The sequence below is a fragment of the Mesorhizobium sp. M0058 genome (assembly GCF_040323095.1).
Classification (GTDB): domain Bacteria; phylum Pseudomonadota; class Alphaproteobacteria; order Rhizobiales; family Rhizobiaceae; genus Mesorhizobium.
The window spans coordinates 1-56704 of sequence record NZ_JAMYUQ010000005.1 but is presented as its reverse complement, the minus strand read 5'-3'; the positions used below and the strand labels follow the sequence as shown (position 1 = coordinate 56704).

Below are 56704 nucleotides of genomic sequence, written 5' to 3'. Positions count from 1 at the left end.
CAAGGTAGCGTCCGACAGCGCCATCATTGTGCTGATCGCCACCGAGATTCCGTTCCATGTCTTCAAGACCGACAATTTCATCCCCACCGACGAGAAGCTGGTGGTGACGGCATCCGATCCGGACCACCGCACCGTGCGCGAATTCAACGCCACCAATGCGGCTGAGGAGTATGCAGCCTCCGTCGGCATCGTTGCGCAGAACCTGACGCCGATGAGCTTCGCTTCGCACCCGGTGGTGGTGAAAGTGGGTGGCGAATTTTACTGCCGCTCGATCCAGAAGATGCATCCCGACGGCTCGCTGTCATTCTTCTGCGCCATAGACGACGGCGTCGTGCTGTCCATCGCCCAGCCCAAGGACATGGTGGAATCCACGCGCGCCGCACTGCGCGACGTCGAGCAACGGCTCGGCGGCATCGACATGATCCTCGGCTTCGATTGCGTGCTGCGCCGGCTCGATGCGCGCAACCGCCAGGTGTTCCGCGACATTTCGGAGCTCTACCGGGTCAACAATGTCATCGGCTTCGGCACCTATGGCGAACAGTACCGCTCGATGCATCTGAACCAAACCTTCACCGGCATCGCCTTCGGCGAACGCCAGGCGGCGGAATAGCCCATGCCGCTCAGGGACATCGACGACGTCGACAGGCTGAAGAAGATCAACGCCGCTCTGGTCAGCCGCGTCGAGCGCTCGATGGACCAGCAAGGCAATGCCTTCTCGCTGTTCCAGACCGCGATTTCACTTGAAAACCGCGTGCGTATGCGCACCGAGGAACTGCACTCGACCTTGCGCCGGCTGGAACAGTCGAACATCGACCTCAGCGCCGCCAAGGAAAACGCCGAGCTGGCAAACCTGTCCAAGACCAGGTTCCTGGCCGCCGCCAGCCATGACGTGCTGCAGCCGCTGAACGCCGCCCACCTCTCCGTCTCGGCGCTGGCCGAAGTGCAGACCAGCGACGAGGGCAAGAAGCTGGTCCGCCAGGTCGAGCGCTCGCTGGAGACCATGGAAGACCTGTTGCGCACGCTGCTCGACATTTCCAAGCTCGATGCCGGCGTGGTCCAGCCCGACATCGGCGATGTCAATCTGGAGACGCTGTTTTCCTCGCTGCGGTCGGATTTCCTGCCCGTGGCCGAGATGAAGGGGCTGGCGCTGAAGTTCCGCCCGGTCAGCGCCGTGGTGCGTTCGGACCGCACGCTCTTGCGCCGCATCCTGCAGAATATCCTGTCCAACGCTCTGCGCTACACCCGCTTCGGCGGCGTGCTGGTCGGCACCAGGCATCGCGGCGACACCATCCGCATCGATGTCGCCGACACCGGCTGCGGCATTCCCGAGGATCAGCGCGAGGCGGTTTTCGAGGAGTTCCATCGCGGCTCCGCCATTCCAGCCGATACCGGGATCTCCGGCGGCGGGCTGGGCCTGGGCCTTGCCATCGTGCGGCGCATGGCCGCCGCGCTCGGTCATCCCGTGACGTTCTCCTCGAGGGTTGGGCGCGGCACCATCTTCCACATCGACGTGCCGGTCGGCATCGGCGCCAGCGCCGACGCCATCGCCAGCCTTGCCGAGATGGAGCGGCCGCGCGGCTACGGCCTGTTCGGCACCAAGGTCCTGCTGGTCGAAAATGACGCCGACGTGTTGCAGGCGATGACCTTCCTGCTCGAGCGCTGGCAGTGCCTGGTGCGCGCCGCGACTTCGACCGAGGCTGCGATCAGCCTGCTTGGCGACACCGACTGGGTGCCCGACATCGTCATTGCCGACCAGCATCTCGACGACGGCGACCTCGGCACCGCCACCATCGCCGAAGTCCGCGATTATCTCGGCCGCGCCGTGCCGGCGCTGATCGTCACCGCCGACGGATCGGGGGCCGTCGCCAAGGCAGCCCGCGCCGCAGGCATAGAGCTGATGCGGAAGCCGCTAAAGCCGGCGCAGCTAAGGGCGCTGCTGGCGCATCTGCTGGCTTGAGCCCCATACCCTCCCCTCGATGGGGAGGGTCGGCGCGCAGCGCCGGGGCGGGGTGCAGCGCCAAGCTCCCCCACCCCGCTCCGCTTCGCGGATCGACCCTCCCCACAAGGGGGAGGGTAAAGATCAAAACCCGGCCTGATCGCGAAACAGCTCCGCATTGTCCAGCTTCGACACCTCAATCACCGCTTGCGTGCGGCTGTAGACGTTGAGCTTGCGCAGGATCTCCGAGACATGCGCCTTGACCGTGGTCTCGCCGACCTGCAGCTCGTAGGCGATCTGCTTGTTCAGCAGGCCCTGGCGCAGCATCTGCAGCACGCGCAGCTGCTGCGGCGTCAGTTTGGCCAGCCGCTGCACCATATCGGCGCGGTCGGCGCTGTCGGCGTCGGGCGGCTGTCCCTCATATGTCTCCGGCACATAGATCGCGCCCTCCATCACCGAGCGGATTGCGGCCGCAAGATCGCTCTTGCGCGCCGATTTCGGGATGAAGCCGGCAGCGCCATAGGACAACGCCTCGGAGATGATCTTCGGCTCCTCATAGCCCGAGACGACGACCACCGGCAGCCGCGGATGGCGGGTCCTGAGTTGCAGCAGTCCATCGAAGCCATGGACATCAGGCATGTTGAGATCGAGCAGCGCCAGATCGAACGGTTTTATCCCACCCAGGAGATCGAGCGCCTCGGCGATCGAGCGCGCCTCCACGGTGTCGACTTCCGGATAGGCCATCTGCACGGCGCTGTGCAGCGCCTCGCGAAACAGCGGATGGTCGTCGATGATCAGAAACCGGGCGCGATCGTTGATTGCGGTCATGGTGTTCGTTTCAGTTCTCCGTGGGCACGATACTCCCGCTGGTATGGCCAGCTTATTGGCAAATAGTCTATCGCCATCTTGGTCCACGGAGCGCAGCCGACGCTTTTGCCAGCGCTGATGCCTTGCCCGGCGGTCCAAATCGGTCAAATGTGCCCTCAGTTGAAGCAGAGACCCGCGCATGACAGACTTCGTCCTTCCCCTGCCCGCAACCCCGTCGGTGGCTGTCGCCGGCTCTGCCGAGCGTTTTCCGGTGCGCCGCATCTTCTGCGTCGGCCGCAACTACGCCGCGCATGCCCGCGAACTCGGCAATGACGAGCGCGACCCGCCCTTCTTCTTCACCAAGCCGGCCGATGCGGTGGTCGATTCCGGCACCACGGTCCCCTACCCGCCTTTGACCAAAAACCTGCACCATGAGATCGAGCTGGTCGCTGCGATCGGCAAGGCCGGCTTCCGCATTCCTCGCGCGCAGGCGCTCGACCATGTCTGGGGCTACGGCGTCGGTATCGACCTCACCCGCCGCGACCTGCAGGACGAGGCCAAGAAAGCAGCCCGGCCGTGGGACTGGTCGAAGGCCTTCGACCGCTCGGCGCCCTGCGGCCCGTTGGTATCAGCCGCCAAATCCGGCCACCTGCAAAAGGGCCGCATCTGGCTCGCCGTCGACGGCGCGGTGAAGCAGGATGGGGACCTCGCCGAACTGATCTGGCCGATTGCCGATATCGTTTCGATCTGCAGCAGTGCGGTTGCACTACAACCGGGCGACCTGATCTTCACCGGCACGCCGGCCGGCGTCGGCGCGGTAGCGCCGGGTCAGACGATGACCGGCGGTGTCGACGGCATCGGCACCATCGAGATCACCATCGGCCAAGATTCGATGGGCAAGCCGTGACCCGATGAGCGACCTCGTCCTCCACAACTACTACCGCTCCTCCACCTCCTACCGCGTGCGCATCGCGCTCGAGATGAAGGGGCTAAGCTACGATTACGTGCCGCATCATCTGCGTCATGGCGACCATCTGGAGCCGGCTTACCGCGCGGTCAATCCGCAAGCGCTGGTACCGGCGCTGATCCTGGGCGACGGCACGCTGTTGACGCAGTCGCTGGCGATCATCGAATATCTCGACGAGACCCATCCCGAACCGCCGCTGTTGCCGAAGGACGCGCTCGGCCGGGCGCGTGTGCGAATGCTGGCGCAGATGATCGCCTGCGACATCCACCCGGTGAACAATCTGCGGGTGCTGACCTCGCTGCGCACTTTGTTCGGCGCCGGCGACCAGGATGTCATCCACTGGTTTCGCCACTGGGTGAACGAAGGGTTCCAGCCGCTTGAAAAGATTCTGGCTTCATCGGATGAGACCGGCACATTTTGCCATGGCGACGCACCGGGTCTCGCCGACATCTGCCTGGTCGCCCAGATCGCCAGCAACGCCCGCTTCGGCGTCGACCTGACACCCTACCCCGAGATCTCGCGCATCCACGCCGCCTGCATGGCGCTGCCGGCCTTTCAGAAGGCAGCACCGGAGAATCAGATAGATGCGGAATAGAAGCGCACTGGCGCAGAGCATGAGGACCACCCGATGAAAGCCATCGTCTTCGAGAAATTCGGCCAAGCGCCGACGATCCAGACCGTGCCGGATCCGAAGCCGGCCGCCGATGGCGTCGTCATCAAGGTCGAGGCGACGGGGCTGTGCCGCAGCGACTGGCATGGCTGGATGGGCCATGATGACGGCATCACCCTGCCGCATGTTCCCGGTCACGAACTGGCCGGCATTGTCGTAGCCGTCGGCAAGCGGGTAACCCGCTGGAAGGCCGGCGAACGCGTCACCGTGCCGTTCTGCGTCGGCTGCGGCCGCTGTTTCGAATGCACCTCCGGCAACCACCAGGTCTGCGAGCATCAAACGCAGCCAGGCTTCACCGCCTGGGGCTCGTTTGCCGAATATGTCGCCATCGAACATGCCGACACCAACCTCGTGCGGCTGCCCGAGGAGATGGAATTCGCCACCGCCGCCAGCCTCGGCTGCCGCTTCGTCACCTCGTTTCGCGCCATTGTCGACCAGGGCCGGGTGACGCCGGGCGAATGGGTGGCGGTGCATGGCTGCGGCGGCGTCGGCCTGTCGGCGATCATGATCGCCAGTTCCATGGGCGCCAATGTCATTGCCATCGACCTTACCGACGAGAAGCTGGAGTTCGCCAAAAAGATCGGCGCCGTGGCGACCATCAATGCCTCGAACACGCCGAATGTCGTCAAGGCGGTCAAGCAGATCACCAATGGCGGCGCACACATGTCGATGGACGCGCTCGGCCACCCCACGACGTCGTTCAACTCGATTTCCAATCTGCGCCGGCGTGGCCGCCATGTGCAGGTTGGCCTGATGCTGGGCGAGCATGCCCGGCCACAGGTGCCGATGGACAAGGTGATTGCCTTCGAGCTCGAAATCCTCGGCAGCCACGGCATGCAGGCCCATCGCTACCCCGCAATGATGGAAATGATCCGCACCGGCAAGCTGAAGCCCGATCTGCTGGTCGGCAGAAAGATCAGCCTCGACGAGGCGCCAGCCGCCCTGATGGCGATGGGCGGGTTCGAGGGGATTGGCATCGGGGTTGTGACGAAATTCTGACAGCGATTCGATAGAAATTGCAGAACAGTCCATGCAACCAAGACGCCAGTAGAATCGCTCGACAAGGTTGCGCTAGTCCGTCAGAATCGACCCCAAGCGATCATCGGATTGAACCTGGCTGGACCAGCCACACACAGGACTATACTGTCGCTATGGCCTATTGGGTAAAGCGTATTGCACTAAAGGATGGCGAAGTAGTCACGGAACGTGAGCTTCGCGCAGACGAAAACCGATTTGCTGGAACGGCTCCGGTGGTTGGTGACTTGATTGAGGTCGAATGTCGCGGCCGCAGGTTTATGGCTGAGGTGGTATGGGGAAATTGGCCCGGCCGCGTTCATCCACACGATACAGCTGTACCGCTTCGGGTTTTCGAGGTTGGCCTTGATCCGGCAACCCCGCTCCGCTTTCCGACTCGTGGCCCAACCTGATCGCGGAGTGACTGCTTCCACCAAGTTCTGTCATTTCACATTAATGAGACCGCGGCCGAATCAGCCAATCCTACCGCGCAAACCTCTTTGCCCCGACCACGCAGGCGACCACACCCAGCGTGACAACCACCATCAGCGGGCTGACCTGCTCGTGCAGAAGCGTCGCTGCCAGCGCCAGGCCGAAAAAGGGCTGCAGTAGCTGCAACTGCCCGACGGCAGCGATGCCGCCTTGGGCGAGGCCGCGGTACCAGAACACGAAGCCGATCAGCATGCTGAACAGCGAGACATAGGCGAGACCCGCCCAGGCGCCGGAGCCGACGCCGGCGAAGGACGACGGCAGCGTCGCAAAGGTCAGCACCAGCATGATCGGCAGCGAGATCGCCAGCGCCCAGCAGATCACCTGCCAGCCGCCCAGCCTGCGCGACAATGCCGCCCCCTCGGCATAGCCCAGCCCGCAGACGATGATGGCAGCCAGCATCAAGCCGTCGCCGATCGGTGATGCTGTTACGCCTTGGGAGAAGGCAAAACCGCCGACAAGCGCGCTGCCGATGCAGGAGAACAGCCAGAAGGCCGGGCGCGGACGCTCGCCACCGCGCAGCACGCCGAAGATCGCGGTGGCCAGCGGCAGCAGGCCGACGAAGATGATGGAGTGGGCGGAGGTGACGTGCTTAAGCGCCAGCGCTGTCAGCAAGGGAAAGCCGACAACCACGCCAAGCGCCACGATGACCAGCGACAGAAAATCGCTGCGCTCCGGGCGCTTCTGCCGAAAAAGCATCAGCATGGCGAGACCGAGCAGTCCGGCAATCGCGGCGCGGGCCGAGGTCAGGAATATCGGATCGAAATCGGCCACGGCCACCCGCGTTGCCGGCAGCGAGCCTGAGAAGATCAGCACGCCGACGAATCCGTTCAGCCAGCCGCTCGCGGTCTTGTCCATTCCAGGCTCCATTGCTTTCGCCCTCTATCGGGCAAGTGCCTATGGTGCAGCCAGAGACAATGCAGTACAATTCCGCAAAACTGTAATGGCTGATTGAGCAATACAGATGACTGGTCTCGTTTTGGAAGTCGACACCGCACGCACTGTTGCCCCGACCACTCTGGTCGAAACTGTCATGGCGACCATCCGCCAGCGGATTGCCGCGCGCAGCCTGACGCCGGGCGCGCGGCTGCCTTCGATCCGCGCCTTCGCCAAAGCCATGCAGGTGTCCAAGTCGACCGTGGTCGAAGCCTATGAGCGGCTCGCTGCCGAAGGCGCGATACGCTCACGGCCGGGCTCGGGTTTCTATGCCGCCGGATCGCTGGCGCCACTGTCGCTGGCCGAGATCGGCCCGCGGCTCGACCGCGCTGTCGATCCGCTTTGGGTTTCGCGCCAGTCGCTGGAAGCCGGCGACGACATGCTGAAACCCGGCTGCGGCTGGATGCCGGCCTCATGGATGCCGCAGGCGGCCTTGCGCCGGGCGCTGCGCACCGTGGCGCGCGCAGACGATGTCGACCTAGCCGATTACGGCACGCCGCTCGGCCTGCCGCCGCTCAGGCAATTGCTCGCGCGGCGCATGGCCGGCCACGGCATCGAGGTCTCGCCCGAACAGATCATGCTGACCGAATCGGGCACGCAGGCCATCGATCTTCTGTGCCGCTTCCTGATCGAACCCGGCGATACCGTGCTGGTCGACGACCCCTGCTATTTCAATTTCCACGCGCTGCTGCGCGCCCACCGCGCCAAGGTCGTCAGCGTGCCCTACACGCCATCCGGGCCTGATATCGAGCTGTTCGCCCAGGCACTGGCCGAGCACAAGCCGCGCCTCTACATCACCAATTCCGCCATCCACAACCCGACCGGCGCGATCCTGTCGCCGGTCACCGCGCACCGGCTGCTGAAGCTCGCCGACCAGTCGGACCTGACCATCGTCGAGGACGACATCTTCGCCGATTTCGAGCACAGTCCCGCGCCCCGGCTGGCGGCGTTCGACGGCCTCAACCGCGTCGTCCATATCGGCAGCTTCTCCAAGACGCTATCGGCATCGGTTCGCTGCGGCTTCATCGCGGCACCGCGCGACTGGATCGAGCAACTCACCGACCTCAAGATTGCCACCACCTTCGGCGGCGGCCGGCTGGCGGCCGAACTGGTGCTGACGCTGCTTAGGGACGGCAGCTACCGCAAGCACATGGAATTGCTGCGCGCGCGGCTTTCCCGCGCCATGGGCGAGACGGGCGTGCGCCTGAAGGCGATCGGCATCACGCCCTGGATCGACCAACCGGCCGGCTTGTTCCTGTGGTGCAGCCTGCCCGATGGCGTGGATGCGGCCGAAATCGCCCGCCGCGCGCTGGCCGACAACATCGTGCTGGCGCCCGGCAACGCATTCAGTCTGTCGGGAACCGCCAGCCGCTTCCTGCGCTTCAACGTTGCCCAGTGCCAGGACGAGCGGATTTTCAGGGTGCTCAAGGCGGCAATGGCGCGCTGAGCGCTCAGCGGGAGGCCGCGCAGACCTCCCGAACGCAATCTCGCAGCCAGCGTTGCGCCGGATCGGCATCGAGCCGTGGATGCCAGAGCATCGAGATGGTGACCTCCACAGTGGCGACCGGCAGCGGAAAGCTGACCATGCCGGCGCGTGCGCCTTGCGTGTGCCGTTCGGGCACGCTGGCAATAAGGTCCGAAGCGCGCGCCATGGCGAGTGCAGCCGAAAAGCCGGAGACCATGCACGCCACGGTTCGCTGCAGGCCGAGCTGCGCCAAAGTCTGATCGATCGGCCCTCTTTCCCGACCCCGCCGTGAAACGCTGATGTGGCGGCCGGCCGCGTAGCGTTCAGGCGTTACCGCGCCTTCACTCAAAGGGTGGCCGGCTCGCACAGCACCGACGAAGCGGTCGCGAAACAGCGCCTGTATCAGCACTTCAGGTCCGGCCTCGCCGGCAACGCCGATTTCGAGGTCAATGTCGGCGTCGCGCAATGAGGCGACGTCCTTGTCGGCTTTCGGCGCAAAGCGCAGCCGCACGCCCGGCGCCTCGGCCTGTATGCGGGCGACAAGACCCGGCCCGAACTCCTCGACGAACCCCTCATTGCTGCGCAGCGTGAAGATCTGGCCCAGCTTTGCGAGATCGAGCAGCCTGGCGGGACGCAATAGCGTTTCCGCATCGTGGACGACACGGCCGGCCTGCTGCCGCAATGCCTCCGCGCGCGGCGTCGGGACCAAGCCGCGGCCGGCGCGAACCAGCAGCGGATCACCGGTCGCTTCCCGCAGCCGCGCCAGCGTGCGGCTCATCGCCGACGGGCTGAGCCGTAGCCGGCTGGCGGCGCGCGCCACGCTGCCTTCGGCGAGCAAAACGTCGAGCGCGAACAGCAGATTGAGATCGGGCGATGCCATCGGCGGATTGTAGCACATGCCATGGCGTTTGGCGCACGAATAAGATGCAAATGCTGCGCCTTCCGCCATTCCGCCCCGACGACTAGATCTCGGTTGCGGGACTGACAAGGAGGAAATCGCCATGGCAACTGCCGAGCAGAACGAGTGCGCATCGGCGCCGCAGAAAACCCGGTCCGCAGGCCTGGCATCGGCCAGCCTGTCGCTCGCCACGCTGCTGTCGTCGCTTGGAACCAGCATTGCCAGCGTCGGCCTGCCGTCGCTGATGCAGGCCTTCGGCGCGTCGTTCCAGTCGGTGCAATGGGTGGTTCTCGCCTATCTGCTGGCCATTACCGCCCTGATCGTCAGCGCTGGCCGACTGGCCGATATGGTCGGCCGCCGGCCGTTGCTGCTCGGCGGCATCGCGCTGTTCACACTGGCCTCGGTGCTCTGCGGCCTGGCACCGACGCTCTGGCTGCTGATCGCGGCGCGCGCCGTGCAAGGGCTGGGTGCCGCGCTGATGATGGCGCTGGCGCTGGCCTTTGTCGCGGAGACTGTAGCCAAGGAACGGACCGGCAGCGCCATGGGGCTGCTCGGCGCCATGTCGGCAATCGGCACCACGCTCGGCCCCTCGCTCGGCGGCTTTCTGATTGCCGGCTTTGGCTGGCGGGCGATCTTCCTCGTCAATGTCCCGCTCGGCCTCCTGACCTTTGCCCTCGCCTGGCTGGCCCTGCCCGCCCGTGGCAAGGCTGCACAAGGCGTTCAAGGCGGGTTCGACGCGATCGGAACGGTCTTGCTGGCCCTGACGCTCGCCGCCTATGCATTGGCCATGACGCTCGACCGCGGCCATTTCGGCGCCCTCAACATCGGCCTCCTGGTGGCCGCCGGCATCGGCGTCGTTCTGTTCGGCGTTGCGCAGACGAAGGCGAAAAGTCCCTTGATCCGGCTTGCCCGGTTGTACGACATCCGGCTCAGCGCCAGCCTCGCCACGAACCTCGTTGTCGCCACCGTGATCATGGCGACCCTGGTGGTCGCTCCGTTCTATTTGTCGCGAGGGCTGGGGCTCAATGCTGCGATGGTCGGCGTGGTCCTGTCGACAGGTCCGCTGGTCTCCGCGCTCTCGGCGCTCGTCGCCGGCCGCCTCACCGATCGCTTCGGCGCGCACAGAATGATGGTCGTCGGACTGTTCAGTCTTGCCGTCGGAACCTCATTGTTGTCGCTCGCCGCAACAAAACTCGGCATTGCCAGCTATATCGTGCCGATCGCCGTCACCTGCTTCGGGTACGCCCTGTTCCAGACATCCAACAATGCCGCCGTCATGAGCGGTGTCGCTGCCGGCGAGCGCGGCGTGGTGTCCGGCCTGCTCAATCTGTCGCGCAATCTCGGCCTGATCACCGGCGCATCGCTTATGGGCGCCATTTTTGCGGCTGCCTCGACGGGAGAACGGCAAAGCCAGGACATGCTGACCTCAGCGGCAGCCGCGCACGGCATGCAGGTTACCTTTCAGACGGCAACGGTCCTGGCGGTGGCTGCGCTGTTGCTGGCACTGCTCTCGACCCGCGCCGGCGGCAGGCTGTCGGTGCGGCAACAGCCATCATGACCGAAGATAGGGAGCTTACGCTCCCGCCCGCTTGCGCCGCTCATAAAGCATGACCAGCGTTTCGGCGGTCAGCGCCGGCCTCTGTTCGCCCTCGATCTCGACCGTATTGGCGGCCTTCATCAGATACTGGCCCGGCCCCTTGTCCTCCACCGACAACAGCGTCGTGCGCAGCCGGATGCGTGCGCCGACCCTGACGGGCGCCAGGAACCGCACCTTGTCGAAGCCGTAATTGAAGGCGGCTTGCGTGTTTTCGGGTACGATGCCCATGCCCAGCGCCAGCGCGCCGATGATCGACAGCGTCAGATAGCCATGCGCGATCGTGGTGCGAAATGGGCTCTGCCGCTTCGCCCGCTCCGGATCGACGTGGATCCACTGATGGTCGCCTGTGCATTCGGCAAACTGGTTGATGCGGTTCTGGTCGACGGTCGTCCATTCCGACACGCCGAGCTCCTGCCCGGCCATCGCCCTTAACTGCTCGAAGGTCGGCGGCGTTTTCGGCCGTAGTTCCGTCATTCCTGCTTTCCCGGTGGCTCCCAGTGCCTCGGACCACGAACGGACGGCTCCTGTCAATTCGCCCGTTGCGATTCCGTTCCGCCATTTTCCGCCAAACAGCGTCCCTCGTCCATGCTCATGCGCCGCAACCGGCCCACTCCTCTCATGGTTGCGTTGAGAGTCACTTCTTGTCATAGCCCGAGCGGATTTCCTCCATCGCTTCCTTGATGCGGCTGCGCAGGATTTCGATCGATTCGGTGCCGGATTTCTTGACCAGCTCGGCCACTTCGCCGGCATTTTTCAGGGCGGCTTCGAAGGATTTCCTGGCGAACTCCGCCTGTTTTGTCATCAGTTCCTGGGGATTGCCCGGCGCCTTGTAGCTCTGCGCCATGTCGCTGACTTCACGCAGCGTGTCCTGCAGCATCTCGCGCTGTCTGGACAACAATGAGGTCGCGCCGGCAGCTCCCGCCCGCGCCGATCTTTCCAGGGCCTCGAGGTTCTTGCGATGATGCGCGAGGATCGCCTCGACATTCGGCACCTTCAGGTCACGGCCGAACCGGCTGAACATGTCAAGGAACGAATCGGAGTCGGGTTGTTTGGCCATTGCTCGTGCTCCCCAGTTGTCGCAAATGCTGAACCTCGAGCAATTCCAGGAAAAGTGTGAAACGGTTTTCCGTCAGGAATTGCGTCAAAACAAAGAGTTAGAGCAGGTCGCCGTTTCCTTGAAACGGTGAACTGTTCTGTTCTGGACAATAGCACTCGCGCGCCGTGTGTCCATTCGGACGCCCAAGCAATTCAGCGGCAAATGCAGCATCAGCCAGCGAGAAACAGCCTCTCCGCCGTGTAGAGCACGAGACCGGCCAGGCCGCCAATAATCATGCCATTGAAGCGGATATATTGCAGGTCCCTGCCGATGTTCATCTCGATCAGCCTCGTCAGCTGGGCAAGGTCCCAGCGCTTGACCTGATCGGCGATGAACGTCGACACACCGCTCTTCTGGCTCTCCACGAACGACGACAGCGCCACGACAAAGCCCTGGTTCATGTCGGCCCTGATCTGCGGATCGCCTGAGAGATGGCGGCCGACCTCGACGAACATGTTGGCGAGATGCGCGCGAACAATCGAATTCTCCGCCTTGGCGTCCTGTTCGATGAACACGCTGAGGCTCTGCCACATGTCGCCGGCGAGCGACTTCACTTCCGGCCGCGCCAGGAAATCGCGCTTCAGCTTCTCGGCCCGTTTGGCGTATTGCTTCGAGGTTCTGAGCCGCTCGATGAAGCTGTGCGCGAAACGGTCGAATTCGGCGCGCATCGGATGGTCGGGATCGGCCCGCACCTCGTCAAGCAGCGAACCGGCGGAAGCGACGATCTTTTTCAGCAGATAGGCGTCGGCTCTGAACAGGTTGAACAGCGACGGCAATTCCTCGCGGATTTTCTCGCGCATGGTCGCCAGCGCCTCTTCATCGTTCAGGAACCGGCCGATCACCCTGGTGAATTCGTCGAAGAGTTTCTGGTGGCGGCGGTCGTCGGTCAGTGCCGACAGCAATTCGGCCGCGAGCGGCGCCAGCGGCACCTTGTCGATCTGCTCCAGCATGCGGCTGGTGACGAAGCTCCGCAGGCCGGATTGCTCGATCGCCGCAAGCGTCTGCGGGACCAGCCGTACGACGAAGCGCGACAGGCCGGCAGAGCGTTCGGCGTCAGTCAGCCAGTCGGCGACGAGTGCTGCAAAATCGACCTCGGCCAGCTTTTCCCGCACCGGCCCGGGCGCCAGAAAATTGACCTCGATGAAGCGGCCCAGATTATCGGCGATGCGGTTCTGGTTCGCTGGGATGATGGCGGTGTGCGGGATCGGCAGGCCCAGCGGCCGCTTGAACAGCGCCACCACCGCGTACCAGTCGGCCAGGCCGCCAATGGTCGCCGCCTCGGCGAAGGCCGCCACGAAGCCCAGCCACGGATACTTGGCCTCGAACGATTTGGCCACGGCAAAAACCACGACGCAAAGCACCAGCGCAGCCGTGGCGAGGAACTTTGTCCGCCGCAACGCGAAAAGCTTGGCGCCCGCCTCGGCATCAAAACCGCCAGGCGCCAGGGACGAAGCCGATTGGGACATGATACGCCGCTCCTCATCGATCTCTTGGCTATCTGGCATGGGCTATTTAGGGGGTGTTTGGGCCCGTAGCATGATCGGATGGGCCGATTTCGTCCGGGAATTGCCGGTTTCGCACGCAAAGTTGACAAGAATGTTCATCTATCATGCAATCCCAGTCTGGAATTGTTCCAAGGTATAGGCCATATTCCGATCAGGCCAGTGTGGGCGAATCCGAAACTCCGGGTGAGAAAGCTGCACCAGCACAATCTAAAATCTGGTGCAGTTCCAGCGCGCCAGCACTCGGTGAGGAATGAAATGCGGCTGACGCGCCAGACCAACTACGCCATGCGCATCCTGATGTATTGCGCCGCCAACAACGATCGCCTGAGCCGCATCCCCGAGATTGCGGCCGCCTATTCGGTGTCGGAGCTTTTCCTGTTCAAGATCCTGCAGCCGCTGGTCGAGCATGGCCTGGTCGAGACAGTGCGCGGCAGGAATGGCGGCGTGAGGATCGGCCGCCCCGCCGAGCAGATCAGCCTGTTCGACGTCGTACGGGTGACAGAAGAGAGCTTTGCCATGGCCGAGTGCTTCGAAAACGACGCCGCCGAATGCCCGCTGGTCGACAGCTGCCAGCTGAATTCGGCGCTGCGCGAGGCGCTCAACGCCTTCTTTGCCGTGCTTTCCCGCTACACGATCGCCGATATGGTGGCGGCGCGCCCGAATGTGCGTCATTTACTCGGCATCGACATGCTGGTCCAGCGAGCACCGGCCGCCTGAGTTTTCTAGTGCATGTCGCTCAAAAGTGGCCCCGGTTTTGAGACAATGACATGCATAAAAACAAAGACCTAAAGCGCGTCGCCTGAGTCCGTTCAAACGCGACGCGCTTTAGGCGGCTGACTGCGGCAAGACGAACGGCATGTTCGCCGCCGGCAACACACCGACCCTTAGCCGACAATCGAACACCTTTTCGATCAGATCGTCGCTCAGCACCTCCTGCGGTGAACCGTCGGCGGCGAGCCGGCCGCGATGCATCACGAAAATCCGGTCGGCATACATGGCCGTCAGATTGAGGTCGTGCAGGATGGCGATCACACCGCCGCCGCGCCGGGCGAAATCGCGGGCGATGTTCATGATGATCAGCTGGTGCTTGATATCGAGGCTGGAGACCGGCTCGTCGAGATAGAGATAGCGCGGCTTGCCGTCGAGCACCGGCGCCCAGACCTGGCACAGCACGCGCGCCAGCTGCACACGCTGTTGTTCGCCGCCCGAAAGCTCCTGATAGAAGCGGCCGGCAAAGCCGTCGAGGTCGACCCGCGCCAGCGCCCGCTCGGGCAGACGATCATCTTCGCCCGGCAGAACGCCGGAACGGCCGCCGATAAGGCCGAGCCTGACCACTTCGTGCACGGTGAAGGGAAAGGACAGCGTCGCGGTCTGCGGCAGCACGGCACGCACGGTCGCGGCCTCCACCGGCTTCATCTCGGAGAGGTCGCGCCCGTTGACGGCCACTGTCCCCGTAAACGCCAGATCGCCCGACAACGCCTTCAAAAACGTCGTCTTGCCCGAGCCGTTGGGTCCGACGATTGCCGCAATTTCGCCCGGCCGCGCGACGAAATCGACATTGGCAACAATGCGCTTGCCGCCGATCGCCACCGAGACATCGCGTGCTTCGATCATGCCGCCTCACAAGTCGATTACGCCGCGCTTGCGCAGCAGGATCCAGAGGAAGAACGGCGCGCCGGCGATCGCCGTGACGATGCCGATTGGCAATTCGGCCGGCGCCACGATGACGCGGGCAACTGCGTCGGCAAGAAGCAGCATCGAGGCGCCGAGCAGCGCCGATGCGAGCAAAAGATAGCGATTGTCCGGACCGATCAGCAGCCGCAGCAGATGCGGCACGACGATGCCGACAAAACCGATGCCTCCGCTGACTGCGACAGAGGCGCCGACCGCTGCCGAGACGCCGACGATCGCGGTGTATTTCAGCCGCTGTACCGGGATGCCGAGATGTCCGGCCGTCGCCTCGCCGAGCGCCAGGGCGTTGAGGCCTTTGGCCAGGAACGGCATTGCCGCAAGCGCCAGGATGATGATCGGACCGACGGAAGCGATCTTCGGCCAGGTCGCGCCGCCCAGCGAGCCCAGTTGCCAGAAGGTCAGATCGCGCAACTGCCGGTCGTCGGCCATGAAAATCAGGATACCGGTCAGCGCCATGGCAAGGGCTGCGAGCGCAATGCCGGCAAGCAGCATGGTGGCGACCGATGTGCGCCCCTGCCGCGTGGCGACGCGGTAGAGCACCAGCGTGACCGCAAGGCCGCCGCAGAAAGCGGCGAGCGGCAAGGCCAGCCCGCCGAGCGCCAGAGTGAGCGGCGCCAGCCACGTCGTGCCGAGCACGATGACGGCGACCGCGCCGAGGCTCGACCCGGCGGAAACGCCGATCAGGCCGGGATCGGCGAGCGGGTTGCGAAACAGGCCTTGCATGACCGCACCCGATACGGCCAGTGCCGCCCCGATGAGCACACCGAGCAGTACGCGCGGCATGCGGATATCGTAGACGATCAACCGGTCGCGGGCACCAAGCGCGGCGTCGTCCGGCGTGGCGCCGGTCAGCCAGTCACGAATGACACCAACGGCCGATGCATCGGAAGCGCCCGACCTCAGCGACAGGAACATCGAAAGGGCAAGCGCCACACACAGGAGCACAATAACCAGGCGAGCGCGCCCGGAACGATCGCCCTCGGCCACCTTGCCCGCCGCGCCGGCGATCGACTGATCCACCATCGGCTCAGTCCGTGACCTGGCTGCCATAGAGCGAGGCGGCCAGATCGTGGATGGCATCGGCCGTGCGCGGCCCGAAGCCGAGCAGATAGCTGCCATCCATCAGGGTCAGCTTGCGGCCTTCGCCCGCCGGCGTCGAGGTGATCGACGGGATGGCGAACAGCTCGGCCTCCGCAATCGGCGGGCCGGCATTCTTCATGGCCAGGATCACGTCCGGCCTGGCAGTGACGATCGCCTCGTCGGACATCTGCTTGTAGCCGGAAAAACCTTCGACCGCATTGACGGCACCGGCGAGCTTGATGATGCCGTCACCGGCGGTGTCGGTGCCGGCGGCCAGGATCTTGCCGCCCTGGATCGACAGCACGAACAGGATGCGCTTGCGCTGCTTGATCGACGCCGTCTGCTTCTCGGCCGCCTTCAGCTTGGCGTCGGTCTCAGCCACCAGCGTCTCGGCCTTGGCGTCGACGCCAAGCGCCTTGCCGACGATGCGGATCTTTTCCAGGATGCCGTCATGGCTGTAATGCTCGGGCACGTCGATGAACGGAACGCTCGATTTTTTCAGCACATCGACCGCTTCCTTCGGCCCACTGCCATGCAGCGCCAGAATGCCCGAAGGATTGACCGACAACACGCCTTCCGGCGACAGCTGGCGCATATAGCCGACGTCGGGCAGCGCGACCGCGGCGGCGGGGTAGCGGCTGGTCGAATCGCGGGCGACGAGATGACCTTCCTCGCCAAGCGCGTAGACGATCTCGGTGATCGAACCGCCGATCGCCACGATCCGCGACGTGTCGGCCAACACGGCCACGTTCTCGCTGGCCGGCACTGGGGCGGCAATAAACAGCGACAGGCCCATGGCCGCGGCAAGCGTCCTGAACAGTGAAATCATCGTCGTTTCCTCAGGCTGCGGTCGGGCTTGGAATGCGCGGCAGGTTCTCGGCAAGGAACCGCCAGTCGTCGCGCTCGCCCTCGCCTTCATGGCGCTTGCCGAAGAACTGGATGATCATCTTGCCGTCGGCGCCATAGGCTTCGAGCGAGGTGACATGACCGTCCTTGGTCGGTTTGCGCACCGCCCACACGTCCTGGATGTGGTCGGTGCGCAGATGCAGGTGGAACGTCTCGTCCATCACGTTGATCCACGGCCCCATCGGCCTGATCGACTTGACGGGACCGGAATGGATCTGGATGCAGCCTCGGTTTCCGACAAAACACATGATCGGCATGCCGTCGGCGGCGGCATGGTGGAACATGGCGCCGATGGCGTCATTGTCGAGCAGCCAGGCATAGTCCTGGCCGACCATGCGCACGGCCTGGCGGCGGGTGAGCTTCAGCGTTTTCAACATGCCAAAGAACTGATGCACGTCGGTCAGCCGGCTCCAGCGGTCGCGCAGATCATCGATGTCTGCGGCAATGCCCGACGTCTCCGCGTCGTCGTCGGCCAGGCCTGCGATAGACACGGTCGCCTCCTGGTTCGGCGATTCGAGTGCGGCCACGAGCTTCTGGTAGGCATAGAGATTGGACGCCGGCCGCAGATGCACCTTGTGCACCGCATCGCCGGCCGCGTCGAAGAATTGCAGGCTGCGGCGGATGTCGCCGCCGTCGCGCTTTTCCACGGCAAAGCCATGCGCCCAGACTTCGGGAAAAATGCGCAGGTCGATGTTTTCGCCCAGCACCATGGCGTTGTGCGTGCCTGTGACAACCTTGTCGTAGACGCCGATCTTCTCGTGCACCGCGCTTTCGTTGCGGGTCAGCGCCATCACTTCGCCGACGGCGTCGAGGCCGGTCAGAAGATCGTTGACCCTGGGCTCGACGCGCACGACGCCGTCGCCGCAATGCGCGGCCGCCAGCTCGGCCTCGGAAATACCGAGCTCGGCGGCAAGATCGCGCTCGCGCGCTTTCGGATTGTCTGCCCGCGCCCGCCGGATTTCATGCGGGGCGGGTTTTGCGCGCTGGTCCATGTCCTGCTTACCTGTCTGCCGTGTTTGGTCGTTTCGTCACTTGTTGAGGATGAGCTTACCCTGGCGGGTGATCTTCAGCCGATAGAGCGCGCCATGGTGCTCGATGCCGATCTCGTGCTCGCCCTGGAACAGCGTGTTGGAGGACAGCGTCCGCACCGCCAGCGGCACCCGGTCGAAGCGGGTCGGCGTCTCCTCGGAACGGCGGACGCGGTAACGGAAGTCGTTGGGATTGTGGGTGTTCATCTCTTTCGATGCCTTTCCTGTGCCGGGCAACTGGCTAGGCGTTGCAAAAATGCCGATTCATTTCTTGACTCGCATAATCATGTTTATTAGTCAGTGCAATACCGGACCAAATGAGTCAACATTTAAGACGCCGGACAGAATGAAAAATGCCAGCGAGCACCAAGCCAGCCAGCATCGAATCTGGAATTTTGGAGTTGGGGCATGGGCTTGGGAAATTGTGGACGACTGGGTCTGGCGAACGCCGATCCGGTGCATCGGCCTATGGCAAAGGCAATGGCAGCCTTGCTTGCGGGGGCAGCGACGATCGCGCTGCTGACATCGCCGGCCAGCGCTCAGCCGGCCGCTGACCAGGCCGACCAGACCAGGAAAACCGAGGACACCAAGCCGGCGCCCGCCGGCGCGACCCTGCTGGACAAGATCCTCGTCATCAGCCGCACCGGCGAGACGGCAATCGAATCGCTGGCCTCGGCCAGCCATGTTGACCAGGAACAGCTCGACCGCCGCATGGCGACGACGCCGAACGAAATGCTGCTCGGTGTGCCTGGTGTCGCGGTGCAGGCCGATGCGCGACGCGTCAGCTCCAGCATCAACATCCGCGGCCTGCAGGATTTCGGTCGCGTCGCGGTCATCGTCGACGGTGCCAGGCAGAATTTCCAGCGCTCAGACCACGGCACGCAGTCGACCTTCTATGTCGATCCCGAGCTCATCAAATCCGTTGAGGTCATTCGCGGACCGACCGCCAACACCTACGGCTCCGGCGCCATTGGCGGCGTCGTCTTCTTCGACACCAAGGATGCGGTGGATTTCCTCAGACCGGGCGAAACCTGGGCCGGCTCCGTCACCGGGCGCTATGAAAGCAACGGCAAGGGCTGGACCGCCAGCGCCAGCGGCGCCTACAAATTCAACGACGATTTGGATGTGCTGGGCAACATCGTCTACCGCGACTACGGCGACTACAAGAATGGCAGCGGCGACACCGTCGCCGGTACCGGTTTCGACGTGCTGAGCGGCCTGCTCAAGACCACAATCCGCCCCAGCGAGAACAGCGAATTGAAGCTCGGCTGGGTCGGCTCGAGCGACGGCTGGACGGAAACCAGCGGCGGCGTGCCGGCCAACGACGTCGACCTGAAGTCGAACACCTTCACCGCCCGCTACAACATCACTGACGACGCCAAGAGCTGGCTCGACCTCCACATCAACGCCTCCTACAACAAGACCAATCTCGACCTCACCACGCTGGTCCCGCAGAACCGCTTCGATCCGTCGACCGGCCTTCCCGTGCTGCTGCCCGTCGGTTCGACCTCGACCTTCGACGTTGGCACGGCCGGCGTCGACATCTGGAACACGTCGCGCTTCGAAACAGCCGGTGTTGCGCACGAATTGACCTATGGCGGCGACTGGGTGGGTGACGATGTCGAGACCGGCGGCACCGCCGGCGGCGACAGCTTCTACACCCCATCGGGCAAGCGTAGTGTTTCGGGCGCCTACATCCAGGACAAGCTCACCTGGGACTGGCTCGAGGTCATTGCCGGGCTGCGTTACGACAATTACAGCCTCGAAGACAGCACCCACGAAACGTCAGGTGATCGTCTGTCGCCGCGCATCACCGTTGGTGTCACGCCCTTCGAAAGCGCCAGCCTGGCGGGCCTGCAGTTCTATGGCACCTACGCGGAAGGCTACCGCTCGCCGTCGCTGACCGAAACGCTGATCAGCGGCAACCATCCGGCGGGCGTCACCTTCCCGTTCCTGCCCAATCCGAACCTGCGGCCAGAAACCGGCAAGACCACTGAATTCGGCGTCAACTACAAGCTGAACGACCTTATCGAGGCCGGCGACGCGTTCCGGCTCAAGGCCGGCTACTTCCACAACGATGTCGACGACTACATCGAAGGCGTCACGTTGTCGGCATTCGACCCGACCAGCGGTTGCCCGTTCGGCCCCGGCATCCCGATCTGCTTCCAGTACCAGAACGTCGCCCAGGCCAAGATCAACGGCTTCGAACTGGAAAGCGTCTACGATGCCGGCTGGGGCTATGCTGGCCTCTCAGCCTCGATCATCAACGGCCACACCATCTCCGATGAAGGCGAGCGGGCCGACCTTGCCACCATCCCGTCCTCGCAGGTCACCGGGCAGCTCGGCTTCCGCTTCCTTCAGGACAAGCTGACCGTCGGCGGCGAGGTGCAGTACAACGGCAAGCCGAAGGGCAACCCCGTGGCCAAGGATTATACTCTGGTCAACGCCTTCGCCAGTTACCAGGCCACCGACAATCTGAAGGTGGACTTCCGCGCCGACAATTTGTTCGACGTCAAATACACCAACCCGCTGAACGGCGGCACCACCGCCGTCATCTATGAACCCGGCATCACGCTGAAGCTGGCCGCAACCATGCGCTTTGGAGGCTGACACCCATGACAAGCTTGGTCACATCGCTTCGCCTCCTGACCTCGACGCTGGCGATGTCGCTTGGCTTGGCGCCGGCGTGGGCTCAGTCCGCGCCGGCTCCGCAACTCAGCCTCGAGCTCAATGCCGTGCAGCCCTCGGACAAGGGTTGCCGGCTGACCTTCGTCGTCAACAATGCGCTCGGCGCCGATCTGTCCAAGGCGGCTTTCGAAATCGCGCTGTTCAACGAGGCCGGCGTGGTCGACCGCCTGAGCGTGCTCGACTTCAAGGACCTGCCGGCCGGCAAGACCAAGGTGACCCGCTTCGACCTCGCCGGCACCGACTGCACCAAACTCAGCCGCGTGCTGATCAACAGCGCCACCGAATGCGCCGGCGTCGAACCGGGCGCCTGCATGCGCGGCCTGAAGACGCAGACCAAGACCGGTATCGCATTCGGCGTCTGAGGTGGGACTGCATCCGGCCTTCCTGCAAGATATTCCGGCGCGGCCTGTCTCCGGCCCTCCGTCATGGCCGGCAACCGATCTTGATTTGACAATCCCACCCCGCTCGCGGCAGGTCTCGCCGCGAACCATGCAGGACATCACCCCCCTCCCCGACGCCGGCAACGAACCGGCGATTACGATGGACGAGCTCGTACAGCCGGCGCGCAAATGGACTGTGGCGATCGTCGCGTCCTGCCTGCTCCATGCCGCTGCCGCAGCGGCGTTCATGGTCGCACCCGCCGGGACATTCGATACCGGGAAGGCAATACAGGCCGAAGGCGCCGATCGATCAGGCGCCGACGTCCTCGGCACCGCTTTGCAAAACCCGGTACCCGACGCGGTGGATGTTACCCTGGTAACCGATCCGCAGCCGGCCAACCCCGTCCAACCCACGCCGCAAACCGAGGCGCCTCAAGCCGTAGAGGAGCCGGCGGCGCCCAAATCTGCGCCGGAAGCTGCCAAGCAGGCAGTCGTCGCTCCGGATGCACCAACGGCCGCCATCCCGGATGATCAAAGTGTCGCCCCAGAGGCTGAGACGCCTGCACCGTCACCGGTTCAAACGCAGAGTTCGGAGGCGTCTCCCGCCAATGAGCCTGCCGTTGAATTGCCTACCGCGAGGCGACCAGTCCCAAGCCCGAGGCCAAGTACATCAATATCAGGCGCACCAATATCGGGAGAGACTGGCGGCACGGCAGATGGCGAGGAGCGCGAGGCAACGGCGGTTGCCAGCAAAGGCGGAAAACAGAGCGCGGCGGGCAATTCGATGGAATCCGGCTACAGCGTTGAAGTTCAGAACAAGCTTGTCCGCGCCAACCGCCACGTTTCGAAGGCGGTTCAAGCCAAGGCTCGCAACAATGCCAGGGTCTATTTCGTCGTCATGGCCGACGGCAGCGTCAGCGACTTGCAGCTTGTCGAAAGTTCAGGGTCTGCAGAGCTAGACCAATTCGCTTTGAAACTGGTGCGCCAGCAAGCGCCGTTCCCGCCCATTCCACCCGAGACCGGATTATCAAGTTGGGTGTTCAGGGCGCGGATCGGTCCGTTTTAACCAGCTCGTAGACCTTCGCCAAATCGTCCATCAATTCAAGAGGAAGCCCAATGTACATCGCCATGAACCGCTTCAAGGTCCAGAACGGCTCCGAGACCGCCTTCGAGGATGTCTGGAAGAACCGCGATTCCAGCCTTTCGAAGATGGAAGGCTTCAGAGAGTTCCACTTGCTGCGCGGCCCGGTCAACGAGGCCGAGGGTTACACGCTGTTTGCCTCGCACACGGTGTGGGCAAGCCATGAGGATTTCGTCGCCTGGACCAAATCCGAGAATTTTCGCGCCGCCCACCGCAACACCGGCACCTCGAAGGTGCATTATCTCGGCCATCCGCAGTTCGAAGGCTTTTCGGTCGTCGAAGGGGCCTGATTGAGATTTCACCCGTCGACGAGATCTGACGACGGGCAGATGCCCTCATGTTCCGGTTGAATTCCGGCCGCCCAGTCGCCGAAGCCGCTGGGCAATGTGCAGGCGCAGCCGCCGCCAGGGCTGTCCGCGTGTCAGGTAGCGCGCCAACCGCGGATCACCGGCCAGCTCCGGGAACTGGCGCACATGCTGCGTCAGGAATGCAGGTATGAAATTGCGCCCGTTGAGATCGCTGAGCCAGGCAGAATTCGCCAGCAAATAGTCTGCGGCATCCGCCGCCAACACGCTCCTGTAGCTCCTGTATGCAGGCGTTTGCCGCACATTGCCGCCGGCAAAGGCAGTTCCGGTGGACAGGTTGGAGCCATGCAGGCGATAGAGGCCGAGACCTTCTGACAGGATGAGGCTGCCGCCGGCTTGGTGCGCGAGTGTCGCCGTCAGATAATCCGTCCCGACCTTGGCCTTGAACGGGAAGGACAATACCGGTTCCAGCGCGCCACGCCGGTACATGATCGCCGAGCATTGCGACCACAGCCAGCCCGTCACCGCAGGTGCGAAATAGGTTACCGGATGCTCCGATGCGTAGGCGATCCCGGGCGCCATGCCGGCAAGCCGGCCACCGGGCGCGATGGCGACGCCACTGCGATCCGCTCCGGACCGCGGTTTGCGCAAGGCAAGGAAGGTACCGCCCAGCAAGGTGCCGTCGCCATCGACAAGGAACACATCGGAACTCGACAGTGCGGCCGAATGCGTCGTGTTGAGGTGGGCGGACAGATGCGCGAGGAGAAAATCCGGCAGCCACACGTCATCGGCGTCGAGAAACGCGACGAAGGGCGCGTCGGTTGCGGCAAAGCCGTCGCGGAATCCCGCGGTCTGCCCGCCATTCTCCTTGCGCGCCAACAGGCGCAGGCGCGGGTCTTCTATATCCCTTAGAAGCTGTCGGACAAAGCCGGCCGAGCCGTCCGTCGAGGCATCGTCGACGATGACGCATGCCCAATTCCGGTAGGTCTGCGCAAGCACCGAGCGGATCGCCTGTTCGACGTACGGCCGATAGTTGAAGCAGGTGATGACCACCGCCACGCGCGGCAGCTCAAACGGTCGGGACGTGTCTTCCATCTGTTCGGCTGCCCCGCTCGAGTTGCTCTCTGTCCCTTGCGCATACCCTTGCAACCCGACGCAGGCAAGCGAGCCGCGAAAAGCCCCCTAGGCCGCCGCGAGCAGGCTGGCATTGCCGCCGGCAGCCGTGGTGTCGACGCAGACAGCGCGTTCATGCGCATAGGCCGCCGGGTTGAGCACCTCGCTGACCAGCGGCACGATCGGCCCGCTGCGGTCGGCAATGACCTTGCGCACGATCCGCGCCGCCTCGGGCCTGCCCGAGAAGGCGACGACATCGACGCGCAGCGAACGCGCTTCGACTGGGTCTGGCCGACCGTCTATGGCCGCCAGCGGCAACCCCTTGCCGGTCAGCGCCGACAGTGCTGCCGGCGCGCCCGGCGCCACGGCCAGCACCGCATTGCCGGCGGCCAGCGCCTGGATCGTCTGGCCAAGCAGCGTTTCGGCGTCCGGACCGAGGCACAGCACCCGGCCGCGCGGCGACAGCGACAGCGTGTTGGCCTCGCCGGTCGGTCCGGGCAGGTCGACCTGGCCGAAATCGATGGCGGCTGCAGCGCCGATCGCTGCAGCGCCCTTGCCGCGCAGATGCTTTCTCAAGATGGCGATGCGGTCCGGCCGCGTCGACCAGCCGCCAAGCGTCGGATCGGGCAGATTGTCGGCCAGTTCGGTCGCCGTCACCTTGTGGCCCTCGGCAATCTCCGTGCCCGCCTCCGGCCCTTTGCGGAACCGCCGGAGATAATGCGGCCCGCCGGCCTTCGGCCCGGTGCCCGAAAGCCCCTCGCCGCCAAAGGGCTGCGAGCCGACGACGGCGCCGATCTGGTTGCGGTTGACATAGATGTTGCCGGCATGGATGCCGTCGACGAAATGCTGGACGCGGCCTTCGATGCGGGTGTGCAGGCCGAAGGTCAGGCCATAGCCCTTGCGGTTGATGGCGGCGATGACGGCGTCGATCCCGTCGGCGTCGAAGCTGGCGACATGCAGCACCGGACCGAACACTTCGCGCTCCATCTCCTCGATGCCCTTGACCCGGAACACATGCGGCGCAACGAAGCGGCCGTCCTTCGGTGCTTCGAGCTTGGCAATCAACCGGCCCTGCAGCCCCATCTTGGTGCAATACTCGCGGATCGATTCCTGCGCCTCGTCATCGATGACCGGCCCGACATCGGTCGAAATCTGCCAGGGATCGCCGATGGTGAGCGCTTCCATGGCGCCCTTCAGCATCTCCAGCATCTTCTTCTCGACATCCTTTTGCACGTAGAGCACGCGAAGCGCCGAACAGCGCTGGCCTGCACTCTGGAAAGCCGATGCCAGTATGTCGCGCACCGCCTGTTCGGGCAGTGCTGTGGAATCGACGATCATGGCATTGAGACCGCCGGTCTCGGCGATCAGCATGGCGTCCGGCGCGGCCGTCTCGGCCAGTTGCTTCTCGATCAGCTTTGCAACCTCGGTCGAGCCGGTGAAGCAGACGCCGGCAATGCGCGGATCCGCAGTTAGCGGTCCGCCGACCGCCGGACCGTCGCCCGGCAGAAGCTGGATGACATCTTCCGGAACGCCGGCCTCGCGCAGCAGCTCGACGGCGCGGAAGGCGATCAGCGGCGTCTGTTCGGCTGGCTTGGCGATGACCGAATTGCCGGTGACGAGCGCTGCCGCGATCTGGCCGGTGAAGATGGCGAGCGGGAAATTCCACGGCGAAATGCACACGATCGCGCCGCGCGCCTCGCTGCCCGCTTCGTTGTTGGCCGCTTCGGCAGCGTAGTAGCGCAGGAAGTCGACGGCTTCGCGCAGTTCAGCCACGCCGTCGGCCAGCGACTTGCCGGCTTCCCTTGTAGCCAGCGCGAAAAACTCGACCGCATTGGCCTCATAGAGGTCGGCCGCGCGGTTGATGATGGCGGCGCGCTCGGCGACGGGGCGTTTTGCCCAGGCCGGCTGCGCTTCCACTGCAAAGCGCACCGCGGTCGCGACCTGCTTGGCAGCGGCTTCGGCGACCGTGCCGACGATCTCGGCAGGCTTTGCCGGATTGACCACCGGGCGCTGCTTGCCGTAGCCGGCGGCGCGCGTCATCGGCTTGGCATGCCAGCGCTCGGGCCCGGCAAAGGCCGCCTTGGCCTTGTCGATCGCCGCCAGCGTCACCGGATCGGTGATGTCGAACCCCTTCGAGTTGCGCCGACCAGCGCCGAAGATCGTCGCAGGACGAGCGATTGCCGGATTGGCGGCGGGGCCCTGGCTCTCGACCGTCTCGAGCGGATCGCGCGCAATATCCTCCGGCTCGACGTCCTCGTCGGTGAGCTGATGGACGAAGGAGGAGTTGGCGCCATTCTCCAGCAGGCGGCGAACCAGATAGGCCAAGAGGTCGGAGTGCGCGCCGACCGGCGCATAGATGCGGCAGCGCGTGCCTTCGGCCCGGCGCACCGTCTCATGCAGCGCTTCGCCCATGCCGTGCAGGCGCTGGAATTCGAAAGCGTCTCGGTTGTCAGCCATCGACAGGATGGCGGCGACGGTATGGGCATTGTGCGTGGCGAATTGCGGATAGATGCGGTCGGTCATCGACAGCAACTTCCTGGCGCAGGCCATGTAGGAAACATCGGTGTTGGCCTTGCGGGTGAAGACGGGGTAGCCGGAAAGCCCGAGCGTCTGTGCCCGCTTGATCTCGGTGTCCCAATAGGCGCCCTTGACCAGCCGCACCATGATGTTGCGGTCGTACTTTTCCGCCAGCGCATAGAGCCAGTCGATGGTGAAGGCCGCGCGCGGGCCGTAGGCCTGGACGACGACGCCAAAGCCATTCCAGCCGGCAAGCTCCGGCTCGGACAACACACGCTCGATGATGTCGAGCGACAGGTCGAGCCGGTCGGCCTCCTCGGCGTCGATGTTGAGGCCCATGCGCGAATGGCGTGCGGCCAGCGCCAGCGACAGCAGCCGCTCGGCCATCACCGGCAGCATCTTTTCCTTCTGTGCCTCTTCGTAGCGCGGATGCAGCGCCGACAGTTTGACCGAGATGCCGTGGTTCTGGCGGATATCGGGACCGTTGGAGCCTGAATCGAGCGAGGAGATCGCGTCGGCATAGGCCTTGAGGTAGCGCAGCGCGTCGGCCTCGGTGCGGGCCGCCTCGCCCAGCATGTCGAAGGAATAGAGATAACCTTTCTGGATCATCGACTTGCCGCGCTTGACGGCTTCCGCAATGGTGCGGCCGAGCACGAACTGCTCGCCCATTTCGCGCATGGCGGCGGCGACCGCCTTGCGGATCACCGGTTCGCCCAGCCGGCGAACCATCGAGCGCAGCGTGCCTTCAATGCCGCCCTCGCCTTCGTCGAGCACACGGCCGGTCAGCATCAGCGCCCAGGTCGAGGCGTTGACGAAGATCGAGCTCGAACCGCCCGAATGCGCCGACCAGTCATGCGGTGCGATCTTGTCGGCGATCAGGTCGTCCATAGTCTCGGTGTCAGGCACGCGCAGCAGTGCCTCGGCCAGGCACATGAGCGCCACGCCTTCCTTGGTGGAGAGGCCGTAGGCGGAGAGAAAAACCTCCATCAGCCGCGGGTCGGACGAGCCGCGCACCGCGCGCACCAGATCCGCGGCACGGGCCGAGACGGCTTTGCGGTCATCGGCCGAAAGTTCTGTCGCGGCAGCCAGGCGCTTCACAGCCGCGTCTTCGTCGGGCAGGTAGTTGGCGCGGATCTGCTGGCGGATGGTGTCGAGCGGCATGGCGGTCCTGCGGAGCAAGCATCTGGGAGCGGGCCGGCGGTCGCCGGACCGAATGGCGCAAGCTAGCACAGAGCCGCATTTTCGGCCGGTCCAAAGAAATCGACATGGCAGGCCGAATGATCTATCATTGCGGCTCAATTGTTATCAGATGGGCTGTGATATCCGTGACAGAAGACCAATTGGACCGCATCGACAGAAACATCCTGTCGGCGCTGGCGCGCGACGGGCGGCTGTCCATGTCGGAACTGGCCGGCAAGGTCGGCCTGTCGAAGACGCCGGTGCAGGCGCGGGTGAAGCGCCTGGAGAAGGACGGCTATATCAGGGGCTATCAGGCGATCATCGATCGCGAGCGCATGGGCGAAGGCCATGTCGCCTTCGTCCAGGTCAAACTGTCGGACACGCGCTCGGCCGCGCTCGATGCTTTCAACCGTGCGGTGCAGACCGTGCCGGAGATCGAGCAGTGCCACATGATGGCGTCGAGCTTCGATTATCTCCTGAAAGTCCGTACCACCGACATCGCCGCCTATCGCCGCGTGCTCGGCGAGCGCATCTCGGCACTGCCGCATGTTGCGCAGACCTCGACCTTCGTGGCCATGGAGACGGTGAAGGATCGCTAGCTCACTCCGACAGCGTCTTCAAAAATGCCACCAGCGCCGCGCGTTCGCGGTCCGACAGTTGCAACGGGTGCACTTCGGAGGTGCCTTCAACGGCCGCCTCCGCCTTCGCGTAGTGCGCCACCACCTCCTCCAGCGTGGAGAACTGTCCGGCATGCATATAGGGCGGCCGTGTCGCCGCGCCCCGCAGCGACGGCGTCTTGTAGGCACGCATCAGTTCGGGTGCTGCCTTGACGATGAAGCGCAGTTCTCCGCAGGCGCCGGCGTCGCCATCGCGGAAGGCGCCGAAGCAGTTGAATGGGTCGGCCTGAACCTGGGCCACCGCATCGAAACGGCCGCGATCCAATGGCAAATCCCTGACCGGCCGCACGCCGGTGTTGTGGAAAGCGTTGTCGGTGAAGCGCGGGCCGTTATGGCAGGTGACGCAATTGGCCTTGCCGATGAACAGTTTCAGCCCGAGCATCTCCTCCTGCGAAAAGGCATCGTCGGCTTTCGGCTTGGCGCCTGACGCAAGATCGATGGCAAAGCGGTCAAAGCGCGTCTGTGCCGGTTCGATCGACCGTTCGAAGGCGGCGATCGCCTTGCCGATATTGGAAAAGACGCGGTTGACGCCCTCAGCCTGAGTTGGGGTCATCGCCTTCCAGGCCGCCTGCTCGGCCTCGTTGCCAAGCGGGCTGGCGTGGGCCGGCACGGCGGAAAGATCCGGCAGTGGCCCGAAGATGCGCTCGTAGCGCGCACCAAAGCGCTTCTGGATGTAATGGGCGAAGGCGGCGCGGTTTCCCGCCTGCTCGAGCGGATTTTCCAGCGGCGTCAGCGCCTGCGCCCACAGGCTGTCGCGCCGCCCATCCCAGAAGAACCACGGATTGCGGGCAATGCCGGCCAGCGGCATCGAGCGCCTGTTGGTTCGGCCGACGCCGACGGATTGCGGCAGGTCATCCTGGAACTGCCGGTCGATCTTGTGGCAGGTCGAGCAGGATACGTTCCCGTCACGGCTCATCCCCTGGTCGAAGAACAGAGTGGAGCCCAGGGCGGCGGCGGCCGGCACGTCGGCGAAGCGGTTGGTGGTGTCGGGTTTGAGCGCCGGCAAGGTGTTCAGCGCCAGCGAAGCGATGGTCTTCTTCTCGGCATCGGAAAAATCCGGTTTGCCGCAGCCGGCAACGAGCACGACCGCCGCCAATGCCAGAAGGCGCAACAGGCCGTTCATCCGCTCACAGCACCACGTTGAAGACGACCGTGTCGGAACCGGCCGCCGCCGAAATGGCGAAGCGCAACTGCCACACGCCGCTCATGGTGAATTTCAGCCCCTCGATGCGGTAACGCCCCTCGCCAAGATAATCGGTCGCCTGCGGACTGGTCGGCAAGCCGTGATTGTGCTGCGGCATGCCGCCGGACACCGAGATCGCCGCACCTTCCACGGAATCGCCCTTGACCGTCTTCAGGGTCAGCAACCAGGATTGCAGTTCGCCTTGCCGGATAACGCCGCGTTCCGGCTGAATGCTGGCGACAAACAAGCCGTTCGCCGTCTTCTTCGAGCGCGAAACATCGGGGCTCGGCGCCGACTGCGGCGCGGTCAGATAGACGATCGCCAATATGCCAGCCAGCAAGGCGGCCAGACCAACGCCCGCAAGAAGATAACGCCATATCGATGCCAAACCGGTTCCTCTTCTGGACATAACGTCTCGGGAAGCAATTCGCGTCCCGCCGCTTCTGTGGGAAAACGCTTCTGGCGCAAAAAACCGCCGCCGCCAAGCATGGCGCTGCCGGCCGCAAAAAGCTACAGCAGCGAACTGGTCCGGAGACAGATACATGGCAGCAGACGGCGTCGCTTCGATCGGTGAATGCATGCTCGAGCTGTCCGGCCAGGCCGGGCCGAACTGGCGCATGGGCTTTGCCGGCGACACGTTCAACACGTTGTGGGCGCTGCATGCGCTGAGCGGCGAGCGGCCGGCGACCTATGTCTCGGCCTTCGGCGACGATCCCTTCTCGCAGGGCCAGATTTCGTTCTTCGCCGAAAACGGCATCGACATCGGCGCCAGCCCGGTCATCCCAGGCGCGCGGCCCGGCCTCTACGCCATCACCTTGACCGGCGCCGAACGCGCCTTCACCTATTGGCGCAGCGACGCGGCGGCCAGGCGGCTTGCCTCGGACCCGGCCGCCTTGGCAAAAAGCCTTGAAAACCAGGCTCTTGTGTATTTTTCCGGAATCACCTTGGCAATTCTGGATGCCGCCGCGCGCAAGACGTTGCTGGCAGAAGTGGCCAAGGCGCGGGCTGCCGGTTCGCTCGTCGCCTTCGACCCCAACTACCGGCCGCGCCTGTGGCAGAGCCGCGAGGAGGCGCAAGCCGCGATCCTCGACGCGCTTGCCGTCGCCGACATCGCGCTGCCGACCTTTCCCGACGAGCAGATGCTGTTTGGCGATTCGGCACCGGAAGCGACCGCCGAGCGGTTCGGAAAACTGGTCGGCGAAGTCGTCGTCAAGAATGGCGAGGAACCCGCGCTGATCGCCACTGGCGGAGCCCTGCAGCCGGTTCCGGCCCAGCATGTCGCCACCCCGGTCGACACCACCGGCGCCGGCGATTCCTTCAATGGCGGCTATCTCGCCGCCCGGCTTGCCGGCCATGCCCCGGCGGATGCCGTGCAGCGCGCGCATCGCGTCGCCGCCGCTGTCGTGCAGGTGCGAGGCGCGCTGGCGCCGTTCGAGGTTCTAAGAACCGCTTTCGAGGGCTAAGACCTTAGGGAAGCCTGAAACGATATTCCGTCACCTGATGATAGATCTGGCCCGGCCACAGCGTGGCCTGTGGGAAATAGGGCCGGTTCGGCGCGTCGGGCCATGTCTGCGCTTCCAGGCAAAAGCCGGAAAACGCCTTGTAGCGCCGTCCGTCCAGGCCGCCTGAGGTTGGCGCGACATACTGGCCGGTGTAGAGCTGCAGGCCAGGCTCTGTGGTCCAGACCTCCATCTCGACGCCGGAATTGGCGCCTTGCGCCCACGCCACCTGGTGAAGCGGGCCCCGGGCTGACGCCAGGCAGAAATTGACGTCGTAAGGAAGCTGCTCGCCTTCCGTTTCCATGCGCAGCGGCCGCGCCTGGCGGAAGTCGAAGGGCGTGCCGTCGACCGGTTTGACCACGCCGGTCGGGATCATCTCGCCATCGACCGGCGTATAGGCGCCGGCATTCAGCATCAGCCGGTGGTCGAGAATGTCACCGGCGCCGCCATCGTCGAGATTGAAATAGGAATGCTGCGCCAGATTGCACAGCGTCGGCTCCTCGCAAGTGGCGGTCAGTTCCATCGAGAGCGTGCCGGGAATCTTCAGCCGGTAGGTGCAGGTGACGTCGAGCGCGCCGGGAAAGCCCATCGTGCCCTCGGGATCGTGCAGGGTCAGGGTGACAAAATCCCGGCCGTGCAGCGAAACCGTCCACGGCCGATGGAAGAAGCCCTCCGAGCCGCCATGCAGCGTGTGCTTGCCGAGGAAATTGCGCTCGGTCTGGTAGCGCTGGCCGGCAATGGTGAATCGGCCGTCGCGGATGCGGTTGGCATAGCGGCCGACGACCGCGCCGAAGAAGGCCCGGTCGGTCTCGTAAGGCTCGAAGCGATCGTAGCCCAGCACCAGCGGCGCGTCGTGGCCGGCGAGCCGCAGATCCTGGATGATTGCGCCGAGCCCGATGATGTTGGCGCTGACGCCGCCGCCCCGGATGGTGAAACGGCGAACGGATTCGCCTGCCTGCGTCGTGCCGAAGACTTCGCCGTCCTTCATCGCTATGTCCAAATGCTAATTCGTCGATCTATCGACTTAGAGCAATTCCAGGAAAAGTGTGAAACGGTTTTCCGTCCGGAATTGCAAAAAACAAAGAACTGGAGCGGTTCGGCGTTTCCGTGAAACGCTGAACCGCTCCAGTCCGGCTGAATGTCGTCTGGCAAGGGCCGGCCCGGGCCTGCCCTGCCCGTCAATGATTTAGAGGCCGAGACCCCCGATGCAGACATATTTGGTGTCGAGGTAATCCTCGATGCCCTGGTGTCCGCCTTCCTTGCCGAGGCCCGATTCCTTGACGCCGCCGAACGGCGCTTCCGGCGTGGTGATCAGGCCTTCATTGACGCCGACCATGCCGTATTTCAGGCCTTCCATGACCCGGAAGGCGCGGCCGAGGTCGCCGGTGTAGAAATAGGCGGCAAGGCCGAACTCGGTGTCGTTGGCAAGCGCAATGGCTTCCTCTTCGGTCTCGAACTTGAATACCGGGGCGATCGGGCCAAAAATCTCTTCCTTCATGAAGCGCATGTCAGGCTTCGCATCGGCGATGACGGTCGGCTGGAAGAATGAGCCGCCAAGCGCGTGGCGCTTGCCGCCGGCAACGACCTTGCCACCCTTCGACGTGGCGTCGGCGATGAATTCCTCGACCTTCTCGACCGCCTTCGCGTCGATAAGCGGTCCCTGCTGCACGCCCTCTTCCAGGCCCGAGCCAACTTTCAGCGCATTGCTCGCGGTAGCCAGCTTCTCGACAAACTTGTCGTAGATGCCGGCCTGCACCAGGAAGCGGTTGGTGCACACGCAGGTCTGGCCGGAATTGCGGTATTTGGCGGTGATGGCGCCGGCGACGGCGCGATCGAGGTCGGCATCGTCGAAGACCAGGAACGGCGCATTGCCGCCGAGTTCCATCGAGACCTTCTTGACGGTGACGGACGACTTCTGGATCAGCAGCTTGCCGATCTCGGTCGAGCCGGTGAAGGTGATCTTCGACACCAGCGGATTGGCGCAGATCTCGTCGCCGATTTCGCCGGCAGCACCCGTCAGGATGTTGATGACGCCCTTTGGGAAGCCGACCTCCTCGGCGAGCGCGCCCCATGCAAGGCCGGAATACGGCGTCTGCGAGGCCGGCTTGACCACGGCGGTGCAGCCGGCGGCAAGCGCGGGGCCAAGCTTGCGGGCAAGCATCGAGGAGGGGAAATTCCACGGCGTGATGGCGGCAATGACGCCGACCGGCTCCTTGGTCACCAGGATGCGGCGATCGCCCCATGGTGATGGCACGACATCGCCATAGGTGCGGCGGCCTTCCTCGGCAAACCACATGATGTAGGCGGCAGCCGAACCGATCTCGCCCTTGGATTCGGCGAGCGACTTGCCCTGCTCGATGGTGAGCAGTTCGGCCAGCACATCCTGATTGTCCATCATCGCGTCATGCAGCTTGCGCAACAGCTTCGAGCGCTCAAGCGCGGTCGTCTTGCGCCAGGTCTTGAAGGCTTCGCTTGCGGCTTCGATGGCGCGGCGGGTTTCCGCCTTGCCCGACTTCGGCACGGTGCCGATCTTGAGACCGGTGGCCGGGTTGTTGACGTCGACCGTCTGGCCGCTGTCGGCCTGCACCCATTCGCCGTTGATGAGATTGGCCTGGCGCATGAAATGGCTGGTTTTCTGCAGCATGGTCTAGCCTCCGTTCGGCGCACTGACGGGCCGGTTTCCTGGATCTCTTGAACGAGCGTGCACAATGGCGGCGGAGCCGACACGCTGAAGCCACTGCTCTTTACCTAGGGCAAGCCCGGCAAGCAATTGCAAGATGGCATATAGGCTTTGGGCCAGCCCAACGCCAGAGAAAATTCACATGTAAATTAGTTTGGGCCGCAGCCTTGTCAAAGACCAGCCTTGCCAAAGACCAGCCTTACAGAAGACCAAGCCTACCCAAAGACATGCACCACCACCGTCAGCCAAAAGGCGGTTGTAACAACCGCGCTTGCCGTGGCGATGGTCATCTGGTTCGACGCCAACGCCTGGCCGGTGTTGAACTGCACGGCGATGAGATAGGAATTGATGCCGGACGGCAGCGCCGCCACCACGACCGCCACTTTGGCCGTCAAGGGCGGCAGGCCAAACAGCCAGACCAGGCCGAGCACCAGCGCCGGCATCAGGAACAGTTTCAGCGTCGACAGCGCCAGCGCCGGTCGGATGTTACCGGAAATGCCGAAACGGCGCAGGCTGAGCCCCATGGCGAACAGCGCCACCGGCCCGGCGGTGTTAGCCAGCGCATCGGCCAATCGCATGGCAAGGTTCGGCAGCGGCGCGCCGGTGAGGCGCCATGCCAGCCCGGCCAGGATGCCGATGATCAACGGATTGGTGAACAGTCTTCTCAGAAAGCTCTGGATGATGCGCAGCGGGTGTACGGGCTCGCTGACGCCGCGGCCAAATATCTCGAACATGATGATCGAAGCCATCATCATGGTCGGCAGATGCACGGAAACGAGCAGCGACAGCACTTCGAATCCGCTGGACCCGAATACGCCGAGAACGAAGGGAATGCCCAGCAACACCACATTCGAGAAGGATGACGACACTCCACCGACGATGCCGGTGCGCGCGTCCCGCCCGAAGATCCGTGTCGTCACCAGATGGCCGGCGGCCCATGTCATTGCAACCGCCGCGAAATAAGCACCCCACAGCGACCAGGGCGCCACGCCGTGGAAATCCGAATTCACCATCGTCCGAAACAGCAGCAGCGGCATCGCGACGTTGATGGCGAATTCGGAGATGCCGTCCCCGCTGGCCGGTTTCAGATAGCCGGTGAGCCCGGTGACATAGCCGAGCGCGACGAGGCTGAAGACGAAAAGAACGGTTTCGGTGAGCGGAGACATTTTTCAGGGATAGGCGAGCCCGGATTCCAGCGCAATCGCCATGATCTTCAGAAACTGATCCTCGATCCGCCCGGCGCCTGAATTTGATAATGGTCGGGTGGCAGCGCTATACAGGCTTGGTATCATCAGGGCGGACACACAGCGAATGGTTGCGACGCCGAAACAGCGTCATTTCAGACAGGGGTGGCCGGTCAGACAAGTGTGGCTGGTCAGACAGGGGTGGCTGGCGGGTTTCGTCGCTATACTGCTTTGCCTTGGCGTATCTGAGGCCCAGGCCGCCGAGACCAAAAGTCTCAAGGGCGTGGCGCTGATCATCGGCCAGTCGAAATACGAACACATCGCAGCCCTTGCCAACCCGGCCAACGACGCCCGCGACATGGCCAAGATGCTGACCGACCTCGGCTTCGACGCCCGCAACGTCACCGATCGCGATGCCGCCAAGCTGAAGCGCGATCTCGATCGGTTTGTCGAGGATGCCGACGGCGCCGACGTCGCCTTCATCTATTATTCCGGTCACGGCATCGAGTCGGGCGGCGAGAACTATCTGGTGCCGGTCGACGCCGACGTCTCGTCGCTGAAAAATGCCGGTGAGGCGCTGGTGCCGATTTCAGCCGTCATGGACGAGCTGAAAAAGACCGTGCCGGTGACGATCGTGCTGCTTGACGCCTGCCGCACCAACCCGTTTCCGCCGGACGCGGTCGTGCGACGCGGGCCGACGGCTTCCGCCGAGCCTGTCGGCGCCGGCGGGCTGGAACCGGTGCGCGGCGCCAAGGCGCTTGCCAGTGCCTCAGTGGATGATGCCAGCCTGGGAACCGTGGTCGGCTTCGCCGCCGAGCCGGGCCGACCGGCGCTCGATGGCGCCGCCGGCGAAAACAGCCCCTACGCCGCCGCCCTGCTGCGCCACCTCACGGCGATGAAAGGCACCGAGTTCGGCTCGGTCATGCGCATGGTCACCGAGGAAGTCTATCTCGACACCAAGGCAAAGCAGCGCCCCTGGGTCAGCGAGAGCCTGCGTCGCCTGCTCTATTTCGGCGTCGCGCCGCCGGAACCGACCGGCGACGACGGGCTGATCACCGGCGAGAGGCGGCAATTGCTGCTGACCATTTCCGACCTGCCCGATCCCAAACGGGCTCAGGTGGAGTTGGCTTCTCTCCAGGACGGCGTGCCCCTTGACGCGCTCTACGGCGTGCTCAAGGCGCTCGGCACGGAAAAGATCCCTGAGGATCCCAACGACCTGCAGAAGGTGCTGGACAGCCAGGCCGAGCGTCTGAAGAAGATGATGGCCGAGCGCGCCGCATTACGCACCGACGATCCCGAGATCAGTCGCCTGGTCGCATCCGCCGACAAGGCCATAGGCCAGGGCGCCATGGTGACGGCGCGCAAATTCCTCGACGACGCGGTCGGCCGGATCGAGGAAAACAGCGGTGCGGTCGACGAGGCCGAGGACCTGCTCCGGCAAAAGCGCATCGCCGACGCCGCCATCTATGCCAAACGCGCCGACGCCGCCGCGCTGGTCTTCGACTACAAATCCGCCGCCAACGACTATGCCAAGGCGTATTCGCTGGTCGAGAAGTGGGACGAAAAGCTGCGCTGGAACTACAAGAACCAGGAGGCCGAGGCGTTGAACGCTCATGGCTACGCCACCGGCGACCTCGATGCGCTGCAGCACTCCATCGAGGCCTATCGCACCATCTTGAACTTCATCCCCAACGGCGAACAGAATCGCGACTGGGCAATCACCCGCAACAACATGGCGGTGGTGCTGCAGACCATTGGAGAGCGCGAAACCGAGACTGCGCATCTCGAAGAAGCAGCGGTGATTTTCCGCGATTCGCTGGTGGTGTTCGAGCGCGAGAAGGACGACCGCAACTGGGCCGCGGCGCAGAACAACCTGGCCAACGTGCTTCTGAAGATCGGCGAACGCGAGAGCGACCCGCAGCGTCTCAATGAAGCGGTGGCGGCGACGCGCGCCACCCTTGAGAAGCGTCCGCGCGACAAGCTGCCGTTGGACTGGGCCGGTTCGCAGAACAATCTAGGCCTCGCGCTCTATGCACTCTCCGAGCGTGAGCCTGCCGGCGAGCATCTCACCCAGGCGGAAGCAGCCTACCGGCTGGCGCTTGAGGAATACACACGCGAGAAAGCACCCGTGGAATGGGCGATGGTCGAGAACAATCTCGGCAACACGCTTGTAACGCTTGGCATCCAGCTCAACGACAAGGCGAAGATCAACGAGGCGGCCGACGCGTTTCGCGCCGCGCTGGAAGTGCGAACCCGCGAAACTTTCCCGGTGTCCTGGGCGACCAGCCGCCTCAACCTGGGCAATGCGCTGAGCGGTATCGCCCGCTTCGATATGGGCACGGCTACGCTCGAAGAAGCTGCTGCTGCCTATGACGACGCTCTGACGGTGTTTACCCGCAAGCGCTTCCCGATGGACTGGGCGTCAGCCCAGAACAATCTCGGCTCGATCTATCAGACGCTGGGCCAGCGCACGCGTGATGCGGCCAAGCTGGCACAGTCGGCGGCAGCCTTCCAGGCGGCACGGCAGGTCTATGTCAGGCGGAAGTTCCCGCAGGACTGGGCGATGAGCTACTACAATCTCGGCAACACGCTGCAGCTTCTCGGCGGCGTCACCGACAAGCCCGAGCATTACAGCGAGGCGGTCGACGCCTACGGCAATGCGTTGCGCGAGTACAAGCGCGAGACCAACCCGCGGCAATGGGCAATGGCCCAGGCCGGCCTGGGCTCGACGCTGCACTGGTTGAGCATGAGCAATGGCGATGCCAAGACGCTGCAGGATTCGATTGCGGCGCGGCGGGCAGCGCTCGAAATACTCACCATCGAGGCCGCGCCGGTCGACTGGGCCAACGCTCAAAATGGCATCGGTATGAGCCTGCTCAATCTCGGCAATCTCCAGCGGACCGACAAATATCTCAACGACGCCGAAGCGGCGTTCACGGCGGCGCTGAAGGTGTTTACGCGCGAAAGTCAGCCGCTGCAGTGGGCCTTCGAGCAGAACAATATCGGCGACGTCCACTGGAACCGCGCCAGCTATGGCGCGGGCAAGCCGGAATATCTCAAGGCGATCGAATTCTTCGAGAACGCCAAGCAGGGCTTCACCGAAGCCGGCTACACAATCCCTATCCCGCTCACCGATCAGAAGATCGAGCTGGCGAAGAAGCAAATGGCGAAAATGTGAAGCGAACCGAGGGTTCGCCTTTCGCTTGTCTTTGTGCCGGCTTTCCGATCCCTATATCAGAATGACCGGAGCGGCATCCGGCTCCCGGAAAGGTTTCGATGATTCGATTTGTGCTGTCGCTGTTCCTGCTTGCTGTTCCCGCCGTCGCCCACGCGACCGACGCCGGCTGGGCGCTGCTGCGTGACGGCGGCCATGTCGTGCTGCTTCGCCACGCACTGGTCACCGGCACCACCGACCCCGCCAATTTCGTCATCGACAACTGCGCCACCCAGGTCAACCTATCGGCGCGCGGCAAGCAGCAGGCGAGCAAGATCGGCGCCTTGTTCGGCGCCCGTGCCGCCCCCATCGAGCGGGTGCTGTCCAGCCGCTACTGCCGCTGCCTTGACACCGCCCGCATCGCCTTCGAGGCGGAGCCGGAGCTTTTTGCGCCGCTCGACCTCCTGAGGAGCGATCCGACCGAGAAGGCCGCGCAGCTCGACGCGGTGATGAAGGAAATCCGCGCCTACACCGGTTCCGACAATCTGGTCATGGTCACGCATCTCGAAAACATCGTCGCGCTGACCGGCGTCTCGCCGCGCGAGGGCGAAGCGGTGGTGGTCGAGCCGCAGGGCGATGGCTTGCGCGTGCTCGGCCGCGTCACGTTCTGAGAAAGCCAGTGGTCAAGCTCCGTGAAAACTGAGCTGACGTAACGTCAACTGGGAGGGCCGCCGGCTTGTCGGGCGGCCCTTCTTGTCTTTATGGGAAGGCCATCCCATCTGCGCCCGGCGCATCAGGCCTTTTCCTGCCGGGAAAAACCGATTAGACAGCGCCCAAACCAGATGCGGACAGATTCCGCCCGCAACCGAAGGAAGAGCCCTTGTCCACCACGTTCGACAAAGTCGCCAAGATCATTGCCGACACCAGCGAGATCGATATCGACACCATCACCCCCGAGAGCCACACGATCGACGATCTCGGCATCGACAGCCTCGATTTCCTCGATATCGTCTTTGCCATCGACAAGGAATTCGGCATCAAGGTGCCGCTGGAAAAGTGGACCCAGGAAGTCAATGACGGCAAGGCTTCGACCGACGATTACTTCGTCATGAAGAACCTGTGCGCCAAGATCGACGCGCTGGTCGCCGCCAAGACCGCCTGATATCGGCAAGCGCGCGGCCTTGACGGGCTGCGCCGCCTGACCCACAAAGCCGCTCATGAGCAGCCCTCGCGACGTCGTCATCACCGGTATCGGCCTTGTCTCCTCGCTGGGAGAGGGTCCGGATACCCACTGGCAGAAGCTGGCGCAGCCGGGCCTGGAGCCGGTGCTCGAAGCCGCGCGCTTTGCGCCCTACACCGTGCATCCCCTGCCGGAGATCGACTGGAACCTGCAGATCGCCAAGCGCGGCGACCAGCGGCAGATGGAAACATGGCAGAGGCTGGGCACCTATGCCGCCGGCATGGCGCTGGACGACGCCGGCATCAAGGGCAATGACGAGCTCTGCACGACCATGGACATGGTTGTCGCTGCCGGCGGCGGCGAGCGAGACGAGGCGGTCGATGCCGCCATCCTCGCCGCGTCCGAGAGCCGCAACGACCGCGACGTGCTGCTCAACGAGAAGCTGACCACCGAATTGCGGCCGACGCTTTTCCTGGCCCAGCTCTCCAATCTGCTCGCCGGCAACATCTCCATCGTCCACAAGGTGACGGGATCGTCGAGGACCTTCATGGGCGAGGAAGGTGCCGGCGTCGCCGCCGTCGAGACCGCCGCGGCGCGCATCCGCTCCGGACAGTCGACCCACATACTGGTAGGTGGCGCCTTCCAGACCGAACATTCCGACATGCTGCTCGGCTATGAATTGGCCGGCTATCTGCATCGCGGCCCATGGAAGCCGGTCTGGCAGAGACAGGGCGCCGAGGGCGGTGGCCTGGTCTCCGGCTCCGGTGGCGCCTTCCTGGTGCTGGAGCAGCGCGAACACGCGCAAAGCCGTGGGCGGAAAATCTATGCCGAGCTCGGACCGGTCGTCTCAGGCCGCGCCCGGCGCTCGCGCGGCGAGCTTGACGCCGAGATCGCGGCATTGCTCAAACAGGCGGCTCTCCCGAACGGCAAGTTGCTGGCCCTGTCGGGCGCCTCCGGGGCGCATACCGCGACGTCAGCCGAAAAGTCAGCGCTGGATGCCAATCCGGCGATATCGGCGCGCGGCTTCGCCACGCTGACCGGGCATATGAAGGAAGCGCAGTTTCCATTCGCGGTCGCCCTCGCCGCCCTGGCCGTCGACCGCAAGGCCGCCTACCCCGTATTCGACGCCGCGGCCGAGAAGCCGTTCGAAGGCATTCCCGAAACCGTGCTCGCAACGGCGATCGGCTATCACCAATTCGAGGGCATGGCGCTGGTCAACGCTGCTTGAAGCAGCGCTGCGCGATCATGCTGCAAAGTTAAGAGGTTCCGGATGGCCAATCTCAGAGATCACATGGGCAGGCCGATCGTCGCCGTCACCGGCATCGGCGTGGTAACCTCGCTCGGCGTCGGCAAGGCAGACAATTGGGCGGCACTGACCTCCGGCAAATCGGGCATCCACCCGATCACCCGCTTTCCCGTCGACCACCTCAACACCCGCATCTCCGGTATGGTCGATTTCCTCGACTCAAGCTCGAAAGGCGCCAGCCTGCTGACCTACGAGCTGGCCGAAACCGCCGCGAATGAGGCGGCGGCCGAATCCGGCCTCGATTCCTCTGATTTTGGCGGGCCTCTGTTCCTCGCCTCGCCGCCGGTCGAACTCGACTGGCAGGATCGCTTCGCGCTCTACAATTCCGACGCCAAAGGCGCCGGCGCCGAAAGGCTGCTCAGGGTGGCGCGCCGGCTGAAGGAAACGGATACGTTCGCAAGCACGCAGTTCGGCGCGATCGCCGACCGGCTGGCCGACCGCTTTGGCACGCGCGGCCTGCCGATCACGCTGTCGACGGCCTGCGCTTCGGGCGCCACCGCCATCCAGCTCGGCGTCGAAGCGATCCGCCGCGGCGAATGCGACCGGGCGCTGTCCATCGGCGCCGACGGTTCGGCAACCGCCGAGGCGCTGATCCGCTTTTCGTTGCTCTCGGCGCTGTCGACCCACAATGACATCCCTGAAAAGGCGTCAAAACCCTTCTCCAAGGACCGCGACGGCTTTGTGCTGGCCGAAGGCTCCGGCGCTCTGGTGCTGGAATCGCTTGAGGCAGCCCTTGCTCGGGGCGCCAGCGTTCTCGGCATCCTGCGCGGCTGCGGTGAAAAGGCCGACGATTTCCATCGCACCCGTTCCAAGCCCGACGGTTCGCCGGCGATCGCAGCAGTCCGCGCCGCCCTTGCCGATGCCGGCTTGAGCAAGGACGAGATCGACTACGTCAACGCTCACGGCACCTCGACACCGGAAAACGACAAGATGGAGCATCTGTCGCTGTCGACCGTGTTCGGCGATCGCATCGGCTCGATGCCGGTCTCGTCGAACAAGTCGATGATCGGCCACACGCTGTCGGCGGCGGGTGCTGTCGAAGCGGCGTTTTCGCTGATGACCATGCGCGAAAGCGTGATTCCGCCGACCATCAACTACGACAATCCCGACCCGGCAATCGTGCTCGACGTGGTGCCCAACAAGAAGCGCAATGCCGAAGTCGGCACCGTGCTCTCGAACTCGTTCGGCTTCGGCGGCCAGAACACTTGCCTTGTCATGGCGCGGGAACCGGTCTAAGCGACCTTTTTCAGCCAGACTGAACTGACAGGCTCCATGCGCGCACTGCAACTTATCGAGGACCGCCGTCTTGAAACGGTGGACCTGCCGCCCCCGCCGCCCCCCACATTGGGCGAAGTCACGCTGCGCATCAAGGCGGTGGCGCTGAACCATATCGACGTCTGGGGCTGGCGCGGCATGGCGTTCGCCAAGCGCAAGCTGCCGCTGGTCGTCGGCGCCGAAGCCTCCGGCGAGGTCGAGGCTGTCGGCCCCGGCGTGTCCAGCCTGCTGCCCGGACAATTGGTATCGATCTACGGCGCTCGCACCTGCGGCCTTTGCCGCGCCTGCCGCGAAGGCCGTGACAATCTCTGCGAACATGTCTCGGGCGTCCACGGCTTCCATCTCGACGGCTTTGCGCAGGAGAAGATCAACCTGCCGGCGCGCCTGCTGGTCCCTGCTCCTCCCGGCGTGACCGATGTCGGCGCGGCTGTCGCCCCCGTCACCTTCGGCACCGTCGAGCACATGCTGTTCGACAATGCCAAGCTGCAGCCCGGCGAAACCATCCTCATCCATGCCGGCGGCTCCGGCATCGGCTCGGCGGCGATCCAGCTGGCCAGGCGCATGGGTTGCACCATCATCACCACGGTCGGCTCCAACGACAAGATCGACAAGGCCAAGGCGCTCGGCGCCGACCATGTCATCAACTACCGCGACGACCGTTTCGAAGGCGTCGTGCGCAAGCTCACCAGGAAGAAGGGCGTCGACGTCGTCTTCGAGCATGTCGGCGCCGACACCTTTGCCGCCTCGATGCTGTGCCTCAAGCGCGGCGGCCGCCTGGTCACCTGCGGCTCGACCTCCGGCGTGTCGACGCAGATCAATCTGATGCAGCTGTTCCAGCAGCAGCTGAAGCTGCTCGGGTCCTTCGGCTGCCGCATGGAGAACATGGCCAACGCCATGCAGAAGATGGCGGCGGGACAGGTAGCACCTGTCATCGACACCGAGGTCGGCTTCGACGGCATCGACGCCGCGTTGAAGCGCATGGAAGGCCGCGACGTGTTCGGCAAGATCATCCTGCGCGTTTCCTAGGACAATGGCCGGCAAGGTGTTCAAGAAAGCCCGCCGGGACTTCATGTTCCGCTATGGCCGAAGACTGCGCCAGATGGAGCACTGGCTGGTGGCGCGCGCGGCGATGACGATCATCTCGCTGCTGCGCCTCTTGCCCGCCGACAAGGCGCTCAATTTCGCCGACCGCGCGGCCCGCCGCATCGGCCCCCGTGTCGGGCGCCACCGCGTCGCCGTCAACAATCTGCGCCTTGCCTATCCCGAAAAGAGCGATGCCGAGATCGAGGCCATCGCCTCCGACATGTGGGGCAACATGGCCCGGCTCGCCGCCGAATACATCTTTCTCGATGCGCTCTTCGACTATGATCCGAACGCAGCGACGCCCGGCCGCGTCGAAGTCGGTGGCGCCGACCATTTCCATCAGATAGCTGGCGAGGACAAACCGCATATCCTGTTCACCGGCCATCTCGGCAATTTTGAATTGCTGCCGGTGGCTGCCGCGACGTTCGGCATGAAGATCACGGCGCTGTTTCGTCCGCCGAACAATCCTTACCTCGCCGATTATATCCATTCGACGCGGCGTTCGAGCATGGGCGCCTTGCTGCCGTCTTCGACCGGCGCCTCCTTCGCGTTGGCGTCGATTCTGGAGAAAGGCGGCAATATCGGCGTTTTGGTCGACCAGAAATTCTCCAGCGGACTGGAGACGATCTTCTTTAATCGCCCATGCCAGAGCAATCCGGTTCTGGGCATGCTCGCCCGTCACTATGATTGCGACGTCTATCCGGCGCGATGTGTGCGGCTGCCAGGCAACCGCTTCCGCCTCGAGATCGAGGACAAGCTGACCTTGCCGCGCAATGAAAGCGGCAGCGTCGATGTCGCGGCCACCACCCAACTGCTCGCCGACGTGGTCGAGCGCTGGGTGCGCGAAGATCCGGGACAGTGGATGTGGTTCCACAAAAGGTGGGAAATCTCAGGCCGGCGTCGCCGCCGGCGCGGACAGGCCAACGCCACCGGCCAGGGGCAGCGTCAATCTTAAGTCGTCGAAAGCCTCAGTTCGTCACAACGATCCGCGTATTGCCGAAGCCGACTTCGCGCACCATCGCATAGAACATCGCGGCATTGGCGGTGTGCAGCCGCACGCAGCCATGCGATGCCGGACGCCCTAGCTGCCTGACCGCGCCGGTGCCGTGGATGGCGTAGCCGCCATGGAAGAACACCGAGTAAGGCATTGGCGACATGTGGTATTTCTTCGAATACCACATCCGCGCCGTGCGTTGCGGCCGATAGGTGCCGCGCGGCGTGAAATAGCCACTGCGGGCGGTCGACACGCTCCAGCGATAAAGCACCTGGCCGTATTGGCTGACGGTCATGGTCTGCGACGAGACGTCGATGCTGGCCACCAGCGAGGCAGCCCTGCTTTCGATGGACGTGCCGAACAGCATCGCCGCAAAAGCAGCTGCCATGAGAACGATTTTAGTCATGAGATCAAACCCCTTTGATGCCCCTTGCCTGCCCTGTCATCACGCGGTTTTTCATCTTTTTAACGACAGGTGAGTGATCTAACACACACTCCTTGATAAATTCGCCAATCTAAAGCAGCGAATTTGAACGATTTTCCGCCATAGTTGCCGCTGCGACACGAAGTTTCGGCGCCAGTGGCGCGATGCTTGCAAAACCACCCCCTTGCCTGCTCAAATCCGGGAATGAACAAACGACTCTTCAAAGCGATAGACGCCCGTGTTGATGACCTGGTCGCACTGACCGCCGACCTGATCCGCTTCCCGACCATCAACCCGCCTGGCGAAGCCTATCGCCCCTGCGCCGAATATATCGGTGCGCGCCTAGGCAGGCTTGGCTTCGAAACCGAATTCATCCGCGCCGAAGGCACGCCCGGCGACACCGACCGCTATCCCCGCGTCAATGTCGTCGCCCGCTTCGACGGCCGCTCGCCTGGAGCCTGTGTCCATTTCAACTCGCACATCGATGTGGTCGAAGCCGGCGAAGGCTGGAGCGTCGATCCCTTTGCCGGGGTGGTGAAGGACGGCAAGGTCTACGGCCGCGGCGCCTGCGACATGAAAGGGGGCATGGCCGCCTCGATCATCGCGGCGGAAGCCTTCATGGAGGTATTCCCCGACTTTCCCGGCGCCATCGAAATTTCGGGCACGGTCGATGAGGAGTCCGGCGGCTTCGGCGGCGTCGCCCATCTGGCGAAGCTTGGCTATTTCTCGAAACCCAAGGTCGACCACGTCATCATCCCGGAGCCGCTGAACAAGGACCGCATCTGTCTTGGCCATCGCGGCGTCTGGTGGGCGGAGATCGAGACCAAGGGCGAGATCGCGCATGGCTCGATGCCGTTCCTCGGCGACAATGCGGTGCGCCACATGGGCGCCGTGCTGCAGGCCTTCGAGGATGAACTGTTTCCGGTGCTCGACCGCAAGGTGACGCGCATGCCTGTCGTGCCCCAAGGCGCAAAGCGCTCGACCATGAACATCAACTCGATCCATGGCGGCCAGACCGAGGATTTCCGCCCCGGCCTGCCCTCACCCAACGTGCCCGACGCCTGCCGGCTGACCATCGACCGCCGCTTCCTGCTCGAGGAGGACCTTGCCACGGTCAAGAGCGAGGTGACCGATATCCTCGAACGGCTGAAGCGCGAGCGCAAAAAGTTCGACTACGAGATTCGCGACCTGATGGAGGTGCTGCCGCTGATGACCGAGCGCGACGCGCCGGTGGTCAAGGCGGTGGCGCAAGGCATCATGGCGATCTTCGACCGTGAGCCGGATTATGTCATTTCACCAGGCACTTACGACCAGAAGCACATCGCCCGCATCGGCCACATCTATGATTGCATCGCCTATGGCCCGGGCATTTTGGACCTCGCCCACCGGCCCGACGAATGGGTCGGTATCTCTGATATGGTGGAGTCGGCCAAGGTGATGGCGATCGGGCTGAATGTGCTGCTTAGGGGCACGGCCGCGGACTGAACCATCGACTTCGCTGAAAAAACATTCCTCCCCGCGCCGCTGCGGAGCACGAAACGCAATTTACTCCACCTCGAAATCACGCTTCTATCGCACCAGGGTTCGAGCATTTGGGAGTTGCACGATGAAATTGTGGAAAACCATTCTTGCCGCCGCGGTGCTGGCACTGGCCGGCAGTCAGGCATTTGCCGCACGCACCGATCTGGTGATCGGCATTACGCTCGAGCCGCCACATCTCGATCCGACCGCCGGTGCTGCCGCGGCGATCGACGAAGTGCTCTACGCCAACGTCTTCGAGGGCCTGACCCGCATCGGTCCGAATGGCGAAGTGCTGCCCGACCTTGCCGAGAGCTGGGCCATTTCCGACGATGGCAAGGTCTACACCTTCAAGCTGCACACCGGCGTCAAATTCCATGACGGCAGCGATTTCGACGCCGGCGACGTGAAGTTCTCGCTCGACCGCGCCCGCGCCGACAATTCGGTCAACGCGCAAAAAGCCCTGTTCGCCTCCATCGATACGGTCGAAGTCGTCGATCCGACGACGGTCAAGGTGACGCTGAAGAACCCGCAGGGGTCGTTCCTCTACAATCTGGGCTGGGGCGACGCGGTGATTGTGGCGCCCGAGAGCGCCGACACCAACAAGGAAAAGCCCATCGGCACCGGCCCGTTCAAATTCCAGAGCTGGGCCAAGGGCTCGTCGATCACGCTGGTGAAATCGGACACTTACTGGGGCGCCCCGGTGTTCCTCGACAAGGCCGAGTTCCGCATCGTTCCCGACGCCGCCGCCGCCGTGCCGGCGCTGCTCTCCGGCGACATCCAGGCTTTCCCTTTCTTCGATCCCGACAGCGTCGCGCAGGTCAAGGACGATCCGCGCTTCAAGGTGGTGATCGGCTCGACCGAGGGCGAGACCATTCTGGCGATCAACAACAAGAAGCCGCCTTTCGACAAGCTCGAGGTGCGGCAGGCAATTGCCTTCGCGCTCGACCGCAAGGCGATCATCGACGGCGCCTCGGCCGGCCTCGGCGTGCCGATCGGCTCGCACATGTCGCCGGCCAGCAAGGCCTATGTCGACCTCACCGGCCTCTATCCGCACAATGTCGACAAGGCCAAGGAACTGCTGAAGCAGGCCGGCCTGGAGAACGGCTTCAAGGCGATGCTGAAACTGCCGCCGCCTTCCTATGCGCGGCTTGGCGGCGAGATCATCGCTTCGCAGCTGCGCGATGTCGGCATCGACCTGGAAATCATTCCGGTCGAATGGGCGCAGTGGCTGGACCAGGTGTTCACCAAGAAGGATTACGACCTGACCATCGTCTCCCACACCGAGCCCAACGACATCGATATCTACTCGCGCAAGGACTACTACTTCAACTACGACAACCCCGCCTTCGACAAGATCATCGCCGAGCTGAACCTCACCTCCGACGACGCCAAGCGCAACACGCTGCTCGGCGAAGCACAGAAGATCCTGGCCGACGACGCCGTGGTCGGCTTCCTCTATGAACTGCCGAAGGTCGGCGTCTGGGACGCCAAGCTGCAGGGCCTGTGGGAGAATGCGCCGATCCAGGCGAATGATCTGACCAAGGTGAAGTGGACGGATTGAGGCGGCGGGCCAAAGGGCGGCGTTTGCGCTCCGTCACACCCCCCTCTGCCCTGCCGGGCATCTCCCCCGCAAGGGGGGAGATCGGGCTATCATCTCCGCTTTCGCCTATCGCGAACGTTGAACGCTGGTCGACGACACAGAACCTGCTGATCTCCCCCCTTGCGGGGGGTGAGGAGTGGTCCGCGCAGCGGACGGAAAGCCAACTGCTTGGCTTTCCGAACAACGAACGCCCGAAGCGACAGCGAAGGGCCGGGTCCGGCAGGACAGAGGGGGGTGGGGGGGAACTCGACTTTCAAGGCGCAGCCGCACCGGGCGCCCCTCCACCATGACCGCCTACCTCCTCAAACGCCTCGCCATCGCCATCGCAACCTTGATCCTGGCCTCGATGGTCGTCTTCGCCGTGCTAGAAATCCTGCCCGGCGATCCGGCGCGGCTGATGCTTGGCCTCAACGCCAGCGCCGAGCAGGTCGAACTCCTGCGCAACCAGATGGGCCTCAACGCGCCGCTTCTCCTGCGCTACCTCCACTGGGTCGGCGGTCTGCTCAGCCTCGATTTCGGCCGCTCCTACACTTATTCAGTGCCGGTCATCGACCTTGTCCGCGAGCGCATGGCGGTTTCCCTGCCGCTGGCGCTGATCGCGCTGGCGCTGTCCACCATCATTGCCATCCCGGTCGGGCTCTATTCCGCCAGCCGGCGCGGGCGGGCCGGCGATACGATCGCCATGGGCGCCGCCCAGCTCGGCGTTGCCATCCCGAACTTCTGGTTCGCGCTGATGCTGATCTACCTCTTTGCCGTCTGGCTGCGGCTGGTGCCGGCCGGCGGCTTTCCCGGCTGGAGCGCCGGCGCCTGGCCGGCGCTGAAATCGCTGCTGCTGCCGGCCATCGCCCTCGCTCTGCCGCAGGCGGCGATCCTGGCGCGCGTTGCCCGCTCGGCGCTGATCGAGGTGCTGAACGAGGACTATATCCGCACCGCCCGCGCCAAGGGCCTGCCTTACCGCGCCGTGCTATGGCGGCACGCGCTGCGCAACGCGATGATCCCGGTTCTGACCATTCTGGGCCTGCAATTCGCCTTCCTGCTCGCCGGCACCATCATCATCGAGAACGTCTTTTATCTCCCCGGCCTCGGACGGCTGGTGTTCCAGGCGATCACTCAGCGCGACCTGATCGTGGTGGAAAGCATCGTCATGCTGCTGGTCGTCGCCGTCATTGCGGTCAACCTCGTCGTCGACGTCTCCTACGCCATCGTCGATCCGCGCCTTCGAGGCCGGCAATGACGCTGCACATCGACATCCCGCAGGAGACGTTGGGCAGCATTCTGGCCAAGGCCTTCCGCAACCGCTCCTTCCTCATCGGCTTCGCCATCACGGTGCTGGTGGCTGCAATAGCGGTCATCTCCTACGTCTGGACGCCCTACGACGTGACCAAACTGGTGATCTCGGACAAGACGCTGGCGCCCTCTGCGGCGCACTGGTTCGGCACCGATCATTTCGGCCGCGACATCCTGTCGATGATCATGGTCGGCGCCCGCAACTCGATTGCCGTGGCGCTGGTCGCGGTCGGCATCGGCATGGGCGTCGGCGTGCCGCTCGGCGCCTTCGCCGCGGCGCGCGGCGGGTTGGTCGACGAGGCGCTGATGCGGCTGACCGACCTCGTCTTCGCCTTCCCGGCGCTGCTGTCGGCGATCATGATCACCGCCATCTTCGGACCGGGCGCAATCAACGCCATCATCGCCATCGGCATCTTCAACATCCCGGTGTTTGCGCGCGTCGCCCGCGCCGGCGCGCTGGCGATCTGGCCGCGCGAATTCATCCTCGCCGCCCGCGCCGCCGGCAAGAGCAAAGCGCAGATTACAACCGAGCACGTGCTGCCCAACATCGCCACGCTGCTTCTGGTGCAAGGCACCATCCAGTTCGCGCTTGGCATTTTGGCCGAAGCCGGCCTCTCCTATGTCGGCCTCGGCGCCCAGCCGCCAATGCCGAGCTGGGGCCGCATGCTGTTCGACGCTCAGACGCGCATGGTGGTGGCGCCTTGGATGGCCATCTTCCCCGGCATGGCCATCGTCGTCACGGTGCTTGGGCTCAATCTGCTCGGCGACGGCATCGCCGACATACTCGACCCGAAATCGCGGCGGCAGCGATGAGCCTGCTGCAGATGGAGAACCTGTCGCTGGCCATCGGCGACACGCCGATCCTGAAAGGGGTCGACCTCTCCGTCGCGCCCGGCGAGGTGATGGGGCTGGTCGGCGAATCCGGCTCGGGCAAATCGATGACGGCGCTGACCATCATGCAGCTTCTGCCGCATGCTGCGCGCGCCACCGGCCGCGTGACCTTCGACGGCATCGATATTCTGGCCGCAACCGAGGACCAGATGTGCGCGCTGCGCGGCGACGACATCGGCATGGTGTTCCAGGAACCTATGACGGCGCTTAACCCGGTCAAGACGATCGGCGAGCAGGTCGCTGAAGGCATACGCTGGCACACCAGGGCAAGCCGCGCGGAAGCCGAAGACCGGGCGCGCAAAATGCTCGACCGCGTCGGCCTGCCCGAGGCCAAATTCCCGCTGTCGCGCTATCCGCACGAACTGTCGGGCGGCCAGCGCCAGCGCGTCGTCATCGCCATTGCCTGCGCATTGAAACCCAAGCTGCTCATCGCCGACGAGCCGACCACGGCGCTCGACGTGGTGCTGCAGGCGCAGATCCTCGACCTCTTGCGCGGCCTTGTCAGCGAAAACCGCATGGGCCTGCTTCTGATCTCGCACGATCTCGCCGTCGTCACCGAAATGGCCGACCGCATCACCATCCTGCGTCATGGCGAGGTGATGGAAGCCGGCGACACCGCACGCACGCTATCGGAACAGCTGCATCCCTACACGCGCCAGCTGGCGCTGGCCTCCATGCACGTGCCCGCGCGCGCCAAGGTTCACGCCACCGGCCAGGGCAAACCGCTGCTTGAGGTCGAAGGCGTGACACGGGACTATCCGGGCCGGCGCACCTCCCTGTTCAAGTCAGCGGCTCCAATCCGCGCCGTCGACGACGTGTCCTTGTCGCTGGCGCCGGGCCAATCGGTGGCGCTGGTCGGCCGCTCCGGCTGCGGCAAGTCAACGCTTGCCCGCATGATCCTGGCGCTCGACAAATCGACATCGGGAACGATCCGCTTTCGCGGCGAGACCATCACCGGCAAAAGCGAGGCGGAGCTCAAAGCCGCGCGGCGCGACATGCAGGTGGTGTTCCAGGATCCCTACGGCTCTTTCGACCCGCGCCAGAAGGTCGAGAAACTGGTCGCCGAGCCGCTGCATGTACTGGAAAAGAAGCCGACACCGGCCGAGCGGCGCGAGATGGTGGCGCATGCGCTGCACGAGGTCGGCCTCGGCGTCAGCGACATGGACAAATATCCGCATGAGTTTTCCGGCGGCCAGCGCCAGCGCCTGTCGATCGCCCGCGCCATCATCACAAGGCCGAAGCTGGTCGTCGCCGACGAGCCGGTCTCGGCGCTCGACGTGTCGATCCGCGCCCAGATCCTCGATCTGTTCGCAGAGCTCAACCAGAAGCTCGGCATTGGCTATCTCTTCATCACTCACGATTTGACCGTCGCCCGCGCCATCACCGATGAGGTGCTGGTCATGCATGACGGCAGGATCGTCGAGCGCGGCAAGACCGGCGACGTGCTCGATCATCCGCAGTCGGAGGCGGCCAGGGCGCTGGTCGCGGCTGCGCCCGATCTGCATCGGGCGATCGCTCACCGTATGCAGGAACAGGGGTGAGCGACCGGTTCGCGCAGCGAATTCATCGTGCCAGTGGCACGATGAAAGGTCACGAACGCTGGGACGCTGCGAAGCAGCGGGGACCCGGCCGGGCGGCCGTTGCCCCTGGTCTGCCTCACTCCTCCGGCTTCACCACATCGACCGGGCTGATGTCGAGCAAATCGAGCGTGCGGCGCAACAGCCGCACTTCGCTCTCGGCCAGTTTGGAATCGGCTTTGGCGATCTCCGCCATGTGGAGCGCCAGCAACTTGCGCCGTTCGACATCGAGATCGCGGAACAGCGCCATGGCTTGCGAACCGTTGGTCTCGTAGCCGAAATCATTGAGATATTCGATGACCGCGTCGATGCTGGTTTCCGGGATGCCGAAGGCGTCCTTGCAGATGCGCCGGAAGGCGACCATTTCGCTCTCCGAAACCGAGCCGTCGGCCAGGATCATGCGAAACAGCATCAAGAGTTCCGCCGACAGCACGGGGTCGTCGGCAACCTTGCGCACGCCGGGGTCACCATCGAAGATCGAGCGTATCTGGTCGAGCAATGCCATCGCCAACAGTGTCCCTTTCCCGAGCCCGCCCAGCGCACATGACCCAAAACTGCGCAGCGGTACTGAGATAATGACATGCACCACAGGAAATCCAAGCGCAACGCGCTTGGATGGACGTAGCGCGGAATCGGCCTTGCGCAAACCGGATGGCCATGAGAAGGCGCGGCACCACCTTTCCCGCCGGAATGTTCAGAAAATCCCGATGCTCGACCTCGCTACCCAGACCGTCATCATGCTTGCCTTCGCCGCCTTTGCAGCCGGCTTTGTCGATTCGATAGCCGGCGGCGGCGGGCTGATCACCATCCCGGCCCTGCTGCTTGCCGGCTTCCCGCCCGTCGCAGCACTTGGAACCAACAAGCTGCAGGGCATTTTCGGCACCGCTTCGGCGACCATCCACTACGCCATGAATGGCCATGTCGATCTGCGCCGACAGCTGCCATCGGCGCTTCTGGCCCTTGCCGGCAGTGCCGTCGGCGCCTTGCTGGCGGCATTCGTGCCGGGTGATCTCCTGCGGGCGCTGCTGCCGCTGCTTTTAATCGCCATCGCGATCTACTTCGCCGTGAAACCCAACATGAACGATGTCGACCGCGCCGAGCGCCTGTCGCCCTTCCTGTTCGGGCTGGTCATCGCCCCTTTGGTCGGCTTCTATGACGGGCTGTTCGGGCCGGGAGCCGGCTCCTTCTACATGCTGGCCTTCGTCAGCCTCGCCGGCTTCGGCGTGCTCAAGGCCACGGCACACACCAAGCTGCTCAATTTCGCCTCCAACATCGGCGGCTTCATCGTCTTTGCTATCGCCGGCGTCGTCTACTGGAAGATCGGGCTGGTGATGGGCATCGCCCAGTTCCTCGGCGCCCGGCTCGGCGCCAGCCTTGCCATCCGCATCGGCGCAAGGCTGATCAAGCCGCTGCTGGTGATCATCTGCCTGGCGCTGGCGGTGAAGCTGCTGGCCGATCCGGCGAACCCATTGCGCCAGCTAGTTGGTGTATGAGCCGCACGCCTGATAGGATGCCGTTGTACGAATCATGTTGGAGGGACCACACATGAATCTTAGTGCACCCACTCAGCTTGTTTTCATCATATCCCTAGTCATCGCCATCATCGGCGTGCTCGCCGCGCTTGGCGTTCTTGCGTTCATTCCTCTGGCTGCGGTGTGGATTGTCCTCATCGCATACATCGTGCTTGCCGCCGCCTGCCTGATGCGCGGCGCCTAGGCACCCGCGACCTCTGCAATTCGAAGCGCCCGGTCAAAAGCCGGGCGCTTTTGCTTTGGATGCATGGTCTGTTAGGGTCTTCCGCGGAAGGATGGCCATGAAGCGAAGCGGACGCGCAGACCCGAGGATGGCGAAACGGTGGACGGTCCTACCTTGCTAACCCAAAAATCGCATCGCACTCAAGATGGCGCTCCAGCTCGGTGGCGATCTCGTCCAGCGCTTTTTCCACGTCCGCGCGATAGTCGATGCCGCCGCCTTTCACGCCGAGGCTTTCCAGGAATCTCGCCCGGAAAGCGTCGGCGGAAAACAGGCCGTGCAGATAGGTGCCAAAAACCTTGCCATCGGCGGAAATGGCACCGTCGTCGATGCCGTCGATCACAGCCGACGGCCGCGCCATGTCCGGCCCGGTGGTGCGGCCGAGATGGATTTCGTAACCTTCAAGCGCCAGTCCAAACGGCACCGAGCGGGCGCTGACATTGCGCACCGTCTTTTCCGGTTCCATCACCGTCTCGATGTCGAGCAGACCAAGACCTTCCGCCTCGGTGACGCTGCCCTCGATGCCATCGGGATCGCGCACCAGGCGGCCGAGCATCTGGAAGCCGCCGCAAATGCCGACGATATGGCCGCCGCGTTTGCGGTGCGCGAGGAGATCGCGATCCCAGCCATTCTCGCGGAATTTCATGAGATCCCCGATCGTCGATTTGGAACCGGGAATGACCACCAGGCCGGCATCCTCCGGCAAGCGCTGCCCCGGCGGCACGAACACCACTTCGACCTGCGGCTCGGCCTTGAGCGGGTCGAGGTCGTCGAAATTGGCGATGCGGCCAAGCATCGGCACGGCGACCTTCAACGCCCGCTTCTCGCCCGATGCCAGGCGTTCGAGCACGACCGAATCCTCCGAAGGCAATCGCGCCGCCGCCTTCAGCCACGGCACGACGCCAAAGCAGCGCCAGCCGGTGAAGCTTTCGATCGACCGGATGCCGTCGTCGAACAGCGAGACATCGCCGCGGAACTTATTGATGAGGTAGCCGACGATCATGCGCCTGTCTTCCTCCGGCAGGATCAGATGCGTGCCGGCGACCGAAGCGATGACGCCACCGCGGTCGATGTCGCCGACCAGGATGACCGGCACGTCGGCGCGCGTGGCAAAGCCCATATTGGCGATGTCGCGGCTGCGCAGGTTGATTTCGGCCGGCGATCCGGCGCCCTCGACGACGACCAGATCGGCGCCCTCACCGACCTTCGTCCAGGACTCCAGCACGGCGTCCATCAGCCCCGCTTTCATTGTCTGGTAGTCGCGCGCTCGCGCCTCGCCGAACACCTTGCCCTGCACGATCACCTGCGAACCGATGTCGCTCTGGGGTTTGAGCAGCACCGGATTCATATGCACGGTCGGCTGAACACCACACGCCAGCGCTTGCAGCCATTGCCCACGGCCAATCTCGCCGCCGCTTTCGTCACCCGCAATGTCGGCGACGGCGGCGTTGTTCGACATATTCTGCGGCTTGAACGGCCTGACCTTCAGCCCGCGATTCTTCGCCGCGCGGCAGAGCCCCGCCACCAGCACCGTCTTGCCGACATCCGAACCCGTGCCTTGCAGCATGATCGCCTTGGCCATGCTCAGCCCCTGCCCTGCGCGCCGGAAACGGTCGACTTCTGCGACAGCGGCCCGCCGCGCCAGATGTAGAGCGCCAGCAACGCTTCGCTGCCGGTGCGCATGGCATGGCTGACATTGGAGGCGTGATGGATAATTTCGCCCGCCTGGCGGGTGTGAAAGCCGCCTTCGCCCATGCGCCACTCGGTGCCGCCGGTCAGCGGAATGTAGATCTCCTCGGCAATGTGATGATGGTCGGGATAGGTGATGCCGGGCCCCAGGATCAGGAATCCGGCCGCGACCTCTTCATTGGCGAAATGGCCGCGCGTGCCAAACACCTCCAGCCAGCCGTATTTCTGCAAGAACGCTTCACCAAAATCGCTCGCGTTGTAGGTCTGCCCCCAGCACAGATCGTCACGACGCTCCGCCAGCAGTTGCACCAGAGGCTGCGGGTCCGGCGGCGCCAGTTCGACAATGCGGTCGAGCAGACCAAGGCAAGGCAGCGGATGCGCTTCGAGCACGCGCGCCGTCATATTCCAGCCGATCCGGGTCACGGCGTCCCGCACCAGCGCGTTGTCCACGCCCCGGAGATAGGCATGGAAGCGGTCGAGCAATTCGTCGAAATATGTCGGCACGCAATGCTCCGTTGATCCATTCATGCACAGCGGCTGCGCGGCGAGCCGGGTTGCGCGGCGGCATCATTGGTCTAGATTGAGCGGCGCGCAAAGCCAAAAACAACAGGCCAGCAAGCCAACCCCAGCTGGGGAAACACAGGGAGCACGCCATGGACGCCGCGGTCGATGCGAGCACCAGTCAGTTCGAACTCAATGAGGAGCAGCGCGCCATCCAGGAGATGGCACAGGCCTTCGCCGCCGATCGCGTTGCGCCCAATGCGCTCGAATGGGACCGGGCAAGACACTTTCCCGCCGATGTAATCCGCGAGACCGGCCCGCTCGGCCTCGGCGGCATCTATGTCAGGGACGATGTCGGCGGCTCGGCGCTCGGCCGGCTCGACGCCGTGCTGATCTTCGAGGCACTGTCGCACGCCGATCCGGCGTTTTCCTCCTTCATCTCGATCCACAATATGGCGGCGTCGATGATCGACCGCTTCGGCGACGACGAGCAGCGCCAACGCTTCCTGCCGAAGCTGACCTCGATGGAATGGCTGGCGAGCTACTGCCTGACCGAGCCGGGCTCAGGCTCGGATGCCGCGGCGCTGAAGACGCGCGCGGTGAAGAGCGGCGACGACTATGTGCTTAACGGCGCCAAGCAGTTCATCTCCGGGGCCGGCGACAGCGACCTCTATGTCGTCATGGCGCGCACCGGCGCCGACGGGCCGAAGGGCATTTCCACCTTCGTCGTGCCGAAGGATGCGCCCGGCCTGTCCTTCGGCGCCAACGAGCACAAGATGGGCTGGCACATGCAGTCGACCCGCCAGGTGATCTTCGAGGACTGCAAGGTGCCGGCTGCAAACCTGCTGTCGGGGGAAGGCGCAGGTTTCGGCATCGCCATGGCCGGCCTTGACGGCGGCCGCCTCAATATCGCTGCCTGTTCGCTCGGCGGCGCGCAATCTGCGCTCGACAAGGCGCTGTCCTATACCGCCGAGCGCAAGGCTTTCGGCTCGAAGATCAACCAGTTCCAGGCGCTGCAGTTCAGGTTGGCCGACATGGAGACCGAATTGCAGGCAGCGCGGATCTTTCTCTTCGCCGCCGCCTCGAAACTCGACCGCAAGGCGTCGGATGCCGGCAAATGGTCGGCCATGGCCAAGCGCTTCGTCACCGACATCGGCTTCAACGTCGCCAACGAGGCGCTGCAGCTGCATGGCGGTTATGGCTATCTTCATGATTACGGTATCGAAAAACTGGTGCGCGACCTGCGCGTCCACCAGATCCTCGAAGGCACCAACGAGATCATGCGCGTCATCATCGCGCGGGCGTTGATCGGACGGCAGTAGGCAGTAGGCAGTAGGCAGTAGGCAAAGATGACCGGCAAGGTCAACTCGTACAAGGATCTTATCGTATGGCAGCAGGCGATGGATCTGGCTGTCAGCACCTACTCATTGACCAAGACATGGCCCAAAGAGGAATTATATGGGCTGATCAGCCAAATCCGCCGTTCAGCAACCTCTATCCCTGCAAACATCGCGGAAGGCTATGGCCGAGACAACCGAGGCTCCTATCAGCAATTTCTCAGGATAGCCCAAGGCTCGCTTAAGGAGTTCGAGACACACCTCCAAATCGCTCAACGCATTGGCGTTGCCACGCATGGGCAAGCTGAGCACCTGCTTCTGGCGGCCGAGGCCATCGGAAAAATGCTTCGCCAACTTATTCTCAAACTCGCACCCGAATAGGTCGCCCTACTGCCTACTGCCTACTGCCTACTGCCTACTGCCTACTGCCTACTGCCTACTGCCTACTGCATCCTGACTACCTCGCTCTTATACAGATCAGACGATAAAGAAGAACTCTTA

52 protein-coding genes (1 of these 52 cut by a window edge) are annotated in these 56704 nt (G+C 64.0%); 30 read left to right on the top strand and 22 right to left on the bottom strand.

Annotated features, from left to right (window positions below):
* Positions 1-610, top strand: partial view of an FIST N-terminal domain-containing protein gene (locus tag NKJ75_RS09655; RefSeq protein ID WP_348524292.1) — the 3' portion only. It extends 575 nt beyond the left edge of the window; the window shows 610 of its 1185 coding nt (coding positions 576-1185); its start codon lies beyond the left edge, outside the window; its stop codon occupies positions 608-610.
* 3 nt (positions 611-613) lie between these two features.
* The gene (locus NKJ75_RS09650) at positions 614-1957 is read left to right on the top strand and encodes a hybrid sensor histidine kinase/response regulator (RefSeq protein WP_352499601.1); all 1344 of its coding nucleotides are present in this window, start codon (positions 614-616) and stop codon (positions 1955-1957) included.
* A 123-nt stretch (positions 1958-2080) separates the two neighbouring features.
* Here the strand turns inward: NKJ75_RS09650 and NKJ75_RS09645 are convergent, their stop codons facing one another.
* Positions 2081-2764 (bottom strand): response regulator, encoded by a 684-nt coding sequence (locus tag NKJ75_RS09645; RefSeq protein ID WP_023672627.1) that lies wholly within the window; start codon positions 2762-2764, stop codon positions 2081-2083.
* A 178-nt stretch (positions 2765-2942) separates the two neighbouring features.
* Here NKJ75_RS09645 and NKJ75_RS09640 point away from each other — a divergent pair, with 178 nt between their 5' ends.
* The 3 genes from NKJ75_RS09640 to NKJ75_RS09630 are packed head-to-tail and all read left to right on the top strand — an operon-like array spanning position 2943 to position 5379.
* A complete protein-coding gene (locus NKJ75_RS09640) occupies positions 2943-3650 on the top strand; it encodes a fumarylacetoacetate hydrolase family protein (RefSeq protein WP_023688173.1) in 708 nt (235 codons plus the stop codon).
* A gap of 4 nt (positions 3651-3654) precedes the next feature.
* On the top strand, positions 3655-4305 hold the full coding sequence (maiA, locus tag NKJ75_RS09635; RefSeq protein ID WP_352499600.1) for a maleylacetoacetate isomerase: 651 nt from the start codon (positions 3655-3657) through the stop codon (positions 4303-4305).
* 33 nt (positions 4306-4338) lie between these two features.
* A complete protein-coding gene (locus tag NKJ75_RS09630) occupies positions 4339-5379 on the top strand; it encodes a zinc-dependent alcohol dehydrogenase family protein (protein ID WP_352499599.1) in 1041 nt (346 codons plus the stop codon).
* A gap of 498 nt (positions 5380-5877) precedes the next feature.
* Here NKJ75_RS09630 and NKJ75_RS09625 read toward each other — a convergent pair whose 3' ends face one another.
* Positions 5878-6741, bottom strand: a complete 864-nt coding sequence (locus tag NKJ75_RS09625; RefSeq protein WP_023751580.1) for a DMT family transporter — start codon at positions 6739-6741, stop codon at positions 5878-5880.
* 106 nt (positions 6742-6847) lie between these two features.
* Between NKJ75_RS09625 and NKJ75_RS09620 the strand changes: the two genes are divergently transcribed.
* On the top strand, positions 6848-8266 hold the full coding sequence (locus tag NKJ75_RS09620; RefSeq protein WP_023750179.1) for an aminotransferase-like domain-containing protein: 1419 nt from the start codon (positions 6848-6850) through the stop codon (positions 8264-8266).
* 4 nt (positions 8267-8270) lie between these two features.
* Here the strand turns inward: NKJ75_RS09620 and NKJ75_RS09615 are convergent, their stop codons facing one another.
* Positions 8271-9164: a LysR family transcriptional regulator gene (locus tag NKJ75_RS09615; RefSeq protein WP_023750178.1), complete on the bottom strand. Its 894-nt coding sequence runs from the start codon at positions 9162-9164 to the stop codon at positions 8271-8273.
* A 121-nt stretch (positions 9165-9285) separates the two neighbouring features.
* Between NKJ75_RS09615 and NKJ75_RS09610 the strand changes: the two genes are divergently transcribed.
* Positions 9286-10740 (top strand): MFS transporter, encoded by a 1455-nt coding sequence (locus NKJ75_RS09610; protein WP_352499598.1) that lies wholly within the window; start codon positions 9286-9288, stop codon positions 10738-10740.
* Positions 10741-10755: 15 nt separating this feature from the next.
* Here NKJ75_RS09610 and NKJ75_RS09605 read toward each other — a convergent pair whose 3' ends face one another.
* From NKJ75_RS09605 to NKJ75_RS09595, 3 genes are all read right to left on the bottom strand, one after another.
* A complete protein-coding gene (locus tag NKJ75_RS09605; protein WP_023681725.1) occupies positions 10756-11253 on the bottom strand; it encodes a MaoC family dehydratase in 498 nt (165 codons plus the stop codon).
* A gap of 160 nt (positions 11254-11413) precedes the next feature.
* Positions 11414-11836 carry a phasin family protein gene (locus NKJ75_RS09600; protein ID WP_023672638.1) on the bottom strand — a complete coding sequence of 141 codons (423 nt, stop codon included), beginning with the start codon at positions 11834-11836 and terminating at the stop codon, positions 11414-11416.
* 209 nt (positions 11837-12045) lie between these two features.
* Positions 12046-13341, bottom strand: coding sequence for a DUF445 domain-containing protein (locus NKJ75_RS09595; RefSeq protein ID WP_352499597.1), 1296 nt, complete (start codon positions 13339-13341; stop codon positions 12046-12048).
* 294 nt (positions 13342-13635) lie between these two features.
* Between NKJ75_RS09595 and rirA the strand changes: the two genes are divergently transcribed.
* Entirely contained in the window at positions 13636-14097 is a 462-nt protein-coding gene (gene rirA / locus NKJ75_RS09590; RefSeq protein WP_023672640.1) for an iron-responsive transcriptional regulator RirA, read from the top strand.
* 108 nt (positions 14098-14205) lie between these two features.
* On the opposite strand, the gene NKJ75_RS09585 is transcribed toward rirA, so the two are convergent.
* The 5 genes from NKJ75_RS09585 to hemP are packed head-to-tail and all read right to left on the bottom strand — an operon-like array spanning position 14206 to position 18293.
* Positions 14206-14994, bottom strand: coding sequence for a heme ABC transporter ATP-binding protein (locus NKJ75_RS09585; RefSeq protein WP_023815471.1), 789 nt, complete (start codon positions 14992-14994; stop codon positions 14206-14208).
* 6 nt (positions 14995-15000) lie between these two features.
* Positions 15001-16095 (bottom strand): FecCD family ABC transporter permease, encoded by a 1095-nt coding sequence (locus tag NKJ75_RS09580; RefSeq protein WP_286461669.1) that lies wholly within the window; start codon positions 16093-16095, stop codon positions 15001-15003.
* Positions 16096-16099: 4 nt separating this feature from the next.
* Positions 16100-16981, bottom strand: a complete 882-nt coding sequence (locus tag NKJ75_RS09575; protein WP_031194752.1) for a heme/hemin ABC transporter substrate-binding protein — start codon at positions 16979-16981, stop codon at positions 16100-16102.
* Between the two features lie 10 nt (positions 16982-16991).
* Positions 16992-18050: a hemin-degrading factor gene (locus tag NKJ75_RS09570; RefSeq protein WP_352499596.1), complete on the bottom strand. Its 1059-nt coding sequence runs from the start codon at positions 18048-18050 to the stop codon at positions 16992-16994.
* A gap of 36 nt (positions 18051-18086) precedes the next feature.
* Entirely contained in the window at positions 18087-18293 is a 207-nt protein-coding gene (gene hemP, locus NKJ75_RS09565; RefSeq protein ID WP_023673860.1) for a hemin uptake protein HemP, read from the bottom strand.
* 273 nt (positions 18294-18566) lie between these two features.
* Here hemP and NKJ75_RS09560 point away from each other — a divergent pair, with 273 nt between their 5' ends.
* From NKJ75_RS09560 to hmuQ, 4 genes are all read left to right on the top strand, one after another.
* A complete protein-coding gene (locus NKJ75_RS09560; RefSeq protein ID WP_352499595.1) occupies positions 18567-20696 on the top strand; it encodes a TonB-dependent hemoglobin/transferrin/lactoferrin family receptor in 2130 nt (709 codons plus the stop codon).
* 5 nt (positions 20697-20701) lie between these two features.
* The gene (locus tag NKJ75_RS09555; RefSeq protein WP_023744745.1) at positions 20702-21136 is read left to right on the top strand and encodes a hypothetical protein; all 435 of its coding nucleotides are present in this window, start codon (positions 20702-20704) and stop codon (positions 21134-21136) included.
* Positions 21137-21401: 265 nt separating this feature from the next.
* On the top strand, positions 21402-22220 hold the full coding sequence (locus NKJ75_RS09550; RefSeq protein WP_245265758.1) for an energy transducer TonB family protein: 819 nt from the start codon (positions 21402-21404) through the stop codon (positions 22218-22220).
* A gap of 50 nt (positions 22221-22270) precedes the next feature.
* Complete coding sequence (gene hmuQ, locus NKJ75_RS09545; protein ID WP_023688161.1) at positions 22271-22585, top strand: heme-degrading protein HmuQ; 315 nt, start codon at positions 22271-22273, stop codon at positions 22583-22585.
* Positions 22586-22630: 45 nt separating this feature from the next.
* Here hmuQ and NKJ75_RS09540 read toward each other — a convergent pair whose 3' ends face one another.
* Together NKJ75_RS09540 and putA are read right to left on the bottom strand one after the other, a co-directional pair.
* Positions 22631-23695 carry a glycosyltransferase gene (locus NKJ75_RS09540; RefSeq protein ID WP_023744743.1) on the bottom strand — a complete coding sequence of 355 codons (1065 nt, stop codon included), beginning with the start codon at positions 23693-23695 and terminating at the stop codon, positions 22631-22633.
* Positions 23696-23782: 87 nt separating this feature from the next.
* Complete coding sequence (gene putA, locus NKJ75_RS09535; protein ID WP_352499594.1) at positions 23783-27391, bottom strand: bifunctional proline dehydrogenase/L-glutamate gamma-semialdehyde dehydrogenase PutA; 3609 nt, start codon at positions 27389-27391, stop codon at positions 23783-23785.
* 164 nt (positions 27392-27555) lie between these two features.
* Here putA and NKJ75_RS09530 point away from each other — a divergent pair, with 164 nt between their 5' ends.
* Entirely contained in the window at positions 27556-28008 is a 453-nt protein-coding gene (locus NKJ75_RS09530; RefSeq protein WP_023696487.1) for an Lrp/AsnC family transcriptional regulator, read from the top strand.
* Position 28009: 1 nt separating this feature from the next.
* Here the strand turns inward: NKJ75_RS09530 and NKJ75_RS09525 are convergent, their stop codons facing one another.
* Together NKJ75_RS09525 and NKJ75_RS09520 are read right to left on the bottom strand one after the other, a co-directional pair.
* Complete coding sequence (locus NKJ75_RS09525) at positions 28010-29209, bottom strand: cytochrome-c peroxidase (protein WP_023744741.1); 1200 nt, start codon at positions 29207-29209, stop codon at positions 28010-28012.
* A 4-nt stretch (positions 29210-29213) separates the two neighbouring features.
* Complete coding sequence (locus NKJ75_RS09520) at positions 29214-29657, bottom strand: FixH family protein (RefSeq protein ID WP_023751587.1); 444 nt, start codon at positions 29655-29657, stop codon at positions 29214-29216.
* A gap of 154 nt (positions 29658-29811) precedes the next feature.
* On the opposite strand from NKJ75_RS09520, the gene NKJ75_RS09515 reads away from it, so the two are divergent.
* Positions 29812-30732, top strand: coding sequence for a sugar kinase (locus tag NKJ75_RS09515; protein ID WP_352499593.1), 921 nt, complete (start codon positions 29812-29814; stop codon positions 30730-30732).
* Between the two features lie 4 nt (positions 30733-30736).
* On the opposite strand, the gene NKJ75_RS09510 is transcribed toward NKJ75_RS09515, so the two are convergent.
* The 3 genes from NKJ75_RS09510 to NKJ75_RS09500 all read right to left on the bottom strand — a co-directional run bounded on the left by NKJ75_RS09510 (position 30737) and on the right by NKJ75_RS09500 (position 34614).
* On the bottom strand, positions 30737-31762 hold the full coding sequence (locus NKJ75_RS09510) for an aldose epimerase family protein (RefSeq protein ID WP_352499666.1): 1026 nt from the start codon (positions 31760-31762) through the stop codon (positions 30737-30739).
* 192 nt (positions 31763-31954) lie between these two features.
* A complete protein-coding gene (locus NKJ75_RS09505; RefSeq protein ID WP_023741556.1) occupies positions 31955-33412 on the bottom strand; it encodes an NAD-dependent succinate-semialdehyde dehydrogenase in 1458 nt (485 codons plus the stop codon).
* 251 nt (positions 33413-33663) lie between these two features.
* Entirely contained in the window at positions 33664-34614 is a 951-nt protein-coding gene (locus tag NKJ75_RS09500) for an AEC family transporter (RefSeq protein WP_023833822.1), read from the bottom strand.
* Between the two features lie 199 nt (positions 34615-34813).
* Here NKJ75_RS09500 and NKJ75_RS09495 point away from each other — a divergent pair, with 199 nt between their 5' ends.
* From NKJ75_RS09495 to NKJ75_RS09465, 7 genes are all read left to right on the top strand, one after another.
* Positions 34814-37810 carry a caspase family protein gene (locus tag NKJ75_RS09495; RefSeq protein ID WP_352499592.1) on the top strand — a complete coding sequence of 999 codons (2997 nt, stop codon included), beginning with the start codon at positions 34814-34816 and terminating at the stop codon, positions 37808-37810.
* Between the two features lie 98 nt (positions 37811-37908).
* The gene (locus NKJ75_RS09490; RefSeq protein ID WP_023670442.1) at positions 37909-38457 is read left to right on the top strand and encodes a histidine phosphatase family protein; all 549 of its coding nucleotides are present in this window, start codon (positions 37909-37911) and stop codon (positions 38455-38457) included.
* A gap of 209 nt (positions 38458-38666) precedes the next feature.
* Positions 38667-38948: an acyl carrier protein gene (locus NKJ75_RS09485; RefSeq protein WP_010909964.1), complete on the top strand. Its 282-nt coding sequence runs from the start codon at positions 38667-38669 to the stop codon at positions 38946-38948.
* A 55-nt stretch (positions 38949-39003) separates the two neighbouring features.
* Positions 39004-40194: a beta-ketoacyl-ACP synthase gene (locus NKJ75_RS09480; protein WP_352499591.1), complete on the top strand. Its 1191-nt coding sequence runs from the start codon at positions 39004-39006 to the stop codon at positions 40192-40194.
* A 42-nt stretch (positions 40195-40236) separates the two neighbouring features.
* Positions 40237-41508 carry a beta-ketoacyl-ACP synthase gene (locus NKJ75_RS09475; protein WP_352499590.1) on the top strand — a complete coding sequence of 424 codons (1272 nt, stop codon included), beginning with the start codon at positions 40237-40239 and terminating at the stop codon, positions 41506-41508.
* 36 nt (positions 41509-41544) lie between these two features.
* Positions 41545-42573, top strand: coding sequence for a zinc-binding dehydrogenase (locus NKJ75_RS09470; RefSeq protein WP_352499589.1), 1029 nt, complete (start codon positions 41545-41547; stop codon positions 42571-42573).
* Between the two features lie 4 nt (positions 42574-42577).
* Complete coding sequence (locus NKJ75_RS09465) at positions 42578-43585, top strand: lipid A biosynthesis lauroyl acyltransferase (RefSeq protein ID WP_031201841.1); 1008 nt, start codon at positions 42578-42580, stop codon at positions 43583-43585.
* Positions 43586-43598: 13 nt separating this feature from the next.
* On the opposite strand, the gene NKJ75_RS09460 is transcribed toward NKJ75_RS09465, so the two are convergent.
* Entirely contained in the window at positions 43599-44030 is a 432-nt protein-coding gene (locus NKJ75_RS09460; protein WP_023681747.1) for a L,D-transpeptidase, read from the bottom strand.
* A gap of 222 nt (positions 44031-44252) precedes the next feature.
* On the opposite strand from NKJ75_RS09460, the gene NKJ75_RS09455 reads away from it, so the two are divergent.
* From NKJ75_RS09455 to NKJ75_RS09435, 5 genes are all read left to right on the top strand, one after another.
* Positions 44253-45533 (top strand): acetylornithine deacetylase/succinyl-diaminopimelate desuccinylase family protein, encoded by a 1281-nt coding sequence (locus tag NKJ75_RS09455; protein WP_352499588.1) that lies wholly within the window; start codon positions 44253-44255, stop codon positions 45531-45533.
* Positions 45534-45654: 121 nt separating this feature from the next.
* On the top strand, positions 45655-47130 hold the full coding sequence (locus tag NKJ75_RS09450; protein WP_023751596.1) for an ABC transporter substrate-binding protein: 1476 nt from the start codon (positions 45655-45657) through the stop codon (positions 47128-47130).
* A gap of 325 nt (positions 47131-47455) precedes the next feature.
* Positions 47456-48403 (top strand): ABC transporter permease, encoded by a 948-nt coding sequence (locus NKJ75_RS09445; RefSeq protein WP_023710755.1) that lies wholly within the window; start codon positions 47456-47458, stop codon positions 48401-48403.
* Positions 48400-49269: an ABC transporter permease gene (locus tag NKJ75_RS09440; protein WP_023706066.1), complete on the top strand. Its 870-nt coding sequence runs from the start codon at positions 48400-48402 to the stop codon at positions 49267-49269. The genes NKJ75_RS09445 and NKJ75_RS09440 overlap by 4 nt, the downstream gene beginning before the upstream one ends.
* The gene (locus NKJ75_RS09435; protein WP_023710756.1) at positions 49266-50888 is read left to right on the top strand and encodes an ABC transporter ATP-binding protein; all 1623 of its coding nucleotides are present in this window, start codon (positions 49266-49268) and stop codon (positions 50886-50888) included. The genes NKJ75_RS09440 and NKJ75_RS09435 overlap by 4 nt, the downstream gene beginning before the upstream one ends.
* Positions 50889-51003: 115 nt before the next feature.
* Here NKJ75_RS09435 and NKJ75_RS09430 read toward each other — a convergent pair whose 3' ends face one another.
* Positions 51004-51435, bottom strand: coding sequence for a TerB family tellurite resistance protein (locus NKJ75_RS09430; RefSeq protein WP_023691035.1), 432 nt, complete (start codon positions 51433-51435; stop codon positions 51004-51006).
* A gap of 196 nt (positions 51436-51631) precedes the next feature.
* Between NKJ75_RS09430 and NKJ75_RS09425 the strand changes: the two genes are divergently transcribed.
* Positions 51632-52417, top strand: coding sequence for a TSUP family transporter (locus tag NKJ75_RS09425; RefSeq protein ID WP_352499587.1), 786 nt, complete (start codon positions 51632-51634; stop codon positions 52415-52417).
* Positions 52418-52469: 52 nt separating this feature from the next.
* The gene (locus NKJ75_RS09420) at positions 52470-52640 is read left to right on the top strand and encodes a hypothetical protein (protein ID WP_023670429.1); all 171 of its coding nucleotides are present in this window, start codon (positions 52470-52472) and stop codon (positions 52638-52640) included.
* A gap of 148 nt (positions 52641-52788) precedes the next feature.
* On the opposite strand, the gene NKJ75_RS09415 is transcribed toward NKJ75_RS09420, so the two are convergent.
* Positions 52789-54258 (bottom strand): cobyric acid synthase, encoded by a 1470-nt coding sequence (locus NKJ75_RS09415; protein ID WP_352445979.1) that lies wholly within the window; start codon positions 54256-54258, stop codon positions 52789-52791.
* Between the two features lie 2 nt (positions 54259-54260).
* Positions 54261-54869, bottom strand: coding sequence for a dimethylsulfonioproprionate lyase family protein (locus NKJ75_RS09410; RefSeq protein ID WP_352499586.1), 609 nt, complete (start codon positions 54867-54869; stop codon positions 54261-54263).
* A gap of 149 nt (positions 54870-55018) precedes the next feature.
* On the opposite strand from NKJ75_RS09410, the gene NKJ75_RS09405 reads away from it, so the two are divergent.
* Positions 55019-56188: an isobutyryl-CoA dehydrogenase gene (locus NKJ75_RS09405; RefSeq protein WP_352499585.1), complete on the top strand. Its 1170-nt coding sequence runs from the start codon at positions 55019-55021 to the stop codon at positions 56186-56188.
* A gap of 27 nt (positions 56189-56215) precedes the next feature.
* Complete coding sequence (locus tag NKJ75_RS09400; RefSeq protein ID WP_023833831.1) at positions 56216-56584, top strand: four helix bundle protein; 369 nt, start codon at positions 56216-56218, stop codon at positions 56582-56584.
* Positions 56585-56704: the final 120 nt, after the last annotated feature.

Excerpts from the sequence above, each read along its gene's own strand:
- NKJ75_RS09555 (WP_023744745.1), top strand. The coding sequence starts at position 20,702 with ATGACAAGCTTGGTCACATCGCTTCGCCTCCTGACCTCGACGCTGGCG.
- NKJ75_RS09650 (WP_352499601.1), top strand. The coding sequence starts at position 614 with ATGCCGCTCAGGGACATCGACGACGTCGACAGGCTGAAGAAGATCAAC.
- NKJ75_RS09465 (WP_031201841.1), top strand. The coding sequence starts at position 42,578 with ATGGCCGGCAAGGTGTTCAAGAAAGCCCGCCGGGACTTCATGTTCCGC.
- NKJ75_RS09630 (WP_352499599.1), top strand. The coding sequence starts at position 4,339 with ATGAAAGCCATCGTCTTCGAGAAATTCGGCCAAGCGCCGACGATCCAG.
- NKJ75_RS09570 (WP_352499596.1), bottom strand. The coding sequence starts at position 18,050 with ATGGACCAGCGCGCAAAACCCGCCCCGCATGAAATCCGGCGGGCGCGG.
- NKJ75_RS09640 (WP_023688173.1), top strand. The coding sequence starts at position 2,943 with ATGACAGACTTCGTCCTTCCCCTGCCCGCAACCCCGTCGGTGGCTGTC.
- NKJ75_RS09425 (WP_352499587.1), top strand. The coding sequence starts at position 51,632 with ATGCTCGACCTCGCTACCCAGACCGTCATCATGCTTGCCTTCGCCGCC.
- hmuQ (WP_023688161.1), top strand. The coding sequence starts at position 22,271 with ATGTACATCGCCATGAACCGCTTCAAGGTCCAGAACGGCTCCGAGACC.
- maiA (WP_352499600.1), top strand. The coding sequence starts at position 3,655 with ATGAGCGACCTCGTCCTCCACAACTACTACCGCTCCTCCACCTCCTAC.
- NKJ75_RS09550 (WP_245265758.1), top strand. The coding sequence starts at position 21,402 with ATGGTCGCACCCGCCGGGACATTCGATACCGGGAAGGCAATACAGGCC.
- NKJ75_RS09415 (WP_352445979.1), bottom strand. The coding sequence starts at position 54,258 with ATGGCCAAGGCGATCATGCTGCAAGGCACGGGTTCGGATGTCGGCAAG.
- rirA (WP_023672640.1), top strand. The coding sequence starts at position 13,636 with ATGCGGCTGACGCGCCAGACCAACTACGCCATGCGCATCCTGATGTAT.
- NKJ75_RS09490 (WP_023670442.1), top strand. The coding sequence starts at position 37,909 with ATGATTCGATTTGTGCTGTCGCTGTTCCTGCTTGCTGTTCCCGCCGTC.
- NKJ75_RS09645 (WP_023672627.1), bottom strand. The coding sequence starts at position 2,764 with ATGACCGCAATCAACGATCGCGCCCGGTTTCTGATCATCGACGACCAT.
- NKJ75_RS09595 (WP_352499597.1), bottom strand. The coding sequence starts at position 13,341 with ATGTCCCAATCGGCTTCGTCCCTGGCGCCTGGCGGTTTTGATGCCGAG.
- NKJ75_RS09560 (WP_352499595.1), top strand. The coding sequence starts at position 18,567 with ATGGCAGCCTTGCTTGCGGGGGCAGCGACGATCGCGCTGCTGACATCG.
- NKJ75_RS09615 (WP_023750178.1), bottom strand. The coding sequence starts at position 9,164 with ATGGCATCGCCCGATCTCAATCTGCTGTTCGCGCTCGACGTTTTGCTC.
- NKJ75_RS09605 (WP_023681725.1), bottom strand. The coding sequence starts at position 11,253 with ATGACGGAACTACGGCCGAAAACGCCGCCGACCTTCGAGCAGTTAAGG.
- NKJ75_RS09475 (WP_352499590.1), top strand. The coding sequence starts at position 40,237 with ATGGCCAATCTCAGAGATCACATGGGCAGGCCGATCGTCGCCGTCACC.
- NKJ75_RS09450 (WP_023751596.1), top strand. The coding sequence starts at position 45,655 with ATGAAATTGTGGAAAACCATTCTTGCCGCCGCGGTGCTGGCACTGGCC.
- NKJ75_RS09420 (WP_023670429.1), top strand. The coding sequence starts at position 52,470 with ATGAATCTTAGTGCACCCACTCAGCTTGTTTTCATCATATCCCTAGTC.
- NKJ75_RS09625 (WP_023751580.1), bottom strand. The coding sequence starts at position 6,741 with ATGGACAAGACCGCGAGCGGCTGGCTGAACGGATTCGTCGGCGTGCTG.
- NKJ75_RS09445 (WP_023710755.1), top strand. The coding sequence starts at position 47,456 with ATGACCGCCTACCTCCTCAAACGCCTCGCCATCGCCATCGCAACCTTG.
- NKJ75_RS09525 (WP_023744741.1), bottom strand. The coding sequence starts at position 29,209 with ATGAACGGCCTGTTGCGCCTTCTGGCATTGGCGGCGGTCGTGCTCGTT.
- NKJ75_RS09460 (WP_023681747.1), bottom strand. The coding sequence starts at position 44,030 with ATGACTAAAATCGTTCTCATGGCAGCTGCTTTTGCGGCGATGCTGTTC.
- putA (WP_352499594.1), bottom strand. The coding sequence starts at position 27,391 with ATGCCGCTCGACACCATCCGCCAGCAGATCCGCGCCAACTACCTGCCC.
- NKJ75_RS09455 (WP_352499588.1), top strand. The coding sequence starts at position 44,253 with ATGAACAAACGACTCTTCAAAGCGATAGACGCCCGTGTTGATGACCTG.
- NKJ75_RS09515 (WP_352499593.1), top strand. The coding sequence starts at position 29,812 with ATGGCAGCAGACGGCGTCGCTTCGATCGGTGAATGCATGCTCGAGCTG.
- NKJ75_RS09505 (WP_023741556.1), bottom strand. The coding sequence starts at position 33,412 with ATGCTGCAGAAAACCAGCCATTTCATGCGCCAGGCCAATCTCATCAAC.
- NKJ75_RS09580 (WP_286461669.1), bottom strand. The coding sequence starts at position 16,095 with ATGGTGGATCAGTCGATCGCCGGCGCGGCGGGCAAGGTGGCCGAGGGC.
- NKJ75_RS09440 (WP_023706066.1), top strand. The coding sequence starts at position 48,400 with ATGACGCTGCACATCGACATCCCGCAGGAGACGTTGGGCAGCATTCTG.
- NKJ75_RS09600 (WP_023672638.1), bottom strand. The coding sequence starts at position 11,836 with ATGGCCAAACAACCCGACTCCGATTCGTTCCTTGACATGTTCAGCCGG.
- NKJ75_RS09585 (WP_023815471.1), bottom strand. The coding sequence starts at position 14,994 with ATGATCGAAGCACGCGATGTCTCGGTGGCGATCGGCGGCAAGCGCATT.
- NKJ75_RS09400 (WP_023833831.1), top strand. The coding sequence starts at position 56,216 with ATGACCGGCAAGGTCAACTCGTACAAGGATCTTATCGTATGGCAGCAG.
- NKJ75_RS09435 (WP_023710756.1), top strand. The coding sequence starts at position 49,266 with ATGAGCCTGCTGCAGATGGAGAACCTGTCGCTGGCCATCGGCGACACG.
- NKJ75_RS09405 (WP_352499585.1), top strand. The coding sequence starts at position 55,019 with ATGGACGCCGCGGTCGATGCGAGCACCAGTCAGTTCGAACTCAATGAG.
- NKJ75_RS09470 (WP_352499589.1), top strand. The coding sequence starts at position 41,545 with ATGCGCGCACTGCAACTTATCGAGGACCGCCGTCTTGAAACGGTGGAC.
- NKJ75_RS09500 (WP_023833822.1), bottom strand. The coding sequence starts at position 34,614 with ATGTCTCCGCTCACCGAAACCGTTCTTTTCGTCTTCAGCCTCGTCGCG.
- NKJ75_RS09575 (WP_031194752.1), bottom strand. The coding sequence starts at position 16,981 with ATGATTTCACTGTTCAGGACGCTTGCCGCGGCCATGGGCCTGTCGCTG.
- NKJ75_RS09620 (WP_023750179.1), top strand. The coding sequence starts at position 6,848 with ATGACTGGTCTCGTTTTGGAAGTCGACACCGCACGCACTGTTGCCCCG.
- hemP (WP_023673860.1), bottom strand. The coding sequence starts at position 18,293 with ATGAACACCCACAATCCCAACGACTTCCGTTACCGCGTCCGCCGTTCC.
- NKJ75_RS09610 (WP_352499598.1), top strand. The coding sequence starts at position 9,286 with ATGGCAACTGCCGAGCAGAACGAGTGCGCATCGGCGCCGCAGAAAACC.
- NKJ75_RS09480 (WP_352499591.1), top strand. The coding sequence starts at position 39,004 with ATGAGCAGCCCTCGCGACGTCGTCATCACCGGTATCGGCCTTGTCTCC.
- NKJ75_RS09540 (WP_023744743.1), bottom strand. The coding sequence starts at position 23,695 with ATGGAAGACACGTCCCGACCGTTTGAGCTGCCGCGCGTGGCGGTGGTC.